Origin of the sequence: Labrys neptuniae, assembly GCF_040797145.1 — a bacterium.
In the GTDB taxonomy this organism is placed as follows: domain Bacteria; phylum Pseudomonadota; class Alphaproteobacteria; order Rhizobiales; family Labraceae; genus Labrys; species Labrys neptuniae.
In genome coordinates, this window is sequence record NZ_JBFNQD010000003.1 from 1 (window position 1) to 57671 (window position 57671).

Sequence of the window (57671 nt, forward strand, 5' to 3'; positions counted from 1 at the left end):
CCGGGTTTCTTCAACATGACCCACTGAATCAAAAACTGCTGACTAACGCTACTGGTTTGTCAGCAGTCTGCGCGGACTTCCAGTCCGCTTTTCCTTGTCGGCGAAGGCACGGCACCCTGGAGGATCGATCTCCGCAGTTCCATCAATTGAGGGAGCAGATCGACCATCTCGGAAACGTGTCGCACGAGGGGATCGCCCCTCCGTGTTGCCTCGCCTCAGCCCACGACCCGTCCATCTGCAACCGTGATGACCTGATCGGCCCTGCCCTCGACATCTTCGGGCGTATGCGTGGTCATCAGCACGGTCAGGTTCTTCTCGCGACGCAGCGTATCGATGAGATCGATCATGTCGGCCCGCATGGTGGGATCGAGCCCTGTCAGCGGCTCGTCGAGCAGCAGCAGCGGGCGCGTGGTCAGCATGGCACGCGCGAGCGCGACGCGCTGGCGTTGGCCACCGGAGAGCTCTGAAGGCAGGCGCGCTTCCATGCCGGCCAGATCGACATGGTCGAGCATCGCCGAGATGGCCTGGCGATCGGCCGCCGAGAGCCGAAGGGAGGGTGACAGGGCGAGACCGGCGTTCTGCAGGGCCGTGAGATTGGGCAGGAGATTATGGTCCTGGAAGACGATGGCCACCGGCCTGTCAGCCGGCTTCAGCGGCAGGAGATCGATCCCCAGGAAGCTGAGCCTGCCGCTTGCCGGCTTTTCGAAACCGGCAATGGCGTGCAGCAAGGTGGACTTGCCGCCGCCGGAAGGACCGACCATGGCCGCTAGCGCACCGCGCGGAACCGTGAGGTCGTAGCGCCCGGTCCAGTCGTCGATGATGATGGTGAGATTATCCACGACGAGCATGCCGGCCTCCAAACCGCCCAGCCACCAGGAACAGCACGAGCACGAGACCGGCAAGCAGCGCGGCAATGCCGTCCGCCTCGGCGACACGATAGGAGCCGAGCTTGGCGTAGAGCAAGGCCGGCAGTGTCACCAGGCTCTGCGAGCCGAACAGGGCCACCACGCCGAGATCGCCGAGCGAGAGCGCCATGGCAAGGGCGAAACCGGCCGCCGCCGAGGGGACCAGCAAAGGCCACTCGACCAGACGCAACCGCGCCCAGCCGGTCAGGCCGAGATTGTCGGCCAGTCGGCCATACCGCTCCTCAGCCAGAGCCATGGGCGGATCGACGAGCCGGTGCACGAAAGGCAGAGCCATCATCGCATTGACCAGGATGAGAGCCGGCATCGCCACGAAATCGGTCGCGCCCAAGGCACGGGCGATCACGTAGAGACCCGCCGCGAAAGCCAATGGCGGAGCGGCCAGTGTGAGCAAGGGCCCCGCGGCCATCAGACGGGCGAGACGGGGCCAGCCCTGCTTTGTCAGCGACAGGCGCGAACGCGACAGCAGGAGGGCAGCGGCCAGCGACAGCAAGGCAGCCGCCAATGCAACCACCAGACTGGTCACGAGGGCTCGGGGCACCTGCGGATCGATGCCAGCCATCAGCGTGCGGCCCGCGTGAATGACCGCCAGCAAGGGTGGCAGCAGCAGAAGCAGCGCAAAGCCGATGACCAGTGCATCGGCCAACTGCAGCCAGCCAGCTTCGCGATCGGGCCGTTCCAGCCTGCGTCCGACACTCGCCGCTTCCGGCGGGCGCACCAGCAACGGCGCGGCAAGCGTCGCCAGCAGTGCCATGGCGGCGATCTGCAGCAAGGCCAGCACCGCGGCCCGGGCAAAATCGGCATCGGAATGGATGGCCTGGTAGATTGCAACCTCGAACGTGGCACTCCCCGGCCCGCCTCCGAGCGTAAGGGGAATGGCGAAGGACGTCGCGCAGGCGATGAAGATCAGGAGCGCGAGCGCCGGCAGGTCCCGCCTCAGCACCGGCCAGTCGATGCGGCGAAAGATGGTAGCCGGAGGCATGCCGAGCGAGGCTGCCAGCCGCCAATGCTCGCCCGGCACCGCCTCCAGCGCCGCAAGGAACACCCGGCTCGCGAAGGCACCGTTGAAGAACACATGCACCATCAGGATGCCGGTGAGCCCGTAGAGCGAGATGGCCGGCAGGCCGATGGCACCCAGCACGGTGTTGGCGATGCCGGCCCTACCGTAGATGCCGGCAAAGGCGAACACGGCGACGATCGAGGGCAACGCCGCTGCAACGCCGAACAGGGCCAGCAGCAGCCGACGTCCGGGAAATTGCCGCCGGGCCAGCGCCAAGGCCACGAGCGCCCCGAACGAGAGCGACAGCAGAGTGGAGAGCAGCGCCTGATAGACGGTGAAACCGGCGATCGAGACGAGATAGCCGACATTGCCCTGCCAGGCGTCGCCGCCAGCCGCGAGAAACAGGCTGGCGAGCGCGGCGAGCACGAGTGCGGCAAGGCCGCCGAGGAGAATCAGGCCGGGCATTCAGATTGAAGCATCTTTACCCTCCCCTGGAGGGGGAGGGTCGGCCTGAAAGGCCGGGGTGGGGTGACTCTTTGCAAAATATTTCAGCTTTGGCCGAGGGAAGACGATTTGGAAGGGCCAGTGCATCCCACCCCCACCCCGACACTTCGTGTCGACCCTCCCCCTCCAGGGGAGGGTAAAGGACCAGCGTCGAGCTTCACCTGCCCTTCCTCACTTCGCCATGGCGGCCAGCCATTCGTCGATCCAGGCCTTGCGGTTCTCGGCAAGCTTGGCCGGATCCGCCATCAGGGCCTTGGCGGGCACGGCAACGGCCTTGAAGCTCTCCGGCAGGCCGGCAGCGGGCGTCCTGGCCGGATACATCCAATTGGTCTCGGGCAGGACGGACTGGGCCTCGTCGGAGATGAGGAAGGTGAGGAACTGGCGCCCGAGTTCCTGCTGCTTTGAACTCGCCGTCACCCCGGCGACCTCGACCTGGGTCTGATGGCCTTCCGGGAACATCGCCGCCTTGTAGTTGGTCTTCTTCTCGGCACCGATATGGTAGGCGGGCGAGGTCGAATAGGAGAGCACCATGTCGGCCTCGCCCTTCAGGAAGAGCCCATAGGCTTCCGACCAGCCCGAAGTGACCGTGACGATGCGGGGCTTCAAGGATTTCCAGGCGTCGGAGGCCTTGTCGCCATACACGGCCTTCATCCATGCGAGCAGGCCAAGGCCCGGCGTGGAGGTGCGCGGATCCTCGATCACCAGCTTGGGACCGTTCTTGTCGTCGACGAGATCCTTCAGGCTGGCGGGCGGGGTCTTGAGCTTGTCGCTGTCATAGACGAAGGCGAAATAGCCCCAGTCATAGGGAATGAAGGTCTTGTTGGTCCAAGGCTCGGGCAGAGAGAGCTTCTCGGCTGCCACGCCATGCGGCGCGAACAGGCCTGATTTCTCCGCCTCTCCCATCAGATTGTCGTCGAGCCCGACGACGACGTCGGCCTTGGTCGAGGCCCCTTCGAGCTTGAGCTTGGCGAAGAGGGCGCCACCATCATCGGCGGTGACATAGGTCAGCTTGCAGTTGCACTTGGCCTCGAAGGCGGTTTGCAGCGGCTTGCCGGGGCCATATTCGCCGGAGAAGCTCTCATAAGTGTAGACGGTGAGCACCGGCTTGTCGTCGGCCGAGGCCGTTGTGGCGACGGTGGCCAGTGCGAGAGCGGCGAGCAGTTTCCTCAGCATAGCGTCCTCCATGTCGAAAACGGTTCGATACGGATGACGGCGGTGAAGAAAATTGAGGTGAAGCTGAAAGCTTCGAAGCTCATCCCTCCGCCGGCACGACCCGGATCAGGTTCGATGGGTTAGACGTAGCTTGCGGCCATCGTCTTCTCAGCCCTTGCGGGCACCCCATGAGACAATTCTCGTGTTAGCGCTTTCCCGGCACGAGGGAAAGTCCGTTTCATCGCGGCAGCCGCCCTCTGCCGACGACAGGCCAAGACTTGGGGCCTCACCCAGCATCCGCGCCATGACGGAGCTGGGTCACCGGCCTGCGATCAGGCGATACCGAGCCGAGCTGCGGCGAAAGGTCGGAGGCGCGAATCCGTATAGTCGGGAATCGCCAGTTCCACGCCGGCCGCCAGCAGCGCCTCCTCGCTCATGCTGGTGGCAAGACCGATCACGGCAAGGCCCGCTGCCTTGCCAGCCGTGATGCCCGAGCGCGAATCCTCGAAGGCCAGGCTGGAAGCGGCCCGTCCGTACAGGCGCTCCAGGCCGACAAGGTAAGGATCTGGATGGGGCTTGGGATTGGCAACCTCAGCGCCGATCACCACGGTCGGAAAGCGTTCCACCAGGCCCAGATTGACCAGCTGATGCTCTGCATTGTCCCGCGGTGCATTGGTGACCACGCCGACCGGCACCCCGTTCTGCTCCAGCCAGTCGAGGAAATCCGTCAGTCCCTTCGCCGGCTTCAGCCCCACGAAGAGGCTGCGGAACATCGCCTCCTTGTCGTCGACGAGCTTGAGGGCGGCATCTTCGTCGAGATCCTTCAGGAAGTTCCTGGCAAGCAGGCTGTTGGGCTGGCCCATGATCTCGGAGACATAGGTGTCGAGGGAAAGCTCGATCCCGTGCGGCGCCACCATCTCGCGCCAGGCCTCGTAATGCAGGTGATCGGCATCGACCAAAGTGCCGTCGAGATCGAAGAGAGCAACGGATTTCACGAAACAAAACCTTCTTCAGAGAGGCAGGAGCTGGGGCTCGTCGCGGAACTGCACGGCATGGAGGGCGGCATAGCGCCCTGCCCTGGCGAGCAGCGCCTCATGGCTGCCCTCCTCCACCAGCCGGCCGCCGTCGATCACGCAGATCTTGTCGGCTTCCTGGATGGTCTGCAGCCGGTGGGCGATTACCACGACGGTGCGGCCGGCGCAGAGATCGTCGAGGGCATTCTGCACCGCCTGTTCGGATTGCGAGTCCAATGCGGCCGTGGCCTCGTCCAGGAGAATGATCGAGGCATCACGCAGGATGGCACGCGCGATCGCGATGCGGGCACGCTGCCCGCCGGAAAGCTGCAGGCCGCGCTCACCGACCTCGGTGTCGTATTCCCGGTCGAAATCCACGATGAAGTCATGGGCATAGGCGGCTTTGGCCGCCGCCTCGATCGCCTCCTGGGAGGCACCCGGCCGGCCAAAGGCGATGTTCTCCCGGATGGTGCCGGCGAACAGGAAGACGTCCTGGCCGACATAGGCCATGGCACTGCGGAGGCTGGCGACGGAAACCGACGCGATGTCCTGCCCGTCGATTTCGATCGCGCCGGAGCCCGGCTCATAAAAGCGCAGGATCAGGTTGAGCACGGTCGACTTGCCGCTGCCGGACGGACCGACCAGAGCGGTCGTCTTGCCGGCCTCGGCGACCAGGGAGAGATCCTGCAAGACCGGCTCGTCCGGCTTGTAGCCGAAGCTCACCTGATCGAAGGCGATATGGCCACCTCTGTTGACGAAGGCGGGCTTCTTGCTCTCGCCTGCCCCTTCGCGCGCCGGCTGATCGATGATGTCGTAAAACATGCTCACGCCGGCAACGGCGGCGTTCAGGTCGACATTGACGCGAGCGAGTGCCTTGGACGGCGCATAGGCGGTGAGGAAGGCGAACAGGAAAGAGATCAACTCGTCGACTGTGAGCTGGCCGGCGGTGATACGCCAACCGCCATAGATGATGACCGCCGCAACGGCAAAACCGGCCATCGTCTCCATGATCGGGCCCGAACGATTGCCGAGCCCCGCCATCTTGTTGGCGGCTGCCTGGGCCTCGGCCACGCCGGCTGCCATGCGGGCCCGCATGGCCTGCTCCATGCCGAAGGACTTGACCACCCGGATCCCTTGCGAGGTTTCCTGAATGATTCCGGTGATCTGCGCGGTGCTCTGATATTGGCGCTTCACCACACGCCGGATCCGCTTGGTGATGTAGCGGATGCCGAGCACGGCAGGCGGCATCACCACGAGGGCAGACAAGGCCAATAGCGGATCACGCATGATCATCACGGCGATCAGTGCACCGACCTGCAGCACGTTGGAGACCGAGGTGACCAGAAGATTGGAGGCGATGCGCGAGGAATTGGCCACGAAAGTATTCGAGGCCACCATTTCGGTGGAATGGCGCGCGGTGAAATAGGCCATGTCCTGCTTCACGACATGATCGAACAGCCGCTGCTGCACGCTGGCGATGATGGAGTTGCCGATGCGGGCGAGCACGGTGTCCTTGGTATAGGCAGCCGCGCCGCGAACCAGGAAGACCACGACGACCAGCAGGGCAAAGCCTGTGATCTGCCCCATGCTCTGCTTGTCCCACATGGCGCGAATGACCGGTCCGATCAGCCAGGCCACCAGCCCGCCCATGGACGCTTCGATCGCGCCGGCAGCAATCGCCACGCCATAGGCGCGGGTGTGCTTGCTTCCTTCATCGGAGAACAGGCGCCGCAGCAACGGCATGGCGCGGACTGTGTTCTGAGCCTCTGTGGAAATGGTGGCAACTCCTGGAGCAGCGCAGGTTCTTGCCAAACCCCCGCTGCACTCCGACCTTGGTTTCAACGCGCCTCTGCGTTTCCCGGGATGCCCCGTCGGTCGCAAAAAGCTCTGGCAATCGCCGCGCTTCTATCACCGGCGCGGAATTAAGGCCAGATGGCGGCACTAGCGCGCGATGGGACGACTTCCGCAGTCAGGCCGCCGGGAAACGGGCGAGGAGCGCCTCCGCCTCAGCCATTCCGGCGGAATCGTTGACATTGGCGAAGGGATCGAAGGGCTCGGCCGGCCACGTCACTTCCGCGAAATCGTGACGGCGAAGAATGGCCTCCACCCGGCGCTGATCCTCCTCGACCAGGGCCTTCCGCAGGGCACTACGCAGATGAACGGGCCAGAGCGCCGCCGTCGGATGGCGCCGGCCGGCGGAGACTGCGACGGCGCCCCTTCCTGCCTGTGTCCCGGTCCGCAGCCTGGCCACCAGATCCGCCGGCAGGAAGGGCGCATCGCAAGGTACCACCGCCACGTCGTCAAAACCGGCCTGCGCCGCATGGTCGAGACCGGCGAGCACACCGGCCAGCGGCCCCGGGAAATCCGGCACGTTGTCCGGCAGAATGGGAAGAGCCAGCGCCTCGAATCGTCCGGCATCCCCGTTGGCATTGAGAAAGAGGGCGCCGACCTGCGGACGCAGGCGCATGACGATGCGCTCGAGGATCGTCCGCCCGCCCAGCAAGGACAGCCCCTTGTCGCCGCCGCCCATGCGACGCGACAGGCCGCCGGCAAGGATCAGCCCCATGACGGCGTTGCCTGTCTTCTGCTCGTTCTGGTTCAACGACACTGCCTCGCCTTTCCGAGATCGATGGCGGCTGAAGGTCGCCGTGCCGCCGCTCGAGATGTTCCATGCCAACGGCATGTCGAGCAAGCCCATAGGGACTTTTCCGGGATTTCTTCAACCCCGACAGGGCGGAGATGCGTCGCGACGACGCACAATGGTTGAATGGCAGGCTCCGGCTCGCTAGAGCGGTGATATGTCCGCTCATCCCTCCTCCCCGTCGGCGACCGCCCCGGCCCTGCGCATCGATCTGCGTGGCCTCAAATGCCCGCTGCCCGTGCTGCGCGCACAAAAGGAGCTGGCCCGTCTTTCGCCCGGCGATCGCCTCATCCTCGAATGCACCGATCCAATGGCCGCGATCGACCTGCCCAACCTGGCGCGCGAAACCGGCGACATCTATGAAGGACGCAGCGAGGATCAGGGCTTCACGGCGCATCACATCCGCAAGGGGCCGACGCCATGATGCGGCTTATGGGTCTGTCGGGCTGGAGCGGCGCCGGCAAGACAACTCTGATTGCCGCGTTGATTCCGGCTTTGCTCCAGCGCGGCCTGACGGTATCGACCATCAAGCACGCCCACCACGCCTTCGATGTCGACAAGCCTGGCAAGGACTCCTACATCCACCGTGAATCGGGCGCCCGGGAAGTGCTGGTCGCCTCGGCCCATCGTTTCGCGCTGATGCATGAGCTGCGCGGCGCTTCCGAGCCGCCTCTTACCGAACTCCTCCGGCGATTGTCGCCGGTCGACCTCGTCATCGTCGAAGGGTTCAAGAGCGATCCGCATCCCAAGATCGAGGTGCATCGCACCGCGACCGACAAGGATTACATCTATCCCGGCGATCCCTATATTCGCGCCATCGCCACGGACGCACCCGGCCCCTTCCCGATGCCGCGCTTCGAGCTCGACGACATCGACGGGATTGCCGAATGGGTGATCCGCGAGGCAGTTCCCATCGAACCGGGAGATGTCTCCCCTCTCTGAACGATCAGATCACGTCCATCCCCTTGAGCCAGCCAAGGCCGATCACAAGCCGGGAGTTTTCCATGTCGCAGCGCCCTCTCCTTCTCGTCACCGGCGGAAGCCGCGGCATCGGAGCCGCCGTCTCACTCAAGGCTGCCCAAGCCGGCTACAACCTCGTCATCAACTACCGCAGCGACCATGCCGCGGCCGAGGCTGTGGCGGAAGCTGCCCGGCATGCGGGTGCGCGGGTACTGCTCCGTGCCGGCGACATGGCCAAGGAAGACGACATCGCGGCCCTGTTCGCGGCCGTCGACGATTTCGGCAGGCTGACGCATCTGGTCAACAATGCCGGCATCACCGGCAAGTCCGGACGGCTCGCCGACACCGATCCCGCCGTCATACGCGAGACGATCGACGTCAACGTCACCGGCGCCATCCTGGTGGCTCGCGAGGCGGTCAAACGGCTTTCGACCCGGCTGGGCGGCCTGGGCGGGGCGATCGTCAACATGTCGTCCGCCGCGGCGACCTTGGGCTCGCCGGACGAATATGTCTGGTATGCCGCATCCAAGGCCGCAATCGACGGATTGACCTACGGCCTCGCCCGCGAGCTCGCCACCGAGGGCGTGCGTGTCAATGCCATCCAGCCCGGCATGGTCGACACCGAGATCCATGCCCGCAGCACGGGCGACGCCGGACGCGTGGAACGCATCAGGCCGAGCATTCCGATGCAGCGTATCGGCGCCGCCGATGAAATTGCCGATGCAACGCTCTATCTGTTGTCGGCGGCTGCGAGTTACGTCACCGGCTCGATCCTGCGCGTTGCAGGCGGCCGCTAAGGCATGGGCTGGCAACAACTGGAACGCCGCCTTTATCATGCCCGGGCTTGATCCGGGCACCCAGCGTTCCCGTTTTTGGACATCTGCGAAGGTGAACTGGATTGCCGGGTCAAGCCCGGCAACGACAAAGGTCGAGCCAGTTCGATTCGTTTACTGACGAATCCTGACGCGAACGCCGCTCCTCAATATTCGCGTTCGTAGTAGATGCCGCCCTTCGAGCCGTCGGTGCCGGCCTGGCCGCGCAGCTTGAGGTTCCTGGTGACGTCGAGATTGATGGTGGCGTCGGTCTGGCCGCCGACGCCGGAGGTCACGCCCAGATAGATCTTGTCGCCGATATAGGTGCCGGCCTGCACGGCGGCATTGCCGCTGGAATCGGTGACCACGCCGAGATTGTCGAGGCCTGTCGACTTGCGGATACTGTCGAGCAGGCCGGGACCTGAGGGACCGCCGGCGAGCTGGGCCACGGCCGTGGCAAGCTGGGCGAGCTGCAGCGGCGACAGGTCCTGGATGCTGCGACCGAACAGGAAGCGCGCCATCACCTCGTCCTGCGGCAACTGGGGCACCGAGGAGAGCACGATCTGCGGATCGGAGGCCCGCCCCGTCACGCGCACCGTCACCGTGATCGAGCTGTTGCGGGTGGAGGCGACGAAATCGATGTTGGGATCGAGATCGCCGACCAGGGTCACCTTGCCCGAGTCGAACACGATGTGCTGGCCGATGACGTCAAGCGAGCCGCGCCGCATCTCCAGGAAGCCCACCGGGGATATGTTGGCGACCGAACCCTTCAGCGCCATCTGGCCACCGAGTTCGGCATCGATGCCACGGCCACGCACGAAGATGCGGGCGGGTGCATCGATGGTCAGGTCGAGCACCACATTGGGGCCGGAACTGGCCTTGCCCTTCTTGGGCTTGCCGGCCGCGGCGGTATCCTTCGCCTTTGCCAGGGTCCGACTTACTTCACGCGGCGGCTTGAGGTGCTTGACGCCGAGCATGGCGGCATTTGCGGCAAAGCGCTCGGGAATGGTGATCTCGGCACGCTGGATCTCGATACGACCACCGATGACCGGCCTGACCATCAGCGGGCCGCGTATCGTGATGTCGCTGGAGACGATCGCCGTCGCCAGATTGCCGTCGGTGAGCTTGGCGTTGCGCGTGGTGATCTTCAGGTCGGCAGCGAAATCCGGCTTCAAGCCGACCGAACCGCTGACACCGATCGAACCGCCGCCCTGGGTGGTCGCGCTGAACTGGGTAATGGTTGCCCGGTCGCGATCGAAGCGGATGGTGCTGCCGATCCCCGTCAGCTTCATGCCCGTTTCGGGATCGGTCACCGTGCCGCCTGATATAACGGCCTGGCCGGATACGGCCGGCGCGGCGATCGAGCCGCCGGCCTTGGCGTTGAGGGTGAGTGTGCCGGTGGCGCGGCCGCCGCGATCACGCAGGGCGCCATTGGCCAGAGCGAGCGGCGCCGACGCCTGCACGTCGACGGAAAGGCCGGCCCCCTGCAAGGGCACGTGACCGCGCGCGGTGACCGACAGGCCCCCCGCTCCCGTCAGGCTGGCGCTGCCAATGGTGACGGCCTTGCCCGCATAGCGGCCATTGGCGGCGAGCTGCAGGGCCGGAATGCCGAAGCCCTTCGCGGCGGCGACACCGAGGCCGCTGCCCTTCACGTCGAACTCCGCCACTGGATCGGCGGGCTTGCCGGAAAGCTTCACATTGGCCGACAGCGTGCCCGTGGCGCCGAGACCGGGCGAAGCGATATTGGCCAGAGACAGTGGCAGCTGGCCGACGACGATATTCATCGCCAGCGTCTCGCCGACCTTACCGTCGACGGACACGACGCCGCCCTGCCCGATCCTGAGCACGGCCTTGGGGATGGTGACCCCGCTCTTGCGGCTGGCGATGGTGACGGGTGACTGAAGGGAGGCGGAGATGCCCTGCTGCGAAACGTCGAGCTTGTCGAGCCGGGCGTCGAGCCCATCGCCCGCCGGCTTCACCGCGCCTGCGAGCGCGAGCTTGCCCTTCGGCATGGTGCCCTGAAGCTGGAAGGCGGTGGCGTTCTCGCCCTCCGGCTTGGCGCTGGCCTGCAGCTGGCTGAGGATGAAGGAGCCGGCCTGGACATTGGCGGCGTTGGCTGTGCCGGCGAGTGCCGGAACACCCGTGAGATCCCGCCCGGTCAGATCGATGGTGGCGGAGCCGATGCTATTGGCCTCGACCTTGAGCGCCTTGGCCTGCGCCTTGATGGCCGCATTCTGCTTGTTGCCGTCGACGGACAGGCCAATATTGGCGGTCAGCGAACCGGAAGCCTTCATCAGCAGCAGCGGCGCGATCGCGGCCATGTCCGGGATCGCCGCATTGAGCTGGCCACTGGCACGCCCGTTCGGGGTGACGGCAAGGTCGCCGGCAAGCTGGGCAGCTCCCGCGCTGGCATTGAGGCCATTGATCTGATGGGTACCGTCGGCCAGCGTGGCGATGGTCGCACCCGCTTTCACCGGCATGCGGTCGAGCTGGCCGGACAGCGAGAATACGCCGTTGACGGCGGGGCCGGCGACACTGCCGGTGAAATTGGCCTTGCCGTCGCTGAACGGCTTGCCCTGCAGCACCAGCTTGGGTGCGACGAGATCGGCGACGACGTCGGGCTTTTCGGCGCTGCCCTTCAGGCTGGCATTGACCTCGACGGCGCCGGAAGCGTTACCCGTCACCAGCTTGATGTCGGCAAGGCTGGCCGTGGCCTTGAAATCCATCGCCTTGGCGCCATAAAGGCCATCGGCCGAGGCATTGAACTGCTGGTTGCCCAGGGTGATCTTGTCGAAATGCAGGCCTTCGGCGTCGCGTCTGACGCCGCCCTTGAGATCGGTCGCTCCCTTGAGCACGGCATCGAGGCGCGGATCGCCGAGCACGATGTCGCTGGCCTTGCCTTCGAAGGTCAAAGCGAGACCGCCGCCCGCGAGAGCGACGTCGCCCTTGGCGGTCAGATCGGCCTTGCCGCGCAATTCGCGTCCCGCAAGGCCGGAAAACACCGAGATATCGGGCGTGGCCAGCGAGTAGATGCCGCTCATCTTGGTGCCGACGAGCCCGGTGAAGCCGGCCTGGAAGGCGTTTGCGGCAAGGCGCACGCCGTCGACGACCACAGGCTGCCCCGCCTGCCACTTGCCGGCTGCGGTGAGACCGAGGCTGTTGCCGAGCGCCTTGGCAAGCCCGGCATCGGACGAACTGAGCTTGTCGCCCCGCCCGTCGACCTTGAAGGTGAGGCTCCGCTTTTGTGGATCGGCGAGGTTCTGGGCGTCACCCCCGGCCTTGATGGTGGCGCTCTCGGCAGCAACCGTCCCGGCAACCAGCTTCTGCAGGTCGAAATTCGCGGTCCAGCCGCCATCGCCGAACTGGGCCGCCAGCGTCATTCCCCTGATGCGGGCATTGCCTCCCGGCAACAGGATGTCGTGGCCGTCCTCGGCACCGAACTTGCCGTCCAACTTGAGCTTGGTCGGAAAGGCATCGGGCGATAGCGTACCCGCGAGGGCAAGGTCCAGCACGCCGGATTTGACGGTCGCATGCTTGAGTTCATAGCCACCGCCCGCAACCTGGCCGCCCTCGATCGAGAGGGCCGACTGGCCCCGGACGAAATCCGCATAGGCCGGATCGACCAGCCGTTCCAGATTGCCCCCGAGATCGGCCTTGAAGGTAACGCCATTCCCCCCCTGGGCAAGCGTCGTCTTGCCGCCGAACAGTTTGTTGCCGTCGGCCGAAAGGGCGATATCGGCGGCGAAATTGTCGAGGGGGCCGGAACCGACGATGGTGAAGCCGAGCGGCGGCGAGCCGGGCACCTTCAGCATGCTGCTCAGGAAGCCGCCATGCGGTTCCTGCAGCGAAAGATTGAGGCCCAATTGCTTGGTGGCATTGTCGAAATCGGCGGTGAAGGTGAGATCGCCACCGGCCGGCTGCGTACGCTTGATCAGCAATTCCGAATGCAGCTTGCCGTCCGCCAGCAGGGCATTGCCGCCGACGTCGAACACCGTATCCTCTCCGGCGAGGGCCGCGGAGAGCTTGACCACGGGCACGGCGAGCTTGCCGAGTTTCACCGAAACCGGCAGTTCGGGCAGGGAGAAGCCGCCCTCGCTGGCGGCCGGCTGCACGCCCTGGGGCGGATTGGGCTTGCGGGTGATCTCGATCGAACCCGCTTCGAGAAGGTCGACATCGAGCTTCTTGCTCATCAGGGCAAGCCGGCTCCAGACCAGATGGGCGTCCTTGATGGTCAGCCACACGCCTTGCCGGTCGGCGATGGTGATGGAGGAGATCCTCACATCGGACGACAGGGCGCCATCGATCTGGCCAAGCGAAATCTTCTGGTCCGGTGTCGAGATGGTGTCCTCGACATAGGTGATGAACCACGACTTCTCGTTGGCGTCATCGGCGCGCGCCGGCGCGAGCGCCTTGAGACCGAGGGGAACGGCCACCACCGCGACGGCAGTGAAGAGAACGATCCGGCGCCGCATCAGAAGCTTTCTCCCAATCCGATATAAAGGGCGAAAGGCGGTGTGTTCTTCTTCTTGACCTTACCATCCTCGATGACGAAGCCCTTGACGGGCGTGAGCCCCCTGGCGATGTCCACGCGGATCGCTCCGAGGCTGGTATAGTAGCGCAGACCGACACCGGCACCAATCTTCATGTCCTCGTCGAAAGAAGGATAGGAGGTCGAGAAGGCGCTGCCCGCATCGACGAAGGGCACGATGCCGATACTGTCGGTGACCTTGATGCGCATTTCGAGCGAGCCCTCCAGCAAGGAGCGGCCGCCCACGACGAAGCCATTGTCGAGCTTGGGACCGAGGCTGCGGAAATTATAGCCGCGCACCGAGCCACCGCCGCCCGCATAGAACATGCGATCGCCCGGCAATTCGTTGGCCGGCGCCCCGACGATGGAGCCAACCGCAACCCGGCCGGCCAGGACATAGCGCCCCATCGCATCGAAGGAGAAATAGGCCGAACCGTCGATGCGCGTCACCGCGCCGAAATTGCCGAACTTGGCCTCGTAGAATGGCTCGAGCGTTCCCTTCAGGCGATAGCCGCGCGTCGGCTCGAGCTTGTCGTCGGTGGTGTCATAGGCGAGTTCGCCAGGCAGGCTGAACAGCAGGAGATTGCGCTTGCCGTAGAAATCTTCGACCTGGTCGTATTCGCCGTTGATCGCAATCTTGCCGGTCAACCGTTCGGAGAACTCGTGGGCAAGCCCGACGCGGGCACGGAACGTATTCTGGGAATAGGGATCATATACCTCTCGCTTGGCCAGCAACTGCGCGGTGAGGTCGGTGAAGGGGTCGAAGATCCCCGGCTTCACGAAGGTGACGCCGCCCGAATAGGTGAACTTGGTCGGGTCGGTCGAATCGACGCCCGCGACCGTTGCATCGAAACGCAGGCGCTCGGCCTCGCCGAACAGGTTGCGATGCTCCCAATAGCCATTGAGGCCGATGCCGTCGGTGGTGGAATATTCAGCGCCGGCACCGAAAACATGCAGCGGGCGTTCCGACACGGTGACCATCAGCGGCATGGTGCTGTCGGCCGCAATCGCATCGCCCTCCACGATGCTGGTGGTCGAGAACACCTGTAGGCGCTGCAGGCGCCGCTTGGCGAGCTCGATCTCGGCCGGATCATACTGATCGCCGGGCCGGAGCCCGGTCTGGCGCGCCACGAAAGCCGGATTCATGTCCTTGGTGCCGTCGACGGTCATGCGCCCATAATGGGCCAAGCGCCCCGGTTCGACCGCCAGTGTGACATCGAGCCGGTTGTTGACGTGATCGGCGGTGATGACGCGCGGCAGGGCCTTGGCCTTGGGATAGCCCTGGCGCCGCCAGGCATCGATCATCGCCTGTTCCGCCGACAGCACGATGTCCGAATTGGCCTGATGCCCTGGCTCGAGGCCGAGACGCTCGGGCGTCTTGGTCTTGGGAATGTCGTCGATCGGGCTGTGCGGCGCCCGATTCTCCATCCTGATCCGGCCGAAAGTGAAGACCGGGCCAGGATTGACGTTGATCACCACCGGAACCGGATGCGGCAAGGTGGCATCGATGGGAATATCCTCGAGCTTGCGCCCATTGACCATGATCGAGATGGAGGCGCCATAGCGCGCATTGGCATAGAGCGTGCCGAGAATGCGATCATATTCGGTCCGCGCCTTGGAGAGGAAGGCGGGCGTGCTCGGCGGCGGCGTCTCATCCTTACCGCTATAGAGGGAGGATGCGCCCTCGACCGCCGACTTGATCGTCTTGTCCCCGCCCGCGATCACCACTTCGATCTTGTAGGTCTGGGCATCGGGTGAGACCGGCTTCTCGTCCGATCCGAAGAAATTATAGCCAAAGAGCTTGAAGGCTGCGGCAGGCTGAGGCTTTGCCCCGGCAATGAGCGCTGCGACAGCCACTGACAGGGCCAACCCCTTGGCCAGACGCTGCCGCGCCGGCATCAGGCGTTCGAGCCTGCTGAGCCCCCTCATCGCTTGTCGATCGCCCCACGCCATAGACCAGCGCCCCCACTGAACCCCTATACGAGGGCGCCGCCCCGGAGCCGAACCTTACGCCAAACAACCTCCGCCAATCAACCCACCACCGTATATCATCATGAATAAACGGTTAACCACGCAATCAATCCTATCACCTCAATAAACTGATCCACCGAAGCATTCGATAAAGTTTGAACATTCCGCATATTCTTAAATAGGGAATTCCCATGAAGTGACGCATATTTGCATTCAAAGGTAATCGGCTGGCGTTTTTCTACAAGTCAACGATCGAAAACTTCGAAGCGACGTTGCCATTGGATAAGAAAATAACTTTACGTCATACCAATCGTATACAAATGGTAAAAAACATCGCTACACGGCAAACCCGCCCCTCGAGCTCCAAGCTCCGGCCCAAAACACAGGCAAGAATTGTCCGGTCGGCGCACACCGACAGGACAAGGACGCAATCAGCTGCCTTTGGGATAGTCGTAGGTGAGCAGGCGCATATTGGCGTAACCTTGGTCGCCGATACGGGTCCACAGCAGGGTCTGCTGGCGGAAGCCGAAATAAGAGGCGGCGAGGCGGCGCATGAATTCGTCGCCATTTTCGATGATTTCGCTGAGAACCTGCCCGCTGGCCGTTCCGAAGGCCTGAAACACCTCGTCGGGGAACTGCTTGAGAACGACGCCCTGCTGCGTCACCGCCTGGGCGATCGCTGCGGGCGCTCGGGCGCCGTATTCGGCCAGGGAGCGGGCATTCTCCTCGGCGCATGCAACCTCGATCGCCACTTTGTGGGTGGCCGGCAAGTCGTCGAACCTGGCACGGTTGACCTGGAGCTGCAGCGCCGCACAAGGCTCCTGGAAGCCAGGCCAATAGCAGAACTTGGCGGCATTCTGGAAACCGAAGCTGAGATCGTTGACCGGTCCCATGAACTCCGCCGCATCCAATTCGTCGGCCTGGAGTCTGGGCAGGATCTGGGAGCCGGGCATCAGCATCTGCTGAACGCCGAGCCTGGCGAGGGCCTGACCGGCCAGGCCGCCGATGCGGAAACGCAGGCCCTTGAGATCGGCGACGCCGTTGATCTCCCGGCGGAACCAGCCACCCAGGCGCGCGCCGGTATTGCCGGCCGCAAAGGCCTTGATGCCGAACTGCCCACCCAGTTCGTCCCATAGCGCCCTGCCCCCGCCGGCATAGAGCCAGGCATCGAACTCCTGGGCGATCAGGCCGAAGGGAATGGCCGAAAAGAAAGCGAAGGCCGGCGATTTGGAAAGATAATAGGCCGACATGTCATGCGACATCTCCACCTCGCCGGACATCACGGCCGCCATGTTCTGGTCCCCCGGCACCAATTCGCCGGCCGCGTAGAGCTTGATGGTAAGCTGGCCCTGGGTGAGCACGCCGATCCGATCGGCCAGGCGCTGAGCGCCGGTGCCCGCTCCCGGCAGGCCCTTCGGCCAGGCCGTCGCCATCCGCCATTCGATCAGGTTCTGCGCCAGCGCGGGAGCGGCAAGCATGGTGGCGCCGGCGGCGGCAGCTCCAGCGAGAAAACGACGTCGGGTCGACATGAAGAGGGATCCTGTAACGCAAGACTATGCACCCAGCCGGGTGAATAAGCAGCCTACAAGATGAACCGGGGCTGAACTGAGGCCGGGACCGCCCTTCCCTATGCCTCCATGCGCCGAAGGAAGGCCTGTCGCGCCTTCTCGCTCCAGCCCAGAAGATCGGCCAATTCGGCCTCTTCATAGCGGGCTTCGGCATGCACCGGATCACCCCAGCCATTCCGCCGCCGATAGGCGGCCAAGGCCGCCATCTCAGCCAGGAACGACTGGCGGCGCCGATGGGTCCGATGGACGTTGCCGGGGTGAGCACGATAGTGCAGGAGAACCTCGGGGTGGTTGCCCAGCATGCCGACCTCGCCGAGGCGAAACCACAAATCGACATCCTCGGCATGATCGAAGGCAGGCCGATACCCGCCGACGCTCAGGACCGCCTCGCGCCGCAATATGGTGGTCGGATGGGCCAGGCTTGGACGGGAATGCAGGATCTGTGGATCGGTTTCGACCTTCGACGGCGGACCGGCGATGTTTCCTCCCGCATCGATCATCCTGAGGGCACTGCCGGCGGCCAGAATTTCGGGATGAGCAGCCATGAACGCGACCTGGCGCGCGAGTCTTTCGGGCAAAGAGATGTCGTCCGAATCCATGCGAACCACCAGATCGCAGCGCGCTTGCGCGATGCCGTGGTTCAGGCTGGCGGAAACACCCCGATTGACCTCATTGCGGAACAGCCGGATGCGCACATCCAGCCCGCGATACCATTCGAGGAAGGCGGAGGTGCCGTCCGTCGAGCCGTCGTCCACGATGACGAGTTCGAAATCGGCCAGCGTCTGGCTCAATATGCTGTCGATCGCCTCAGCGCAGTAGCGCACCCGGTTGTGGACCGGCATCACCACGCTGACCAGGGGCCGCGCGGCCGGAGCCGGCACCATGGCTGCGGACGTCGGGAAGGGCTGGCGAACGGTAGCCTGCGGGAAGGGTGGCTGACGCTTCCTGCCCGTCATGGAGCCTCCACACCGACCAAGCCGGTTGCTCATAGCACGAAAACGGGACTTCCGTACCGCTTATCCGGCCAGAGCGTCGCGGTAATCGGCCGCCGGCGAGGCATCGTCCTGGGTGCGCTGGAGCTTCTCGCGAGCCTCGTCGGCTTCGCGCTGGCGGTTCCACATGCCGGCATAGACGCCGCCGAATGCCAGCAATTCCTCATGATTGCCCCGCTCGACGATCACGCCTTTGTCGAGCACGATGATCTCGTCGGCATTCACCACCGTCGAAAGACGATGAGCGATCACCAAGGTGGTGCGGTTCTCCGAGATGCGCTCGAGCGCTGCCTGGATCTCCATCTCGGTGTAGCTGTCGAGGGCCGAGGTCGCCTCGTCCAGCACCAGCACCGGAGGCCCCTTGAGGATGGTGCGTGCGATAGCGACACGCTGCTTCTCGCCGCCCGACAGCTTGAGGCCGCGCTCGCCGACTTCGGTCTCATAGCCCTTGGGCATGCGGCGGATGAAGGTATCGATCTGGGCGAGGCGAGCAGCCTCTTCCACTTCCGCGTCGGTGGCGTCCCAACGGCCGTAACGGATGTTGTAGCGGATGGTGTCGTTGAACAGCACGGTGTCCTGCGGCACCATGCCGATAGCCGCGCGCAGCGATTTCTGGGTGACCTCGCGCACATCCTGCCCGTCGATCATGACGCGCCCGCCATTGACGTCGTAGAAGCGGAAGAGCAGGCGCGAGATGGTCGATTTGCCGGCGCCGGAGGGACCGACGATCGCCACCGTCCTGCCAGCCGGCACGTCGAAGGACAGCCCCTGCAGGATGGGGCGATCGGGGTCGTAGTTGAACACCACGTTCTCGAAGGTCACCCGCCCCTCACGGACATCGAGCGCCGGCGCCCCAGGCCGATCCTTCACCTCGGCATCCTTGTCGAGCAGTTCGAACATGGTCTCGATGTCGGTGATGCCCTGCTTGATCTCGCGATAGGCAAAGCCGAGGAAGTTCAGCGGCGTGGCGAGCTGCAGCCACATCACGTTGAGCAAGGCGATGTCGCCGACGGTGTTGACGCCGTGATAGACGCCCAGGCCCGCCAGCAGCAGCGAGGCCAGCATGCCCGCCATGAAGATGATACCCTGGCCGATATTGAGCCAGGTCAGGGTGATATAGGTCCGGATCGCCGACTTCTCGTAGGACGCCATGGCGCGGTCGTAGCGTGCCAGTTCACGGTCCTCGTTGGAGAAATATTTGACCGTCTCGTAGTTGAGCAGGCTGTCGATCGCCTTCTGGTTGGCATCGGTGTCGGAATCGTTCATCTCGCGGCGGATGCTGATCCGCCATTCGGTCGCCTTGACGGTGAACCAGACATAGACCGCCGTGGTGACGAGCACGATCAGCGCATAGCGCCAGTCGAATTGCAGCACCAGCATGACCAGGTAGAGCGCCAGCTCCACGATGGTCGGCAGGATGTTGATGGTGGCGAAGCGGACGATGTTCTCGATGCCGGTGCGCCCGCGATCGATCACCCGCGACAGCCCGCCAGTCTTGCGCTCGAGATGATAGCGCAGGCTGAGATTGTGAATGTGCTCGAAGGTCTCGATCGCCAGCCGCCGCACCGCGTACATGAACACGGCGGCGAACAGCCCATCCTTCCATTGCGAGATCGCCGTCATCAGGATGCGCGCAACGCCATAGGCCACAAGCATGGTGAGGGGTACACCGGCCAGCAGCACCGCGAGCGTATGGCCCGTGAGCTCACGACCGCCGCCGACGGCTGCCAGACCGTCGGTTGCCCATTTGAGCGTGTAGGGCACGACCAGGGTGATGAGCTTGGTCAGCAGCAGGAGCACGAAGGCCCACACCACCCGCATGCGCAGATCCGCACGGTCCTGTGGCCACATATAGGGCCACAAATGCTTCATGGTCTGGAGAAAGGCGCCCTGGTCTGCGCTGACGCGCTTGGGGGCGGCGGAAGGGTCGGCGGAGGGCATCAACGGTCTTTCGGCCGGCGAGCGGAGAGCGCCGGCATCAGGGGTTTTCCAAAGCGTTTTGCGATTTGACGGAATCGCCTCGAATCGCAAAGACGCGTCGAAACAAAGAGTCGGAGCAAAAAGCGTTCAGGCCTGAAGGCGCTTTGCTCTCGATGACGCTGCGTAGTTAGGTCTGGAACGCCGTGACCGCAAGCGTCTTGCGACGAAATCTCATTTTGCTGCCCCGTGCCGGGGCCCGCGGCCCGCCCTGCTCAGGGAGTTTTCTTGTCCGGCATGACGAAGATCTGACCCGGATAAATCAGATTGGGATTGCGGATCTGATCGGTATTGGCGTCGTAGATCCAGGTATAGCGGATGCCCTGGCCATAGACCTTGCGTGAGATCCGCCAAAGATTGTCGCCCTGCACGATCGTCGTGGTGCGGATCTCCGGGATCACCGCCACCGAGGGCGGCGGCGAAGGTTGGGCCGGCTTGGCCTCGCTGGTCTGCACCGGCTCCGTGGCGGGCGTCGCTGGGTTGGAGGCGGATGGCGTCGTGGCGGATCTCGGTACCACGACATTGCCGGAGGCCGGCGGTGCGGCTTCCGCCTGCGCCGGGGACGAGGCAGCTCCCGTGCCCCCTGCCCCCTGCGTGCCGGGCTCCGTTGCCGGGGAGGCCCCCTGGGCGGGTACGGAAGCCGCCGCCGGCTGCGTCCTGCTGCCAGGAGCCGTTTCGCCAGGGAGCGACTTACCCGGGGACGGCGTGGCAGCACCGGGCACGGCGGTCGACGGCGTGGTCGCCGGCTGGGTCGGTGTCGCGGCCGGCTCTCCGCTGCGGCTGCCCCCCGAACGCGACGGTGTGGCGATCGCCGCCACCACGGCCGGAGCCGAGGCGGTAGGCGCCTTGTCGACCATGGTGAAGGGTACCTCGGCCCGCGTCATCACCTGCCCGTTGGCAGCTGCGACATCGTCGACACGCACCCGATAATTGCCCGGCTGCATGCCTTTCTCGATGGTCATGCCGAAGGTCCCGTCCTTGGCCGCGGTCACGCCCGTCACCAAGGTATCGTTGAGATAGATACGCAGGGCAGCCCCCGGCTCGGCGCGGCCCGTCACGAAGAAGCGGCCTATCTCGTCCGCTTCGACGGTCCGGATCGAGACATTGGCCCGCGACGCTGCCTTGTCCGCATCGGCAGAGGCGCTTGCCGCTGCCGGCGTTGCCGGCTGCTCGGGTGCCTTGCCTGGCGGCTGCGCCGCATCGGTCAGAACCTTGGAGGGTTGGTCGGGCGTGTTGAGGACGACCACCACCTCTTCGCCCGGCTTTTCGGGAACGCGCACGGAGAGGGTCTGCTCGGACAAGGTCACCTTGCCGTCCGGCGATGTGGTGCGCAGGGTCAGCTCGCAGGGGCCCTTCGGCAAGGCCGGCGGCGTGATCGCCCAAGTTCCATTGATGTCGGCGACCACGCGGGCATAAGGATTGCCGTTGCGCAGCAATTCCACCGTGGCGCCGGAAGCGGCCCGGCCGGCGATCACCGCGCTGCCGGCCGGCTCGATGCGGGCAATGTCGAAGGTCGGGGCAATCTGCCCCTTGGCCGCATCCGGCTTCGGTGCCTCGGGCTTGGGAGATTGAGGTTTCGGCGGTTGGGCTTGGGCGGCTTCGGTTTTGCCTGCCTCGGGCTGCGCCACCTCCGTCTTTCCAGCCTCGGGCTTGGCGGCCTGGGTGCCCGCGGCCGGGACTTTCGCGGCTTCGGTCTTGGCGGCGTCAGGCTTCGTGGCCTCCGGAGCGCTCGCACCCGGCTTGCCGGCCGCCTGATCGCCGCTCGACGCCGGCCTCTGTGCCTTGTCGGCAGGAGGATTGGCAGCCACCACCGAATTTGTATCGCCGACGGCCGGCGACGGCGACCGGGCAGGCTCGCGCACCAGCACGCTGTAAAGCGTACCGACGCTGACAACGCTCGCGGCTCCGACTATTCCAGCCAGACTCTTCCAGCCCACTGCCATCATCTACTCCCGATGCAAGAACGCGCATCGTTTCATCCAATTTTACTTATCCGCTTCGCCTGCAAGACGAAAGGCCACGCCGCCAAGATGTCGGGCAAACAAAGTATCGCGCCGGTTTATTTCACCTGCAACCGTATCATATCCGGCGCGTGCCGGTATCGCCCGACTGCAGCGCCATTGCCGCAGAATTGTGATGAAATTCGAGGAACGCACGATATTCTTCGTCGGACGGGCTTGATCGGAAGGTTCCATGAAACGAGCGGCGCTGTTTGTATCTGCTCTTTGCCTGACACTTCTTTTTGGAATCCTACCATCGCAAGCCGGCCAAACAGAGGCTGGTACAGGTCCCAAAGGCTCGCCCATGCGCATTTTCATCGTGCGCAACGCAGCAGTGGATTGTGAACCCGATTGTGCGGAATGGATTTCCGCAGAAGGCGACATCACCGCCGCGACGCCGGCACTGCTGCGCAAGGTTCTGAAAGCCGCCGGCGGCAGGAAGCTGCCTTTCATCCTCACCTCGCCCGGCGGAGACGTCGCCGCCGGTTACGCCATGGGACGTCTGATTCGCCGCGCAGGCCTGGAGGTCACCATCGGCCGGACCATGCTGGCTGCCTGCAAGCCGGGTGAGAAAAACTGCACGGCCTCGATCACGAAAGGCCGCCGCGGCTTCGCCAACAATGCGGGCGCCTTTTGCAATTCGGCCTGTGTGTTCGTGCTGGCAGGCGGCGTCGCGCGCCACGTCTTCTGGATGACCCCGGTCGGTGTGCATCAATTCGCCAGTTCGCGGACCCTGACACGCTGGCGCCAGACCACTCTGAACGGGCGCGTCATCCGGCGGGAGATTCTGTCGGTCAACCGGATCAAGGTAAAGACGACACAGGCGCAATATGATCAGGCTGCCCGCTTTTTCGACGAAATGGGCATCGATCCCAGTATCAACGAGCTGGTTCAGCTTGCGAGCAACAGCAATATCCACGTCATGAGCCGTCCCGAACTTCTAGCAACGAAAATCATCACTGACGGCCAGGATGCGAGAGGGCAGGTTCTCAAGCACCAGGCGGCACTGTTTACTCAAAAGAATGCCGAGCGCGTCGCAGCCTTTACCGCGACTGCCGCCGACGTGCCGGCGGGTCTCTACGATGGCAACGCGATCATCTCGCATGTCGAGTTGCGCCAAGCGCCGAATGTCGCCGGCGTCCAAGCCAGCGTCATGCCGACGACCGGCGGCGGTCCCGTGCCGACCGCCAATCTGATCGCGATCCTTCAAATCGGCGACGTACTGGCCTTCTCGAATCTGTCGAGGAATGTTTCCGGCCCTGCCCTGACAATCACCCTCGATCCCGTCGCTTTCTGCACGCTCGCCGAAAGGCGTTCGCTGAAACTCGCAATTGGCCCGAAAGAGAGCGGCCCTGTCAAAGCTGAGACCGTTACGGTCTCGACGGGACGTTTCCGCGATCTCGATCTCCTTCTCGCCAAAGTCTGCATCAAGTAAGGGGCTTCCGGCAAAGCAACTTGACCCACCCATGCCGCAGTGCGAAACCGGGGGCATGACAAAGCTTCGTTCGATTTGCGTCTATTGCGGCTCCAGCAATGGCACTCGCTCCGAATATGTCGCCGGCGCCGAGCGCCTGGGCCGGGACATGGCTGAAGGCGGCATTCGCCTCGTCTATGGCGGCGGCAATGTCGGCCTGATGGGCACGGTCGCCCGCGCCGTCATCGAGAATGGCGGCCAGGTCACCGGCATCATCCCGACCTTCCTGCAGCGGCGCGAGCGCATGCTCACCGAGGTCGAGGAACTCATCGTCACCAAGGACATGCATGAGCGCAAGCGCCTGATGTTCGAACGGGCGGACGCCTTCGTCGCCCTGCCCGGCGGCGTCGGCACGCTGGAGGAACTGGTCGAGCAGCTCACCTGGGCCCAGCTCGGCCAGCACAAGAAGCCGATCGTGCTGGTCAATATCGACGGCTTCTGGACACGGTTCCTCGACATTCTTGAACACATGCGCGAGGAGGGCTTCATTCGGCCCGAAACCGCGGTGGATGTGCTGGTGGCCAACACACCCGAAGAGGTCGTGCCGATGGTCACGGCAGCGATCGAAAAGATCACGCGCGCCGAAATGGCGATGAGCGTCGCACCCGAGACGCTCTGAAGCCGCCTCCAGGGGTTGCGGTCGAACAGGGGCTGCGGTCGAATAGGATCGCGGCCTCGGGTGTTCATGCCACGGTGTTTTGCGATCGGGCGGCATGGACAATGCGATGAGGCAGTTTTTCCAGGCGAGCGCGGCGGCGCTGTTTTTCAGTACCTGCCTTTCGTCCCCTGTCCTGGCGGGCGACCTCTACGATCTCGACCCCGACCATACCCAGACGATCTTCCATATCGACCATCTCGGCTATTCCACCGTCACGGGCGGTTTCCGCCAGCTGAAGGGCGTGCTGACGCTGGACGAGGCACATCCCGAGCAAAGCCTGGTCGAGGCGACGCTCGAGGCCTCGAGCGTCGATACCGGCTTGCCCTCGCGCGACGAGGATCTTCGGTCGAGCGAGTTCTTCGACGTCGTCCACCATCAGACGATCACCTTCCGGACCACGAAGGTGAAGCGCCGTGGCCCGCGCAGCGCCGACCTCAGCGGTGAACTGACGCTGCTCGGGATCTCCAAACCGGTGACGCTGCGAACCACCTTCAACCGCGTGGCACCGGATCCGTTGCGCGGCAACCGCATGGTCGCCGGCTTCACGGCCACCACGACCATCCGGCGTTCGGATTTCGGCATGAAGGCCTTCATCCCCCTGATCGGCGACGTCGTGCGCATCGATATCAACGCCGAAGCGATCCGGCGCTGAAGGATGGAGTGTCGACCTCCAGGTCGACACCCTCTCTTCACACCTCCGCGCCCGCTTTGAGCAGTTTGTAGGTCATCGAATCCACCAGCGCCTGGAAGGAGGCGTCGATGATGTTGTCGGAGACACCCACGGTCGCCCACCGGTCGCCGGCGGCGTCCTGGAATTCGATCAGCACCCGCGTCACCGCGTCGGTACCGCCCTGGAAGACACGGACCTTGTAGTCGATCAGCTTCAGGTCCTCGATGACCGACTGGTATTTGCCCAGGTCCTTGCGCAGCGCCGTGTCCAGGGCATTGACCGGGCCATGCCCTTCCGCCGCCGAGATCAGTTCCTCGGCCCCGACCTTGACCTTGACGATGGCCTCGGAGAACACGCCGAGTTCGCCGCGCTCGTTCCAGCGCCGTTCGACATTGACGCTGAAACGCTCGACGAAGAAGAACTCCGGCACGCTGCCGAGGATGCGCTTGGCCAGGAGGAAGAACGACGCATCCGCCCCCTCATAGGCATAGCCTTGCGCTTCCTTGTCCTTCAACGCACCGAGAAGGCGCGACAGGCGCGGATCGTCCTTGTCGATGGCCAGCCCCAGGCGCTCCAGTTCCGCCAGGATGTTCGACTTGCCGGCCTGGTCCGAGACCAGCAATTTGCGCCGGTTGCCGACGCTTTCGGGCGGCACGTGCTCATAGGTCGAAGGATCCTTCATCACGGCCGAAGCATGGATGCCGGCCTTGGTGGCGAAGGCCGAGGAGCCGACATAGGGCGCATGATGGTCGGGCATGCGGTTGAGCAGTTCGTCGAGCTTGCGCGAGATGCGCGTGAGGTTCTCGAGCCGGGCCGCGTCCACCCCGATCTCGAAGCGATCGGCATAAGCGGGCTTGAGCAGGAGCGTCGGGATCAGCGAGGTGAGATTGGCATTGCCGCAGCGTTCGCCGAGGCCGTTCAGCGTGCCCTGGATCTGCCGGACTCCGGCCCGCACCGCTGCCAGCGAATTGGCGACGGCCTGCTCGGTGTCATTATGGGCGTGGATGCCGAGATGGCTGCCGGGGATCACCTTGACCACTTCGCCGACGATGCGTTCGACCTCATGCGGCAGAGTACCGCCATTGGTATCGCACAGCACCACCCAGCGCGCGCCGGCTTCATGGGCCGTGCGGGCGCAGGCAAGCGCGTAGTCGGGATTGGCCTTGTAGCCGTCGAAGAAATGCTCGCAGTCGAGCAGCACTTCGCGCCCGCGCGCCTTGGCGGTGGCGACGCTGTCGCGGATCGAATCGAGATTCTCTTCCAGGCTGATGCCGAGCGCCATGCGCACCTGGTGGTCCCAGCTCTTGGCCACGAAGCAGATCGCATCCGCCTCAGCATCCAGGAGGCCGGCGACGCCAGGATCGTTGGCGGCCGAGCGCCCTGCCCGCTTGGTCATGCCGAAGGCTGTGAACTTTGCCTTGAGGCCGTTGGGCTGGCTGAAGAACTGGGTGTCGAGCGGATTGGCGCCAGGATAACCGCCCTCGACATAGTCGACACCGAGATCGTCGAGCAGACGCGCGATCGCTTGCTTGTCGGCGAGGGAGAAGTCGACGCCCGTGGTCTGGGCGCCGTCGCGCAAGGTGGTGTCGAAGAGATAGAGGCGGTCGCGTGTCATTGCCGGCTCGCATCGGGCGGGGCCACGAGCGCCTTCTTCATGGTGGTGTTGCCGAGCCATTCGTCGCCGAGCGACACGGTGTTGCGCTGCTGGGGCACGAAACCCTGCTTGAGGAAAAAGTCTCGGGCGGTGTCGCTGGCATCCACCGTCAACTGGGTAGCACCGCGCGCCTTGGCAAGTTGCTCGATGGCGCCATAGAGCGTCGAGGCCACCCCCTGCCCGGCGACCGCGGGATGAACGTAGAGCAGATCGACCAGGTCCTTGCCCTTCAGGGCGATGAAGCCGACTGGGGAGCCGGAGACCGTGGCCACCAAGGTCAGACAGCCGGCAAGACGCTTGGCCCAGGCTTCCTCGTCATCGGCGGCCTCGGCCCAGGCTTCCTGCTGGCTTTCCGAGTAGTCGTCAGCCGTCAACTCGTGGATGCTGGCCCGGAAGATCTCGGCCAGGATCGGCGCATCTGCGGGCAGGAAGGGACGCAGCCCCGGCTTGGGCATGGATTGTGCCATCAGAGCTTGACCTCCCAGCTGGTGGTGCCGTCCTTGTTGTCCTTGACGGCGATGTTCAGCCGGGCAAGCTCGTCGCGGATGCGATCGGACTCCGGCCAGTTCTTCTCGGCGCGCGCCACCTTGCGGGCAGCCAGAAGCGCCTCGACCTCCTGCCTCAGACCATCGCTGACCTGGGTGTCTCCCTTCAGGGCGGCCACATCGTTGTTGAAGCCCAGGAAGGCGAGCGTCGCCGCCCGGTCGGCCGGGTCGACGATCTGATGCAGGCGGGCCAGCATGGCCGGCGTGTTGAGATCGTCCGACAGGGCCTCGATCACGCCGGCATCGACGCTTCCGCCCGCAGGCACCTCTTCGTACCAACGCAGCAGGGTCTGCTGGGCTTCGTTCAAGGCCTGCAGTGTCCAGTCGATCGGCTGGCGGTAGTGCGTACGCAACATGGCGAGCCGCAGCACGTCCCCGTGCCAGGCGCGCCCGCCGAATCTGTCGCTGCCGAGCAGTTCACGGATGGTGATGAAGTTGCCGAGGCTCTTGGACATCTTCTCGCTCTCGACCTGCAGGAAGCCGTTATGCATCCAGACATTGGCCATCACCGGCGTGTCGAAGGCGCAGCAGCTCTGGGCGATCTCGTTCTCGTGGTGCGGGAAGACGAGATCGATGCCGCCGCCGTGTATGTCGAAGACGTTGCGGGCCGGATCGTCGCAGGCGATGCCACCGCCATAAGGGGTGAGCAGCGTCGCCATCGACATGGCCGAGCACTCGATATGCCAGCCCGGACGGCCGGGCGTGGCGATGCCCAAGGGGCTCGGCCAGCCGGGCTGGTTGCCATGCGAGGGCTTCCACAGCACGAAATCCATGGCATCGCGCTTATAGGGCGCGACATCGACCCGGGCGCCGGCCAGCATCTCGTCGAGCGAGCGGCGGGCGAGCGCGCCATAGCGCGGCACTGTCGCGAGCTTCTCCATGGCATGCACGGAGAACAGCACATGCTCCTCGGCAACATAGGCGACACCGCGCGCCACCAAGCGCTCGATGATGGCCTTCATCTCCTCGATATGATCGGTCGCGCGCGGCTCCACCATCTGCGGCGGCTCGCCCGGCTGGTTGACCTGGTCGGGCATCAGCACGCCGAGTTCCCTGATGTCCTGGTGGAACTGGGCCAGGGTACCATTGGTCAGTTCGCGGATGGTGATGCCGCGCTCGGCCGCGCGCTCGTTGATCTTGTCGTCGACGTCGGTGATGTTGCGCGCGTAAGAGACATGCGAGGCGCCGTAGACATGGCGCAGCAGGCGGAACAGCAGGTCGAAGACGATGATCGGCCGGGCATTGCCGATATGGGCAAAGTCGTAGACGGTCGGGCCGCAGACATACATACGCACCCGATCGGGATCGATCGGCGTGAAATCGACCTTGGCGCGCGTACGGGTATCGTAGAGCCGTAAAACCATGAGTTCCCCACCTCGGCTGGCCGGGGGCGTCCTGCGCTCAAGATTTTGGGCGAATGACGGCGCCAGCCAGCGTTGCTGCTAGCTGCAAATAATCCGCGAAAGGATGGCCGTCTTTGTCATGGCCGGGAGCAATGTGCCATGCGGGCGACGTTGTCAAGCCACACGAGACAAGGACGGCATCCGCTTTCTCCAGTGCCAGAGTGATGCACCCAGGCAACAGAGTTTCGCCAAAAATTAAACACGCAGATTTACGTATGTTTAAAAACGCACAGCGATGATAGGCAGGCTCCGCTATCCGAACGGGGCAGACCCCGTTCACATGTGTGATTTCGATGAACCTGCGTACCCTCTCCTTCATCGCGGCTTGCCTGGCCTTCGCCAGCCCCGCCTCCGCCCAGAACGTGGCTTCCTTCGTCGTCAGCAGCGATGACGGCTATGGCGTCGACACCTGCCTGGAAAGCGGCTCGCCTTGCGGCCAGCCGATTGCCAGCGAATGGTGCGTCGCCAATGGTTATGCCAAGGCCGTCGCCTTCCGCCGCCAGACTGAAACCGACATCACCGGCGCCATCAACGCGCCCACGCAGGTGGCCGCTGCCGCGCAGCCGCACGCCGTCGTGATCACCTGCGAGAAGTAAAAACTTCACGGGAAGTGGGAATGTGGGCGGCAGCTCTGCCGGGTGCCGCCCTCAGTCCGTGACGAAATCGCCGCATTTCTGGGGCGGCTCCCCGGCCCAGGGCATCACCGGTACCGACGAGGTCGAGTTCTTCGGAGAGCCCTCGATCAGCTTGTCGGTGTAGACCAGATAGACCAGCACATTGCGCTTGGCGTCGCAGCCGCGCACAACCTGCATCTTCTTGAAGAACAGCGAGCGAGACTGGCGGTAGACCAGGGCCCCCTGCTCGAATTTTTCCTTGAACTTGATCGGCCCGACCTGCCGGCAGGCCAGCGAGACGTCCGACACCTCCTCGGCCACCCCGAACATGCCCTTGAGACCGCCCTTCTCCGGCACGGTGAAGTGGCAGGCGACCCCTTCGACATCGGGATCGTCGATGCCGTAGACCGCAAGCTTGTCATCCGGGGTCAGGAATTTCCATACCGTCGACTTGCGGAAGATTAGGTCGGGCTCCTGGGCCTGGGCAGCGGCGGGAGCCAGCAGGGCAAGTCCGATCACGGCAAAGCCGAAGCATATTCTACGCAGCATGCGGGGTCTCCTCATCGGGCCCCATATGGGAAGGCGTCGAGCCGGGCGCCAGGGTGGAGTCTCGACCTGCCGGTCGACGCTCCTCATAAATCCCCAATCCAATATCGACCCGGAGGCCGACACTCCAGCCTCAGCCTGCCAGCCGTGCCAACGCCTGTTCGCGGCCGATCAAGGGCAGCAGCGCCTTGAGTTCGGGACCATGGTCGAGCCCGGTCAGCGCCTGGCGCAGCGGCATGAACAAGGCCTTGCCCTTGGCGCCTGTGGCCTCCTTCACGGCCTGCGTCCAGGCGCCCCAGGTGTTCTCGTCCCAGGGCTCGCTGGGCAGCAGCCCTGCGGCGCGGCCGAGGAACTCCCGATCCCGTTCGCTTGCGGCGACCGGCCCCGTCACCACCTCCCACCATAATTTCGCATCGGCCAGCCTGACGAGATTGGAGCGCACGGCGAGCCAGAAATCCTCACCGCCCTCGATGCCGAGAGCCGTGAGCCGCTGGGAAACATCCGCAAAGGCTGTCTCGTGCAGCAACTTGGCATTGAGCGTCTCGATCTCGGCCGGATCGAAGCGCGCCGGTGCACGCGAGATGCGCGAAAGATCAACCAGTGCGGCGAGCTCCTGCAGCGACGCGATCGGACGCACAGCCTCGGCCGTGCCGGTCAGCACCGCCAGGCTCGCTACCGCCATCGGCTCGAAGCCGGCCTCACGCAGCGAGCCGATCGACAGCGCGCCGCTGCGCTTGGACAGCCCCTCGCCGCTCACCGTGGTGAGCAGGTTGTGGTGGGCGAAAGCCGGCACGGTACCGCCCAGAGCCTCGAAGATCTCGATCTGCACGGCGGTATTGGTGACGTGATCTTCGCCGCGAATGATGTGGGTGACGCCGAGGTCGATGTCGTCGACCACCGACGGCAGTGTGTAGAGATAGCCGCCATCGGCCCGGATCAGTACCGGATCGGAAAGCGAGACGGTGTCGACATGGGCGGGCCCGCGCACGCCGTCCTGCCACTCGACGATGCGGTGGTTGAGCAGGAAGCGCCAATGCGGACGCCGCCCCTCGGCCTCCAGGGCCGCCTTCTGCTCGGCCGTCAGGCGCAGGGCCGCCCGGTCATAGACCGGTGGCAGGCCGCGGGCCTTTTGCAAAGTGCGCCGGCGTTCCAGCTCCTCCTCGGTCTCGTAGCAGGGATAGAGCCGGCCGGCCTCGCGCAGGCGGGCGGCGGCGGCATCATAGAGCGCCATGCGCTCGGACTGTCGTGCCTGCACGTCCGGCACCATGCCGAGCCAGGCGAGGTCCACCGCGATGGCGTCGGCATATTCCTGGCGCGAACGGGCGGTGTCGGTGTCGTCATAGCGCAGGATAAAGCGCCCGTCCGCACGCTTGGCCACGCACCAGTTCAGCAAAGCGGTGCGGATATTGCCGATATGGATATAGCCGGTGGGGGATGGCGCAAAGCGGACGACGGGCGGCATGATGGGCTTTCGAAATTGGAATTATGGCCTGTCCTATACCGCGTCTCCTGCCTTTTGAAGGAGAGATTATGAACAGGCTCCTGCCATTTTTGCTGGCCACAAAATCGCCATCGTGTTTATAAGGGAGACGATAATCAATCGCAGCCGGCTCATAGACTCCTTTCCCGGCTGATCATCGCCACTCAGTGAATGCCGCCAAAATAGGCATCACGAAACTGACGATGCCCTCGGCATCCAAAACATGACGTTAGGGAATTCGTTGATTATTCGTGCCATCCTTCATTGTTTGTTGTCACCTCGAAGGCATTGTGCGGCCAGGTTCGCGGCCGTTCCTGCCGCGACCGGAAATGGGAATAAAGTGATGTTGCGTACCTCCCTGAAGACTGCCGTTGCGGCAGGAGTTCTTGCCGTTCTGGCGACGCCGGCGCTGGCCCAGTCCTCTTCCTATACGCCGACGGGATTCTGGGACAACTACATCGCCGGCGGCTGGTCGCTGGAGCTCGGCGCCACAGCCGCCATGGGCCCCAAATATGAAGGCGCCAAGGATTTCAGCTTCCTGCCCTCGCCCATCGTCTCGCTGTCGCGCCAGGGCAAGGGCCCGGCCTTCACCTCGCGCAACGACAATCCGGGCCTGGGCCTCCTCGACAATGGTTTCCTGCGCATCGGCCCGGTCGGCAAGATCCTGTTCGAGCGCGACGGCTCCACCGACGATGATCTCAAGGGCCTCAAGCCGGTACGCTGGGGCGGCGAACTCGGCATCTTCGCCGATATCTATCCGACCGAGTGGCTGCGTCTGCGGGCCGAATTGCGGCATGGCATCCGTTCGCATCACGGCCTGGTCGCCGATATCGCCGCAGACGCCTTCTATGATATCGCACCGGATTGGCGTATTTCCGGCGGGCCCCGGGTCTCCCTGGCTACACGCAGCTATTTCGACGCCTATTACGGCGTGAACCTGCAGGAATCGCTCGCTTCGGGCCTTAGCCCCTATTCGCCCGGCGGTGGCCTGAAATCGGTTGGCGTCGGCGGCGCGCTCACCTGGAAGACCACGGACAAGATCACAACCAGCGCCTTTGCCGAATATAGCCGTCTCACCGGTCCCGCTTCCAAATCGAGCCTGGTCAAGGAGCGCGGCTCCCCGAACCAGTTCACGATCGGCGTATCGGCCAGCTATCGCTTCGACTTCAATCTCTGAGACGCCCCGCAGCTATCCCCGGGTGCGCGGGCGCCCGGGATATGCCTCACCAGCGCCGAGCCATGCTCGTCGCGACAATCGGCCATGTTGATTGCGGGATCGGTCCCGTGCACCCAGTACGGGTCCAGCTTCTGCGAGGCCCCGTGAGCCAGTCCGCCGCCCTCCCCCACCTCTATTCGCCGTTCACGATCCGCAATCTGCGCATCAAGAACCGCATCATGTCCACCGGGCATGACACCACCCTGCCCACGGCCTTCGTGCCCAATGACGCGTTGATCGCCTATCAGCAGGCGCGCGCCCAGGGCGGCGTCGGATTGATCGTGCTGCAGGTTGCCGGCGTGCACGAGACGGCGCGCTACACCTCCCACCTCCTGATGGCGACCAGCGACGACTGCATCCCCGGTTACCGGCGCCTTGCCGAGGTCTGCCACGCCGAAGGTGCGGCCGTGTTCGGCCAGCTCTTCCATCCCGGCCGCGAGATCATGGAGACGGCCGAAGGCACCGCCCCCGTTGCCTACGCGCCCTCCGCCGTGCCCAACCAGCGCTTCCACGTCATGCCGCGCGCCATGAGCACAACGATGATCGGCGAGATCGTCGAGGGCTATGGCGAGGCTGCCCGTCGGCTCGAACAGGCCGGGATCGACGGGGTGGAGATCGTCGGCAGCCACGGCTATTTGCCCTCGCAATTCGTCAATCCGCGCGTGAATGTACGCGAGGATGCCTATGGCGGCTCGCTGGACAACCGCCTGCGCTTCATCCGCGAGAGCCTTGCCGCCATCCGTGCCAGGACGGGGCCGGATTTCGTGGTCGGCCTGCGCTTCTCATCCGAGGACAGTGACCTCAACGGCCTCACGCCCGAGGAAGTGGCGGAGGTGCTCACCGCCCTCGACGGAAGCTTCGATTATTTCAACCTGACGGTCGGATCCTCCGCCAGCTTTGGCGGTGCCGTGCACATCGCCCCCGCCATGGCCTTCTCCAGTGCCTATGGCGCGCCATCGGCGGCAGCGGTGAAGCGCAAGGTAAAGACCCCCGTCTTCTATGCCGGGCGCGTCAACCAGCCCCAGGATGCCGAGCAACTGATCGCCAAGGGCGAGGCCGACATGGTCGGCATGACGCGCGCGCTGATCTGCGACCCCGATATGCCCGCCAAGGCCGAGCAGGGCCGCTTCGACGACATCCGCGCCTGCATCGCCTGCAACCAGGCCTGCATCGGCCATTTCCAGCTCGGCGTGCCCATCTCCTGCATCCAGCACCCCGAGACCGGGCGCGAGCTGCGCTACGGCAAGGTGCTGCCCGCCGGCGCTGCGAAGAAAGTGTTGGTGGCGGGCGGTGGTCCGGCCGGCATGAAAGCCGCCAGCATCGCCGCCTCGCGCGGCCATGACGTCACGCTCTACGAAGCCTCGGGCCGGCTCGGCGGACAGGCCCTGCTGGCGCAATTGCTGCCGCGACGCATGGAATTCGGCGGCATCGTCACCAACCTCACCCGTGAGGCGGAGCTCGCCGGCGTCACCGTGGTGAGGAACACCAGGGTCGACCGTGCTCTGGTCGAGCGCGAACGGCCGGACGTGGTCATCATCGCGACCGGTGCCACGCCCCGCCATCCCGAACTGCCCGGTGCCGAGACCGCCCATGTCGTCGACGCCTGGCAAGTACTCCGTGACGAGGCCAATGTCGGCAGTTCCGTCCTGGTGGCGGACTGGCGCTGTGATTGGATCGGCATGGGCGTCGCCGAGAAGCTGGCGCGGGCGGGCTGCAAGGTCCGCCTCGCCGTCAATGGCTACATGCCGGGCCAGCGTATCCAGGCCTATGTCCGCGACCATTGGGCCGGCGTGCTGCACGATCTCGGCATCGAGGTCATCCCCTATGCCGATCTCTACGGCGTCGACGGCCAGACCGTCTATCTCGCCCATGTCACCGGGCGCGAGCCGATCATCATCGACGGCATCGACACGCTGGTGACCTCGCTGGGCCATGAGGCCGTCAATGCTCTGGAAGCCGAGCTGGAGGGCCTGGTGGCGGAGATCCACAGCATCGGCGACTGCCTGACGCCCCGCACGGCCGAGGAAGCCGTGCTGGAAGGCCTGAAGGTCGGCTGGGCCCTCTGAGAGCACGACGTCCTTCCGGGTGCGCGGACAAGACGTCCGCCTACCCGGGAATCGGCACTCCGACCATGTTCTGTCAGAGCGAGCGCATCAGCCCGCCGTCGACCCGGATGTTCTGGCCCGTGATGTAGCCGGCGCCCTCCGAGGCGAGGAAGGCGATGGTGGCGGCGATCTCCTCGCTGGTGCCGTAGCGCCCCATCGGCACGCTGTCGCGGCGCTCCTCGGTGGCCGGCAGGCTGTCGATCCAGCCCGGCAGCACATTGTTCATGCGCACATTGTCGGCGGCATGCTGATCGGCGAAGAGCTTGGTGTAGGCGGCAAGCCCGGCGCGGAAGACCGCCGAGGTCGGGAACATCGCCGTCGGCTCGAAGGCCCAGGCCGTCGAGATATTGATGATGGCGCCGCTCTTCTGACGGATCATCGCCGGTGCCACCACGCGGGTCGCACGGATCACATTCATCAGATAGACGTCGAGCCCCGTGTGCCATTGCTCGTCGGTGATCTCCAGAAGCGGCGCGCGCGGACCATGGCCTGCGCTGTTGACCAGCACATCGACACGCCCCCAGCGTTCGAGCGTCAGGTCGGTGAGGCGCTGCAGGTCCTCATTGGACTGGTTGGAACCGGTGACGCCGAGGCCCCCCAATTCCCGGGCGATGGCCTCGCCCTTGCCGGAGGAGGAGAGAATGGCAACCCTATAGCCATCCTTGGCCAAGCGCCTGGCCGCCGCCGCTCCCATGCCACTGCCCCCGGCCGTGACGATCGCTACTTTTTCTGCTGCCATCGGAATCATCCTTCCATGCCCCGGAGCGGCGGGAGGCCGCGACAAAGGGACCATGCACCTGATATACTGGCAATCCAGCTCCCATTCGAGCCAGAATAGCTGCTCTCATCCTGTAGAAAAACTACTGCATGCCGGACGCCCTGCCCCGCCTTCCTCCGCTCAAGGCCCTGCGTGCCTTCGAAGCCGCCGCACGCCATCTGAACTTCCGCCTCGCCGCCGAGGAGCTCAACGTGACCCAGGGCGCCGTCGCCCAGCATATCAGAGGGCTGGAGGCCGATCTTGGCGTCAAGCTGTTCGAGCGGCTGCCGCGCGGGCTTACGCTCACTCATGCCGGGCACGGCTACCTGCCTCCTGTCCGCCGAGCCTTCGAACTCATCGCCGACGCGACATTGGGCCTGCGGCCCGAGCCTGCCCGGCTGACGATCAGCGTCACGCCGAGCTTCGCCACCAAATGGCTGATCCCGAGACTGCCTTACTTCGTGGCCGAGCATCCGCTCGTCGACCTGCGCATTCTCGCTAATGAAAGCCTGTCGAATTTCCAGAGCGACGGTGTCGACATCGCGGTACGCCAGGGTCGCCTGCCCTTCGGGCCGGGCCTTGTAGTGGAGCGCCTGTTTGCGCAGCACGTCATCGCCGTCTGCGCCCCCGCCTTGCTGCCGGCCGGCTCGAACGGCATCGAACCGGCCGAAATCTTGAGCTACACGCTTCTGCACGACACCCATAATCTGTGGCCGGAGTTTCTCGAGCGGGCGCTGGGGCTGAAGCCGCTCGTCGAGCCGCGACGGATGCGCTTCAACCAGACGGGACTGGCGATCGAGGCGGCGGCCGCCGGCCAGGGCATCGCGCTCGCCAGCCGTTTCCTGGTCGCCGGCGATCTCGCCACCGGCCGGCTCATCCAGCCTGTGGCGGCCGTAATGTCCGGCGGCCATGATTTCTACGTGGTGCTGCCGCGCCGGCAGCGCCATCCCGAACCCACGGACGCGGTCCGGCGCTGGCTCATCGACACGGCCCAGGCGGAAGCGCTGGCAGACAACCCGGCGGCTCAGAAATCGACGGCGTCCGCGCTCGCAGTGGTGGAGACGCGATAGAGCGCAGCATCCGGCACGAAAGCCGGCTTGTTGCCGTCCCGGAAGCGGTTGGTGATCGGATAGCGGCGGTCCCGGCCGAAATTCTTCTCGGTCACCTTCACGCCGGGGGCAGCCTGGCGGCGCTTGTATTCGGCAAGGTAGAGCAGGCGCTCGACCTTGCGCACGGTCTCCTCGTCATGGCCGCGCGCCACGATCTCGGCGACCCGCATCTCGCTTTCGACCAGGCAGCGCAGGATATCGTCGAGCACGTCATAGGGCGGCAGCGAATCCTGGTCCTTCTGGTTCTCGCGCAATTCGGCGGAGGGTGCCTTGGTCAGGATATTGGGCGGGACCACCACCCCGTCTGGTCCCCTTGCATCCACCGGCTTCCAGCGGTTGCGCAGCTCGCACAGGCGATAGACCTCGGTCTTGTAAAGGTCCTTGATCGGGTTGAAGCCGCCATTCATGTCGCCATAGAGCGTGCAATAACCCACCGACATCTCCGACTTATTGCCGGTTGTCACCACCATGGCGCCAAACTTGTTTGAGATCGACATCAGGATGGTGCCACGGGTGCGGCTTTGCATGTTCTCCTCGGCGATGCCGCGGGGTTGGCCGGCGAACAGCGGCTCGAGCACGCTCTCCAGCCCGCTCACCGGGGCCTCGATCGGTACGACGTCATAGCGCACGCCCAGCGCCGTAGCGCATTCGAAGGCATCCTTCAGGGATTCCTTGGAGGTGTAGCGATAGGGCAGCATCACGCAATGCACCCGCTCCGGTCCGAGCGCATCCACCGCCATGGCCGCCACCAGGGCCGAATCGACACCGCCGGACAGGCCGAGCACCACGCCGGGAAAGCCATTCTTGTCGACATAGTCGCGCAGGCCCAGGACGCAGGCCTGGTAATCGGCCTCCTCGCCCTCCTCCACCGGCTCGACCACGCCCGGTTCGCAGGCCCAGCCCTGCGCCCCGCGCCGCCAGGTCGTGGTGACGATCGCCTCCCGGAAGGCCGGCAGTTGCACCGCCAGGCGATGATCGGCATTGAGGGCGAAGGAGGCGCCGTCAAAGATCACCTCGTCCTGGCCGCCAACCTCATTGGCGTAGAGCATGGGCAGGCCGGATTCGGTAACGCGTGCCACCGCGACATTGAGCCGGATGTCGGACTTGTCGCGATGATAGGGCGAACCATTGGGCACAAGCAGGATTTCGGCGCCCGTTTCGGCCAGGCACTCGACCACGTCATGGCCCCAGATATCCTCGCAGATCGGCACGCCCAGGCGCACACCGCGAAAGGCGATCGGCCCCGGCAAGGGCCCCGGCTGGAACACGCGCTTTTCGTCGAACACGCCGTAATTGGGCAGATCGTTCTTGAAGCGGACGGCAGCGACGATTCCCTTGTCCACCAGCGCTACCGCGTTGTGCAGCTTGTCCTTCTCGCGCCAGGGCAGGCCGACCAGCGCCGCCGGTCCGCCATCGGCCGTATCGCGGGCGAAGTCCTCCAGCGCGGCGCGGCAGGCATCCTGGAAAGCGGGCTTGAGTACCAGATCCTCGGGCAGATAGCCGCAGAGGAAAAGTTCGGTGAACAGCACGAGATCGGCGCCCTGCTCCCGCGCGCTGGCCCGCGCCGCGCGCGCCTTGGCGAGATTGCCGGCGATGTCGCCGAGCGTTGGTTTGAGCTGGGCAACGGCAATGCGCAGAATATCGGTGCTCATGGTCTCTTCAAAGGCGGACAAGAATGATCCGCCATCCTTACACCAGCCTTTCGGCCAGCGCGAGAAGCCAGGTCAGCCCCGCCAAGGTGAGCGCCGTGAACACCGCTGACGAACCGAGATCCTTGACGATGCGGATATGGGGATGACGGTCGGGCGTGACATGGTCCGACAGCGCTTCGATGGCCGTGTTGAGCAGTTCCACCATCAGTACCAGCAGGATGACGCCGATCAGGGCAAGGCGCTTCCACCAGCTCTCGGTAACCAAGAAGCTCGCCGGCACCGCGACGAGCAGGACGATGACCTCCTGGCGCACCGCCAATTCATAGCGGACGGCATGGGCAAGACCCGCTGCCGAATTGAAGAATGCCTTGACGATTCGCTCCATGACCGCTCCCGAGAATGGCAGGCGTTTTAAGGCCACGCAGCGGCAATCGCCAAGTATAATCGGGGCATGCAATCGAGACGCCACAACGCAAATGCCGGCCCGAAGGCCGGCATGCGTGATCGACGTCCCGTCTGTCAGCGCTTCTTCTTGTAGTAGACGTCGAGGCAGACGGCGAAGAGCAGCACCAGGCCCTTGATCCATTTCTGGTCGTCGATGCCGAGACCGAGGATCGACATGCCGACATTCATCACGCCCATCAGCAGGGCGCCGATCACCGCGCCGGTGATCTTGCCGACGCCACCCGAAGCCGAAGCGCCGCCGATGAAGCAGGCTGCGATGACGTCGAGCTCATAGCCGTCGCCGGCCTTGGGTGTCGCCATGCCGCCGAAGCGCGAGGTGACGATGAGCCCGGCCAGCGCCGCCAGCGCGCCCATATTGACGAAGGTCAACAGGATGAGGCGATCGGTGTTGATGCCCGAGAGCTTGGCTGCCTTCTCGTTGCCGCCGAGGGCATAGATGCGCCGGCCGACCACGGTGCGGGTGGTGACGAAGACATAGAGCAGCGTCAGCGCCAGCAGGATGATCAGCACCATCGGCAGGCCACGATACATGGCGAGGAGATAGCCGACATAGACGGTAGCGACCGCCATCAGGATGTTGCGGCCGATGAAGATCGCCATCGGCTCTTCCTCCACGCCGTGCTTGAGCCGCGTCATCCGGCCCTTGATGTTCACCAGGATGAACAGCGCCGCGGCGATCAGGCCAAGGGCGAAGGTGGTGGTGAAGAAGCCCGGAGACGCGAACGGATCGGGAATCCAGCCGGCACTGAGCTGGTTGAACTCGGCCGGCAGCGGACCGACATTGGTATTGCCGAGCAGGCGATAGGTCAGCCCTCGAAACACCAGCATGCCCGCCAGGGTGACGATGAAGGAGGGAATGCGCAGATAGGCGATGAAATAGCCCTGGATGCCACCGATGAGCGCCCCGACCACCAGGGTAGCGACCGCCGCTGGTGCCCAATGCCAGCCCAGCTTCACCATCAGCGTCGCGGCGACGGCGCCGGTGAAGGCGCAGACCGAGCCGACCGACAGGTCGATATGGCCGGCCACGATCACCAGCAGCATGCCGAGCGCCATGACGATGACATAGCCGTTCTGGTTGGGAATGTTGTTGATGTTGGACGGCGCCAGCATCCGCCCTTCCGTCATATATTGGAAGAAGCCGACGATGACGATCAGCGAGATCAGCAGGCCATAGTCGCGGATGTTGCCGCTGATATATTCAAGGATGGATTTCTTGGGCGATGAGCCTTGAGCTTCCACAGTGTTTGTCGTCATCGTCAATGCCCTTCCGCACGCATGATGGCGCGCATGATCTTTTCTTGGGTGGCCTCGGCCCCGGGGAATTCGCCTACGAAGCGACCTGCATTCATCACATAGATGCGATCGCACATGCCGAGCAGTTCCGGCATCTCGGAGGAAATCATCAGCACGGCTTTACCTTCATTCACCATCTCGTTGATGATGCTGTAGATTTCGTATTTCGCACCGACATCGATCCCGCGCGTCGGCTCGTCGAGCATCAGCAGTTCAGGATTGGAGAACAGCCATTTGGAGAGCACCACCTTCTGCTGATTGCCGCCCGACAGGTTCACCGTCTTCTGGAAGACGTTGGGAGAGCGGATGTTCAGCTTGCGCCGGTAGTCGTTGGCCACCCGCAATTCTTTGATGTCGTCGATGATGGAATTCTTCGACACCCCCTCGAGGTTGCTCAGCGTGATGTTCTTGATGATGTCCTCTTCGAGGACGAGGCCGAGCTGCTTGCGGTCCTCCGTGACATAGGCCAGGCCGTTGGCCAGCGCCTTGTGGATGGAGGACAGATCCACCGGCTTGCCGTGCATCAGGGCCTGGCCGCTGATGCGCTGGCCGTAGGACTGGCCGAAGATGCTCATGGCGAGTTCCGTCCGCCCTGCGCCCATCAGGCCGGAGATGCCGACGACCTCACCCTTGCGCACGGTGAAGTTCACGCCCTTGACCACCTGGCGATCGGAATGCTCGTGGTGGTGCACCACCCAGTCCTTGATCTCCAGCACCGGCTCGCCGATCTTGGGCTCGCGGCTGGGATAGCGGTCCGCCATTTCGCGCCCGACCATGCCCTTGATGATGCGGTCTTCGCTGATCGCCTCGTTGCGGCAGTCGAGGGTCTCGATCGAGGCACCGTCGCGGATCACCGTGATCTCGTCGCAGACCTTGGAGATCTCGTTGAGCTTGTGCGAGATCAGGATCGAGGAAATGCCCTGGCGCTTGAACTCCAGCAGGAGGTCAAGCAGGGCATCGCTGTCGCTTTCGTTGAGACTGGCCGTCGGCTCGTCGAGGATCAGGAGCTTGACGTCCTTCGACAAGGCCTTGGCGATCTCGACGAGCTGCTGCTTGCCGACGCCGATATTGGTGATGAGCGTGTCCGGCGATTCCCTCAGCCCGACCTTATCCAGCACCTTGCGGGTCTTGCCATAGGTCAGGGGCCAATCGATCAGGCCACCGGTGGCCTGCTCGTTGCCGAGGAAGATGTTCTCGGCGATGGAGAGCAGCGGCACCAGGGCAAGTTCCTGATGGATGATGATGATGCCGAGCTCTTCGGACTGGCGGATATCCTTGAAGTGGCATTCCTTGCCGCGGAAGCGAATCTCCCCTTCATAGGAGCCATGGGGATAGACACCGCTCAGCACCTTCATCAGGGTTGATTTGCCGGCGCCATTCTCGCCGACCACGCCGTGAATTTCGCCCTCGTTGACCGTGAGGTTGACGTTGCTGAGCGCCTTGACCCCCGGAAAGGTCTTGGTGATGCCCCGCATTTCCAGGATGGCTGTCATAGTGGATGACCTGTGAAAAGGGCGGCCGGCACCGTGGTGCCAGCCGCCCGATACCCTAACATGGTTTTAAGGACGACCACTTATTTCAGCTGGTCTTCCTTGTAGTAGCCACCATCGACCAGCACCTGCTTCCAGTTGTCCTTGGTGACCAGGACGGGCTTGAGCAGATAGGTCGGCACCACCTTCTTGCCGTTGTCGTAGCTCTTGGTGTCGTTGATCTCGGGCTTGCCGCCGGAGAGCACGGCATCGACCATGTCGACCGAGACCTTGGCGAGCTGGCGCGTATCCTTGTAGATCGTCGAGTACTGGTCGCCGGCGATGATCGCCTTGACGGATGCGACCTCCGCATCCTGGCCCGAGATGAAGGGCATGGGCTTGTCGCCCGAGCCGTAGCCGGCCGCCTTCAGCGAAGCGATGATGCCGCGCGACAGGCCATCATAGGGAGACAGCACCGCGTCGACCTTCTTGTCGGTGTAGAAGGCGGAGAGAAGGTTATCCATGCGCGACTGGGCGAGCGAACCGTCCCAGCGCAGCGTACCGACCTTGTCCATGCCTGCCTGCTTGGACTGCACCACCAGCTTGCCGCTGTCGATGTAAGGCTGCAGCACCGACATCGCGCCGTTGTAGAAGAAGAAGGCGTTGTTGTCGTCGGGCGAGCCGCCGAACAGCTCGATGTTGAAGGGGCCTTTGCCGTCCTTGAGGCCGAGGCCGCTCTCCAGCGACTGGGCCTGCAGCACGCCGACCTGGAAATTGTCGAAGGTGGCGTAGTAGTCGACATTCTCCGAATTGCGGATCAGGCGGTCATAGGCGATGACCTTGACGCCCTTGGCCGCAGCCTCCTTGAGCACGTCGGCGAGCGTGGTGCCGTCGATCGAGGCGATCACCAGGACCTTGTCGCCCTTGGTCAGCATGTTCTCGATCTGGGCGAGCTGGTTGGGGATATCGTCGTCGGCATATTGCAAGTCGGTGGCATAGCCCTTGGCCTGGAGCTGCTTGACGACATTGTTGCCGTCGTCGATCCAGCGCTCCGAAGTCTTGGTCGGCATGGCGATGCCAACAGGCCCCTTATCCTGGGCAAGGGCCGGCGATGCGAGGGTGATCGCACCGAAGGCAGCAGCCAAAAGCAAGGATTTGAATAGTTTCACGTCTCTCTCCCAAGTTGACGTTTTCCCGGTCCGGGACGAACCGGGTCTAGAAATAGCCCCTCAGCCGACATCGGGAATCGAAGCGGCTCCAATGGAGCCTCTTCTCACCCCCGGGGCACAGCCGAATGCGTCCAGAACCGTGCCGCCAAGGGGTGTTTCTTCCCGCGAGGCTCAGAATTCATAAGAGCTTTCCGATGCTTGTCAATTGGTAATACAATTAGCAAACAGATGATGCGCCACCGGCCCATAAGAGCGACGGTGACGCCTCTCGTCATCGCATGTCAATCCGGCCAGGGGAACGGCCGGCGTTGCGGTCGCGGGTTACCGCTCGACGTCCCGAGCCCCTACTTCAACTGATCTTCCTTATAGTAGCCGCTGTCGACCAGCACCTGCTTCCAGTTGTCCTTGGTGACCAGGACGGGCTTGAGCAGATAGGTCGGCACCACCTTCTTGCCGTTGTCGTAGCTCTTGGTATCGTTGATCTCGGGCTTGCCGCCGGAGAGCACGGCATCGACCATACCGACCGACACCTTGGCCAGGTCGCGGGTATCCTTGAAGACGGTGGAATATTGGTCACCGGCGATGATCGCCTTGACGGATGCGACTTCCGCATCCTGGCCGGAGATGAAGGGGATGGGCTTGTCGCCCGAGCCGTAGCCGGCCGCCTTCAGCGAGGCGACGATGCCGTGGGCCAGGGTGTCGTTCGGCGAGAGCACCGCGTCGACCTTCTTGTCGGTGTAGAAGGCGGAGAGAAGGTTATCCATGCGCGACTGGGCGAGCGAGCCGTCCCAGTTCAGCGTACCGACCTTGTCCATGCCCATCTGCTTGGACTGCACCACCAGCTTGCCGCTGTCGAGATAAGGCTGAAGAACGGACAGGGCGCCATTGTAGAAGAAGAAAGCGTTGTTGTCGTCCGGCGAGCCGCCGAACAGCTCGATGTTGAAGGGGCCCTTGCCGGCCTTGAGACCGAGGGCGGTCTCGAGCGACTGGGCCTGCAGCACGCCGACCTGGAAATTGTCGAAGGTGGCGTAATAGTCGACATTCTCCGAATTGCGGATCAGGCGGTCATAGGCGATAACCTTGACGCCCTTGGCGGCGGCGGCCTTGAGAGCATCGGCCAGCGTGGTGCCGTCGATCGCCGCGATTACCAGCACCTTGTCGCCCTTGGTCAGCATGTTCTCGATCTGGGCGAGCTGGCCGGGAATATCGCCATTGGCATATTGCAGATCGGCGCCATACCCCTTGGCTTCCAACTGCTTGACGACATTCTTGCCGTCGTCGATCCAGCGCTCGACCGTCTTGTCCGGCATGGCGATGCCGACGGTGCCCTTGTCCTGTGCCAAGGCCGGTGTCACGAGAATGCCGGCAGCCAAGGCGCTCGCCAGACACAGTTTTTGAAACAATCCCATAGTGCCTCCCGATTTCATGAGTTACGTACCTCAATTTTCGTCACTGCAGCGGCCGATCTTTCGCTGCAATGGTACGACGAATGATAGATTAGTGCCTCAACCTGTCAACGACCCATGATGCACGGACCTCATGGATCGTCCTCGCCGAGACGCAATCGGCCACCCCTGCCCTTCAGGCATTCCAGTCAAGCACGATCTTGCCGCACTCGCCGCGCGCCATCGTCTCGAAGCCCTCGAGATAGTCGGCGACGGCCAGGCGGTGGGTGATCACCGGGCGGATATTGAGCCCGCTCTGCAGCATGGCCAGCATCTTGTGCCAGGTTTCGAACATCTCGCGGCCATAGATGCCCTTGATGGTCAGCATCTTGAAGACGATCTTGTTCCAGTCGACGGCAAAGGGCGTGGCGGGAATGCCAAGCATGGCGATCTTGGAGCCCATCAGCATGACGTCGAGCATCTGCTGGAAAGCCGCCGGTGCACCGCTCATCTCCAGGCCGACATCGAAGCCTTCTTTCATCCTCAGGCGGGTCATCACGTCGCGCAGATCTTCCTTGGCGACGTTGACCGGCACGACATCGGCCACCTTGGCAGCAAGGTCGAGGCGGACCGGATTGATGTCGGTGATCACGACATGGCGGGCACCGGCATGGCGGGCGACGGCCCCGGCCATGATGCCGATCGGGCCGGCGCCGGTGATCAGCACGTCCTCGCCGACGAGATCGAAGGACAGCGCCGTGTGCACCGCATTGCCGAGCGGATCGAGGATGGCGCCGAGTTCGTCGTCGACCTCATCGGGCAGCGGCACGATGTTGAAGGCCGGTACCTTCACATATTCGGCGAAGGCGCCGGGCATGTTGACGCCGATGCCGCGGGTGTCGGGATCGAGGTGGAAGCGCCCTGCCCGCGTCGCCCGGCTCTTCATTCCGATGACATGGCCTTCGCCGGACACCCGCTCGCCCATCTTGAGGCTGTGCACGGCCGAGCCGATCTCGACGATCTCGCCGGCATATTCATGACCGACGATCATCGGCACCGGCACAGTCTTCTGGGCCCAGGCGTCCCATTTGTAGATGTGGATGTCGGTGCCGCAGATGCCGGTTTTCCGCACCTTCACCAGGACATCGTTGGGACCGAGTTCAGGCATCGGCTCATTGTCCGAAAACCAAAGGCCGGGTTCGGGCTTGGATTTGACGAGGGCTTTCATCTGTCAGGGCTTTCTTGGGAGGCCTTCAGGCTTGCCAGGGGTTGAAGACAGGAACGCCGAGGGGGCTAAAATCGGCGACATTTCGGGTGACCATGGTCAGGCCATGCTCCAAGGCCGTAGCCGCAATCATCGCATCCCGTTCGGGACGCCGGTCCGGGACAGGCAGGCGCGCACATATCTGCGCGGTCCGAGATCCAAACTGTAAAATCCGGCCATCATAACTGGGCTCGACTTTGCCAACCAACCAGTTACGAAGAACTCCGCCTTGCGCGGGATCACGCCGCTCGATCGACAACACGCCAATTTCGAGTTCCATCAAGGTGACTGCAGAGATGAATTGTCTCGATCTGGCGGTGGCGTAAGCCCATTCGAGAAGCTTTGGCGCGGCAAGACGAGGACGACGCAACTCGGAGAGGACATTGGTATCCAGCAGGAACATCAGTCGAATACCGTCTCCCTGCGCACGATCTCACGCAAGCGCGGCGGCTCGAAATCGAAATCCGCTTCCGGTTCGTCCTGGCGGAGCAAATCCACGATGCTTGGCTCTTCCCCGACAAGGCGCTGATATTCCTCATGCTTCAGCAACACGAAGGCCGGCTTGCCGCGATCGGTGATCACGAGCGGGCCTTCCTCCGCGGCGCGCTTGGCTTTGCCGATGTCGTGATTGAACTCCCGGCTGCTCATGTGCTTCATCGGAGACCTCCGCAGGATATGTAGTTACAATACTACATCCTGCAAAGCCAATCACGCAAAAAGATCAGATCACGCCCAAAGCCTTGCCGGCATCGGTGAAGGCGTCGATGGCAAAATCAATGTCAGCTTCCGTCAGCCCGGCCGACATCTGGGTGCGGATGCGCGCCCTGCCCTTCGGCACCACCGGGAAGAAGAACCCGGCGACATAGACGCCGCGCTCGTCGAGCGCCCGAGCCATCTCCTGGGCGCGCCGCGCATCATGCAGCATCACCGGAATGATCGGCGTCTCACCCTGCAGAAGTTCGAAGCCGGCCTTCTCCAGCCCGGCGCGGAAACGCCTGGTGTTGGCGAACAGTTTTTCGCGCAAGTCATCGCCCGCCTGAGCCAGTTCGATCGCCTTCATTGAGCCGGCCGCAACCGGCGGGGCCAAAGAATTGGAGAAAAGATAGGGACGTGCACGCTGACGCAGGAGATCGATGATCGGCTGGCTGGCGGCGACATAGCCACCCATGGCGCCACCCAAGGCCTTGCCCAGCGTGCCGGTGAGGATATCGACCTTGTCCTCCACCCCGGCGCGAGCGGGCGTGCCGCGCCCCTCGGGACCGATGAAGCCGGTGGCGTGGCAATCATCCACCATCACATTCGCCCCGTAGCGCCCGGCAAGATCCGTGAGCGTCTTCAGGTCGGCGAGATAGCCGTCCATGGAAAACACGCCGTCGGTGGCGATGATGATGTGGCGGGCATTGTCCACCTTGGCCGCCTGCAACTGCACCTCGAGATCGTTCATGTCGCCATTGGCGAAGCGATAGCGCTTGGCCTTGCACAGGCGCACGCCGTCGATGATCGAGGCATGGTTCAGGCTGTCGGAGATGATGGCGTCCTCGGCGCCGAGCAGGGGCTCGAACACCCCGCCATTGGCGTCGAAACAGGCGGCGAAGAGTATAGCATCATCCTTGTTGAGATAGCGGGCGATGGTGCGCTCGAGTTCGCGGTGCAGGGTCTGCGTTCCGCAGATGAATCGCACCGAGGCCATGCCGAAACCATGGCCGTCCATGGCCTGTTTGGCGGTGGCGATGATCTCGGGATTGTCGGCCAGGCCCAGATAATTGTTGGCGCACAGATTGAGCATCGGCCGCCGGCCGGCCTCGGCGGCCACTTCGATGCGGGCGCGTTGCGGGCCGGCAATCTCGCGCTCGCTCTTCCACAAACCGTCCTTGGCGATTTCCGTCAGGGTGGATTTGACATGATCGACGAGCGACATCGGGCGGCTCCCTTGTACCTGTTTGGGTTCACAGGCCTAAGCCAAAACCAGCCGCGCTTCAAATGATGAGATCATGCCGAAAAGAGATGAGAACAGACGAGCGCGCCGATCTTCGAACCGGTCGGGCAAGCAGGCATCCTCGGCCGCAGGAAAAGGCGGGTCCGAAGACCCGCCCTCAACCTCTCAGTACGTCTTCGGCACGTACATTTCCGACGGCACGGGATGGCGCACATAGTCTTCATGGCGCTCGCGGTCGGGCAAGATCACCGGCGGATGCTCGACTTGGCCATAGGGGATCTGATTGAGCAGATGGCTGATGCAGTTGAGGCGTGCGCGCTTCTTGTCGACCGCCTCGACCACCCACCAGGGCGCTTCGGGAATATGGGTACGCTCCAGCATCACTTCCTTGGCCCGGGTATAGTCTTCCCAGCGCCGACGGGATTCCACGTCCATCGGGCTCAGCTTCCACTGCTTGAGCGGATCCTGGATGCGCATGTTGAAGCGGAATTCCTGTTCCTCGTCAGTGATCGAGAACCAGTATTTCAACAGGATGATACCCGAGCGCACCAGCATGCGCTCGAATTCCGGCGCGGAGCGGAAGAACTCCTCATATTCGGCATCGGTGCAGAAGCCCATGACATGTTCGACACCCGCCCGGTTGTACCAGCTGCGGTCGAACAGCACCATTTCGCCGCCGGCCGGCAGATGAGCGACATAGCGCTGGAAGTACCATTGCGTGCGCTCGCGCTCGCTGGGTGCCGGCAGGGCTGCCACGCGGCAGATGCGCGGATTGAGGCGCTGGGTAATGCGCTTGATCACGCCGCCCTTGCCGGCGGAATCGCGCCCCTCGAACAGCACGACCACCCGCAGCTTGTTGTGCTGGATCCAGTCCTGCAGTTCGACCAGTTCGTGCTGCAGGCGGAAGAGCTCGCGGAAATAGATCTTGCGGTCGAGCGTATCGCGCTCCTCCAGCTCGGGCGCATCCCCCAGGATACGGTCGAGGCGGGCCTCCTCCAGCTCCAGTTCCAGCTCCTCGTCATAGCCGTCGGCAATCTCCTGCCGGATGCGGTCGAGATTGGGTCTGCTATCCGCTGGCGTGGTCATGCGAATACTCCTTGCGAGAAGGCCGCTTCGATCGGCCGGGCATGTCTCGGGCGCCATAGGCCCATGCTTTGATGAAGCCCGTAGTGCAGGAATATTTCAGTTATGTGACAGAACCGGCAAGCACCCCTCCAAGGCTCAGCTCGTCTTCAGCCATTCCACGGCGCGGTGTGCGATGGCCATGACTGGAGCATTGGTATTGGCGCTGACGATCTCGGGCATCACCGAGCAATCGAACACACGCAGTCCCTCGACGCCGCGCACGCGCAGTTGGGAATCGAGCACCGCCATCGGATCATCGTCCCGGCCCATGCGCGCCGTCCCGACCGGATGGTAATTGGTCTTGACCATGCGCTTGCAATGGGCGTGCAGATCGGCATCGGAAACCTTGTCAGCGCCCGGCAGCATCTCATGGGAAATCTTCTCCTTGATGGGCGAGGCGGTCAGAAAGGAACGGGCAAAACGCAGGCCCGCGATCATCAGGCGGATATCCTCGGCATGCTTGAGGAAGCCGCCATCGACGACCGGTGGCTCGAGTGGATCCGCTGAGCGCAACTTCACTGTCCCCCGCGATTTCGGCCTGAGCAGGCAGGTGGTGAAAGTGACGCCGTCGCAGGCAGTGACGTCGGTGATGTCGCGGTCGAGATAGACGGTCGGCACGCAATAGATCTTCAGCGAGGCATCGGCCTGCGCGTCGTCGGGATTGGTGAAGACGCAGGCTTCCACGCCCGTGGTGGTCACCGGCCCCTGCTTGCGCAACAGGTAGTCGAGGCCGTTGCGGATCATGTTCCAGCCTTTGTCCTGACCGAAATAGCCGTAACGGCCGTTGGAGGCGGCGATCAGCGGCACCTCGCAATGATCCTGCAGGTTCTCGCCCACGCCCGGCAGATCCACCTTGGGCTTGATGCCGTGGCGCAGGAGGTGGTCGGCCGGGCCGATGCCGGACAGCATCAGGAGCTTGGGCGTGACATAGGTCCCGGCGGCCAGGATCACCGTTGCGGCGGAGGCCCTGTGAGTCCGCCCGCCTTCCACATATTCGACCCCCGTGCAGTGGTTGCCTTCGATGACGAGGCGGGTCACAATCGCTTCCGTGGTGATGGTGAGACGTTCGTCGCCGCGCACCAGCGGCAGGAAGGCGTCCACGGCCGAGCAGCGGCGCTTGGCCACCGGATCCATGGTGCCCTGCATCAGGCCCACGCCGCGCTGGCGCCCGGAGTTGAAATCGGGATTGAGCGGCTCGCCCAGGGACGGCAGCGCCTGGAGGAAGGCCTTCGTCATCTCGCAGGTATGGAGCGGCCTCGTGACCTTGAGCGGGCCGGCGGTGCCATGCACCGGCGTGTTCAGGTCGGCATTGCCTTCCATCGCAATGAAATGGGGGAGGATATCGGCATAGCGCCAGCCCTCCGCCCCGTAATTCTCGGCCCAATTGTCATAGTCGTCAGGCTGGCCGCGCATATAGACCATGGCGTTGACCGAGGAACCGCCGCCGAGCACCCGGCCCTGAGGCACGATGGTGGCGCGCCCGTCGAGCTGGGGCTGGCGCTCCATCTTGTGCATGGTGAGATAGGTGTCCTTGGCCAGATATTTCATGTAGCCGGCCGGCATGTGCATGATCGGGTTCATGCGGGCGGGGCCGGCTTCCAGCATCAGGACGCGCTGGCCAAGATCGCGCACGAGCCGCATGGCGGTGACGCAGCCCGACGAGCCGCCGCCGACGATGATGGTGTCGTAAGTCATGGCCATTCGAACCCGCCCCATTTGTCTGACGAGTTCGTTGTGTTTCACAACTTTAGCTGAGTTGCAAACGGATTAGACCGTCGGAGGCGCCCCTGCCCCCAGGGTGATCAGCACGATCTCGGGCGGCACGCCGAAGCGCACCGGCAGACCCGTCATGCCAAGGCCACCCGAGACGACGAGGTGGCGATCCCCCTCGACGATATGGCCATAGGCAAAGCGGTTGCCATAGCGCGAGGGCACATGAATGACCCCGACGCCAGGCAGGACCACCTGCCCGCCATGCGTATGGCCGCAGACCGTCAGGGCGACATGATCGGGCACGTCGACGAAGATGTCCGGTTCATGGGCCAGCAGGATCGCCGGGGCGGTGTCGCCCACCTTGGCAAGCGTACCCGGCAGATCGTCCAGGCCGTAATTGCCATCGCCGAGGCCGAGCAGCCAGAAGGGCCGTCCGTCCTTCTCGAGCCGCAGCGCCGCATTCTCCATGACATGGATGCCATGAGCCTTGAAGGCACGGCGGACATTGTCGCCATCATGCCAGCCGATATCGTGATTGCCGAGCACGGCATGCACGCCGAGCGGCGCGCGCAGGATGGAAAGCGCCCTGGCGCATTCGGACATCGGCACGAAGGAACCGACGCCGAAGCGCCCCATGCCGGCCTCGTAGTCACCCGCCAGCAGCACGATGTCGGGTTTGAGGGCATTGGTGGTGTGGGCGATCTGCTCGATGTGGGCCGGGGTCATCCAGGGATTGATGGCATGGATGTCGGCAAGCACGGCAATGCGCAGCGTCGGTCCGCTTCTCCATTGGCGCGGTGCGACTTGGTACTGCGTCGCCAGCAACCGTCGTGGCTCGACCCCGAAGGCGTAGCCGCCGAACAGAAGAGGCGTGGCAAGGCCGGCCTTGAGGAGGAAATTGCGTCTGGAGAGCATGCGGAACCGTGGGGTATTGCAACGAAGGAAACGATCTTCGCGCATCTTTGTGGCGCTGCAGCAGCAACGATATGCAGGAGCGATGGAAAGAAAGCGCATTCGTCGTGCGCGAACCGGGCATCGGTGACGTGTTAGGTCGCCAGTGAGCTGCCGCCCCCGAGCGTGACCATCACGATCTCGGGCGGCACGCCGAAGCGCACAGGCAGGCCGGTCATGCCCAAGCCGCCGGAAACCACCAGATGACGATCGTCCTCGACGATATGGCCATAGGCAAAACGCCTGCCGAAGCGGGAGGGCACGCCTCTCGGACCATAGAAGGGGAAACTGACTTGTCCGCCATGGGTGTGTCCGCAGACCGTCAGGGCAATGCGGCGTTCGTGATCGAGTTGCGGCAGCTCGGCAAAGATGTCGGGTTCATGGGCCAGCAGGATTGCCGGCGAGCCATCGCTCATCTGGGCCAGGGTGCCCGGCAGGTCGTCGAGCCTTCTGCGATGGATACCTCCCCACTGGTCTCCCAGGCCGAGCAGCCAGAATCCCCTCCCTTTCTTCTCCAGCCGGACCGCCTTGTTCTCCATGACGGGAATACCGAAAGCGGCGAAAGCGCGCCGGACATTGTCGCCGCCCCTGCCACGGCGTCCCAGATCGTGATTGCCGAGCACGGCATGCACGCCCAAAGGCGCCCGAAGCAGCGATAGCGCCTCGGCGCAATCCTCCATCGAGACATAGGAGCCGACACCATAGAGCGGCATGCTGGCCTCGTAGTCGCCGGCCAGCAGCACGATGTCGGGGTCGAGGGCGTTGGTGGCGCGCGCAATCCGCTCGATGTGGGCAGGGCTCATCCAGGGATTGATGGCGTGGATGTCGGCGAGCACGGCGATCCTGAGGACCAGTGCGGCAGGCCAATTGCCGGGCGAGATTCGGTAGCGTGTCGTCACGAGACGCTGCGGCTCGACGCCGAAGGCGTAGCCGCCGGACAGGAAAGGCGTGGCGAGGCCGGCTTTGAGCAGGAAACGGCGTCTGGACAGCATCGGGATCCACGGGGTTGCGTTGCTTGGCAAGGCAACCCTGCCCCATGGCTATGATGGGACAATCGCCGACAGATGCAGGATTGAAGGAAAGTCGGCGCAATCCCCGCTCGGGCCGGGAATGTCCTCTCGGTCAATGCCTGAAAAGCCAAGAGGCGGGCCAACGGACCCGCCTCTCGACATATCGATTGTCCGATCGAGGGGAATGACGGCGCGCGCCGTCACTCTGCCGCGATGATGCTCGGCTTGACCTGGCCGGAACGCTCCTTCTTGACCAGGTCCGCCACCATGAAGGCGACCTCGATGGCCTGCTCGGCATTGAGGCGCGGATCGCAATGGGTGTGGTAGCGATCGGCGAGATCGGCTTCGCTCACGGCACGGGCGCCGCCGGTGCATTCGGTGACGTTCTTGCCGGTCATCTCCAGATGCAGGCCGCCGGCATAGGTGCCTTCGGCCTGGTGCACGGCAAAGAAGCTCTTGATCTCGCCGGTGATCTGGTCGAACGGCCGGGTCTTGTAGCCGTTCATCGCCTTCACCGTGTTGCCATGCATCGGATCGCAGGACCACACCACCGAACGGCCCTCGCGCTTCACGGCGCGGATGAGTTCGGGCAGATGCTGCTCGACCTTGTCATGGCCAAAGCGGGCGATCAGGGTCAGGCGACCCGGCTCGTTTTCCGGGTTGAGGATGTCGATCAGCTTGATCAGTTCGTCGGGCTTGAGCGAGGGGCCGCATTTCAGGCCGATCGGGTTCTTGACGCCCCGGAAGAACTCGACATGGGCGTGGTCGAGCTGGCGCGTGCGGTCGCCGATCCAGACGAAATGGCCCGAGGTCGCATAGGGATCGCCCGAGGTGGAATCGATGCGGGTCATCGCCTGCTCATAGCCGAGCAGCAGGGCCTCGTGGCTGGTGTAGAAATCGGTGATGCGCATCTCCGGATGCAACTCCGGATCGATGCCGCAGGCGCGCATGAAGTCGAGCGTCTCGGTGATGCGCTCGGCCAGAGCCTGATATTTCGAGCTCTGCGGCGAGTCCTTGACGAAGCCGAGCATCCACTGATGCACATGGGCGAGATTGGCATAGCCGCCGCTGGCGAAGGCGCGCAGCAGGTTGAGCGTCGCCGCCGACTGGCGATAGGCTTCGAGCTGGCGCCGCGGATCGGGAATGCGGGCCTCGGCGGTGAATTCGGTGCCGTTGACGATGTCGCCGCGATAGACGGGCAGCTCGATCTCGCCGACCTTCTCGGTGGGCGCCGAGCGTGGCTTGGCGAACTGGCCGGCGATGCGGCCGACCTTCACCACCGGCGAGGAGCCGGCGAAGGTGAGCACCACGGCCATCTGCAGGAAGACGCGGAAGAAGTCGCGGATATTGTCGGCGCCATGCTCGGCGAAGCTCTCGGCGCAATCGCCGCCCTGGAGCAGGAAGGCCTCTCCGGCGGCAACCTTGGCGAGCTGGCGCTTGAGCTTGCGTGCTTCACCGGCAAAAACGAGCGGCGGGAAGGTCGCGAGCGTCGCCTCGACGTCGTTGAGAGCCTTTTCGTCGGGATAGACGGGCGACTGCTGGATCGGTCTGGAACGCCAGCTCTGCGGTGTCCAACGCTCGGACATGAGTATACTTCCTGTTCTCAGGGCGAACCGGCTATAGCCGCCCTGCACGACTATGATACTTTCACGAGGCCGGCGTTTTCCGGCGAAGGCCGGTTCTATACGCGTCCGGCCAATAGAAAACCAGCGTAAAGCCGTGGTTTTCAGTCTCATTTACGAAATCTTCGAGCAGGTTGGGACCGTTTTTGCCGGATCGCTGGCCTTCAGCCGGCTCCTGGAAACGCGCCGTCGAATGAAGGGGGCGGCTGAATGGCGGATCTTCAATTCTCCCGCCCCGCCAGGATCTTGAGCGCCTTCAAGGTCTCGCGATTGAGCGTACCCTTGGTCTTGCCGCTGTAGAGGCCGCGGTCGACCAGGATCGACTGTACTTCCATGCGGGTATCCAGGCCCCAGGCCCCCCAGTGGTCGGTGAGCTGCTTGAAGCTGTAGTCGTTGCCGGCCGCGAGCGCCCGCATCAACCACAGGGCCGCCGCTTTGCCATCGGCCGGAATGCCGGTGCCATTGGCATAGGCAAAGGCAAGCCCCGCCATGCCGTCGGTGTTGCCGCGATCGGCAGCCAGGCGATAATAGGTGACCGATCTGGCTTCATCCTTGGGCACACCGTCGCCGCTGAGATAGGCATAGGCGATCTTCACCAGCGCATCGTCGTCGCCCTGGTCGGCGGCAGCCTGGAACAGGGCGATCGCTTTGGCGCCATCCTTCGGCACACCCTGCCCGCTCTGATAGGCCAGAGCGAGATTGCGGGCTCCCGCCGGATCGCCCTTGTCGGCCGCCTCCTGGAACTGCCGGGCCGCTTCCGCGAAATCCTGGGTGACGCCCTCGCCATCCCGATAGAGAAAGCCGAGATTGACATTGGCGGCGGCCAGCCCTGCCTCCGCCGCCTTCTTGTAGAGCGCCAGTGCCTCAACCGGATCGACCTTTACGCCGCGCCCGACCTGATATTGATAGGCCAGAGAATTGAGGCAGTCGGCATCGCCCTTGTCGGCGCAGAGCTTGAACAGGCGGTTCGCCTCGGCGTCATTGCTCGGAATACCGACACCGTCACGTTCGCGCACCCCGGCCGAAAAGGCCGCGATCAGGCTGCCGAGATCGGCTGCCTTGCGATAGGCTTCGAGAGCGGCCCGATCATTGCCGAGCTTTTCCTGGGCACGCCCGAGCTGGAACTGAAAGCGCGCGACGGCGGGATAGCGGCCGGCGGCCTCCTCGCAGCGTGCCAGGGCCAGCGTACCGTCGAGCGCCTCCAAGGCAACGCCATCCACGACTTTCTGGCTGTCCTCGGGACTTGCCGCGAGGCGATCACAGTCCGTAACGGCTTCTTCCGTCTGCGGCTGGACTGGCGCGGCGCGCAAGGGTGGGACATGCCGCCCATGAGGCGGGGTGAGATTGAGCGCCCAAGCCGCGTTCGCCAGCATGACCATGCCAGCGGCGACCGCGCCGAAAATCACCACAGGAGCCCGCATCATGCCCTCCCCGAACCGCCTGCCCTGCCGCCTTCTGATGCGTAGCGGCCGGATATCCAAGCGGGGGAATCGCCGCTATCGCACGGCGCGCACTCTGCAGCCGGGTTGGTAAAGGCCGGCTTAGCGGACGGGCGTGCGCATCGTCACCAATTCCTCGGCCGCGCTTGGATGCAACGGCATCGTGGCATCGAAATCGGCCTTTGTCGCGCCCATCTTGACGCTGATCGCCAACAATTGGGCCATTTCGGCCGCCCCTTCGCCGACGATGTGCACACCAAGTATCTTATCCGTCACCTTGTCGACGACCAGCTTCATGAAGACACGGTCGCCGCTACCCGACAGGGTGGCCTTCATGGCCCGGAACGAGGTCTGGAAAATGGTGACGCCGCCACCGCATTCGGCGCGCGCTTCTTCCTCGCTCAAGCCGACGGTACCGATTTCCGGGGTCGAGAACACGGCCGTCGGCACCAGGCGATGGTCGGCGAGCCAGGGCTTGTTGCCGAAGACGGTATCGGCAAAGGCATGCCCCTCGCGGATGGCGACGGGGGTGAGATTGATGCGATTGGTGACGTCGCCCACCGCCCAGATCCCGGGCGCCGTGGTGCGCGACTGGTCGTCGACCGCGATGGCGCCGGCAGTGTTGATTTCCACCCCGACCGTTTCGAGACCGAGACCCACAGTATTGGGCTTGCGCCCCGTCGCCACCATGATCTCGCCGACATGGCGCGTCTGGCCGTTGGTGAGGGTGACCCGCCGCCCGCCGGCCTTGTCCTCCTCGATGTGCTTGAGGTCCGTACGGATCAGGATCTCGATGCCGGCTGCACTCATCGCCTCGGTCAACACCCGGCGAACGTCGTCGTCGAAACCGCGCAGGATCGCCTCCCCGCGATAGACCAGGGTCACCTTCACGCCGAGCCTCTGCAGGAGGCAGGCGAACTCGACTGCGATGTAGCCGCCGCCGACGATGATCATCGTCTCCGGCAGGGCCGGCAGGTAGAAGACTTCGTTGGAGGTGATGGCGAACTCGACGCCCGGCACGTTCGGCTTGACCGGCGCCCCGCCGGTGGCGATCAGGATCCGGCCGGCGGTGAAGCTGCGTCCCCCATCGAGCTGCACGGTGTGCGGGGCGGTGATCACGGCACGACTCGGGAAAGTCGCTACCGACGATTTTTCCAGATTGGCCGAATAAGCCCGTTCCAGCCGGCTAATCTCGGCTTCTTTCGCGGCCACGAGCTTGGGCCAGGAAAATTCGGCCTCGGGCACCGTCCAGCCGAAGCCTGCAGCCTCACGGAACTCATCGGCAAAACGGCTGGCCAGCACATAGAGCTTCTTGGGCACGCAGCCACGAATGACACAGGTGCCGCCGACCCGGAACTCCTCGGCGATGGCTACCCGCGCGCCATGCGAAGCTGCGATACGGGCGGCGCGCACCCCACCGGATCCTGCGCCGATCACGAACAGATCATAGTCGAATTGCGACATGGTACAGCCTGATTTCCGGTGCCCCGAGGGCAAAAAAGAAGCCTAGGATTCGCCCGTCAACAAACGAATTGGTTTGGCTCAAGCTTTGTCATTGCCGGGCTTGACCCGGCAATCCAGTTCTTCCCCTCCAGGCTCGAGGAGGGCGTCCTTGGATGCCCGGGTCAAGCCCGGGCATGACAAAGGTCGCGTCAGTTATGTGAGCACAACGCCCTGAACGTAAGAAGCGGGATTGATGCGATCAATCCCGCTTCTTAACAAGTCCGGTATGCGGATTTATTGGGCGGGTTTGGCCGGAGCCTGTGCCTCGGCGGGAGCGTCGGCCGGCGACGGGCCGAGCTTGCCGCCCTTCTTCTCCACCTCTTCGCGTACCCGCTTCATCACGCCGTCCTGCAGGTCCCTCGTCCAGCCCTGCACCACCGGCATCGAATCGCGCAGGATGATCTGCTGCTGGGTAGCGAGCTTCTTGCCGACCGGGCTCTCGTAGAACGTGATCAGCTGCTTGAGTTCGTCCTCGCTGAAACGCGTGGTGTAGAACTTGGCGAGGCTGTTATCGAGCTCGACCCGCTTCTTCATGAATTCGGGTACCAGCGAGATCGCGGCCTCGTTGATCAGCTGGCTGAGCTCGGGACGCTGGCCCGTATAGATGGTGGTGGCCTGCTGCAGATATTGCGGAATGATGTCGTCGAAACCGACGGTAAGGCCGGAAGCCTTGAGAAACTGCACGGCCGTCGCCAGCTGCTCGGGCGTGGGCTGGGCGGCGTTGCCAGTCGGCACCTCGGCCGTGGGCGCCGGCGTGGCATTCTGCGCCGAAGCTGGCAGCGCTGCGGCGCTTGCGAGCAGTCCGGCGACCATGGCGGCGGCCAAGACGCGAACCTGCCCACAAACATGGCGTTGACGAAGCATCATGGAACTCCCATCACAAATCAGGCTGGCCCGATGAAGCGGACTCCCGAAGAGCCGGCGACATAAGCGCCTTTGGCATATCCGAGAAACAGTCCGTGTTCGACGACACCGGGAATGGTGGACAGGCCCGCCGCCAGGGCAGCGGGATCGGGGATCTGTTGAAAGTGGCAATCAAGGATGTGGTGCCCGCCATCCGTGACGAAAACAAGGCCGTCAGGCTGATGACGCAGGCGCAATTCACCGGAAAGTCCGAGTTTCGCGGCAATACGTTCCACCGCTGCCCGGGTCGCACCGAAGCCGAAGGGAATGACCTCCACCGGCAGCGGGAAGCGCCCGAGCACGGGCACGACCTTGGATTCGTCGGCGATCACCAGCATCGAGGCCGCCGCCGCTGCGACGATCTTCTCGCGCAGCAACGCGCCGCCACCGCCCTTGATCAACCCGAGAGCCGGACCGATCTCGTCGGCGCCGTCGACGGCCAGATCGAGTTCGGGCGTCTCGTCGAGTGTGGTCAAGGGAATACCCAGGCCCTTGGC

The 57671-nt window shown here is 64.0% G+C and carries 47 protein-coding genes and 1 riboswitch (1 of these 48 running past the window's edge); of the genes, 10 read left to right on the top strand and 37 right to left on the bottom strand.

Annotated features, from left to right (window positions below; translation table 11 throughout):
* Nucleotides 1–215: 215 nt before the first annotated feature.
* The 6 genes from ABXS05_RS10815 to mobA all read right to left on the bottom strand — a co-directional run bounded on the left by ABXS05_RS10815 (nt 216) and on the right by mobA (nt 7158).
* Entirely contained in the window at nt 216–848 is a 633-nt protein-coding gene (locus tag ABXS05_RS10815) for a thiamine ABC transporter ATP-binding protein (RefSeq protein ID WP_367623910.1), read from the bottom strand.
* A complete protein-coding gene (locus ABXS05_RS10820) occupies nt 832–2388 on the bottom strand; it encodes an ABC transporter permease subunit (RefSeq protein ID WP_367623911.1) in 1557 nt (518 codons plus the stop codon). The genes ABXS05_RS10815 and ABXS05_RS10820 overlap by 17 nt, the downstream gene beginning before the upstream one ends.
* A gap of 210 nt (nt 2389–2598) precedes the next feature.
* Nucleotides 2599–3612 carry a thiamine ABC transporter substrate binding subunit gene (gene thiB / locus ABXS05_RS10825; protein WP_367623912.1) on the bottom strand — a complete coding sequence of 338 codons (1014 nt, stop codon included), beginning with the start codon at nt 3610–3612 and terminating at the stop codon, nt 2599–2601.
* A 53-nt stretch (nt 3613–3665) separates the two neighbouring features.
* Nucleotides 3666–3778, bottom strand: a riboswitch (TPP riboswitch).
* A 133-nt stretch (nt 3779–3911) separates the two neighbouring features.
* Complete coding sequence (locus ABXS05_RS10830; RefSeq protein WP_367623913.1) at nt 3912–4574, bottom strand: HAD family hydrolase; 663 nt, start codon at nt 4572–4574, stop codon at nt 3912–3914.
* Nucleotides 4575–4589: 15 nt separating this feature from the next.
* Nucleotides 4590–6335: an ABC transporter ATP-binding protein gene (locus ABXS05_RS10835; protein ID WP_367623914.1), complete on the bottom strand. Its 1746-nt coding sequence runs from the start codon at nt 6333–6335 to the stop codon at nt 4590–4592.
* Between the two features lie 226 nt (nt 6336–6561).
* Entirely contained in the window at nt 6562–7158 is a 597-nt protein-coding gene (gene mobA, locus ABXS05_RS10840; protein ID WP_367624304.1) for a molybdenum cofactor guanylyltransferase MobA, read from the bottom strand.
* A gap of 232 nt (nt 7159–7390) precedes the next feature.
* Between mobA and ABXS05_RS10845 the strand changes: the two genes are divergently transcribed.
* The 3 genes from ABXS05_RS10845 (at nt 7391) to ABXS05_RS10855 (ending at nt 8990) form a co-directional block, all read left to right on the top strand.
* Nucleotides 7391–7657, top strand: coding sequence for a sulfurtransferase TusA family protein (locus ABXS05_RS10845; protein ID WP_367623915.1), 267 nt, complete (start codon nt 7391–7393; stop codon nt 7655–7657).
* Entirely contained in the window at nt 7657–8175 is a 519-nt protein-coding gene (gene mobB / locus ABXS05_RS10850) for a molybdopterin-guanine dinucleotide biosynthesis protein B (RefSeq protein WP_367624305.1), read from the top strand. Before ABXS05_RS10845 ends, mobB begins: the two co-directional genes overlap by 1 nt.
* Before the next feature lie 62 nt (nt 8176–8237).
* The gene (locus ABXS05_RS10855; protein ID WP_367623916.1) at nt 8238–8990 is read left to right on the top strand and encodes an SDR family oxidoreductase; all 753 of its coding nucleotides are present in this window, start codon (nt 8238–8240) and stop codon (nt 8988–8990) included.
* Nucleotides 8991–9172: 182 nt separating this feature from the next.
* On the opposite strand, the gene ABXS05_RS10860 is transcribed toward ABXS05_RS10855, so the two are convergent.
* From ABXS05_RS10860 to ABXS05_RS10885, 6 genes are all read right to left on the bottom strand, one after another.
* Nucleotides 9173–13477 (bottom strand): translocation/assembly module TamB domain-containing protein, encoded by a 4305-nt coding sequence (locus ABXS05_RS10860; RefSeq protein ID WP_367623917.1) that lies wholly within the window; start codon nt 13475–13477, stop codon nt 9173–9175.
* Complete coding sequence (locus ABXS05_RS10865; RefSeq protein WP_367623918.1) at nt 13477–15462, bottom strand: autotransporter assembly complex protein TamA; 1986 nt, start codon at nt 15460–15462, stop codon at nt 13477–13479. Before ABXS05_RS10865 ends, ABXS05_RS10860 begins: the two co-directional genes overlap by 1 nt.
* Nucleotides 15463–15935: 473 nt before the next feature.
* Nucleotides 15936–17033, bottom strand: coding sequence for a TRAP transporter substrate-binding protein (locus ABXS05_RS10870; protein ID WP_367623919.1), 1098 nt, complete (start codon nt 17031–17033; stop codon nt 15936–15938).
* Between the two features lie 98 nt (nt 17034–17131).
* Nucleotides 17132–18028 carry a glycosyltransferase family 2 protein gene (locus ABXS05_RS10875; protein WP_367623920.1) on the bottom strand — a complete coding sequence of 299 codons (897 nt, stop codon included), beginning with the start codon at nt 18026–18028 and terminating at the stop codon, nt 17132–17134.
* Nucleotides 18029–18088: 60 nt separating this feature from the next.
* Complete coding sequence (locus ABXS05_RS10880; RefSeq protein WP_367623921.1) at nt 18089–20005, bottom strand: ABCB family ABC transporter ATP-binding protein/permease; 1917 nt, start codon at nt 20003–20005, stop codon at nt 18089–18091.
* 251 nt (nt 20006–20256) lie between these two features.
* A complete protein-coding gene (locus ABXS05_RS10885) occupies nt 20257–21984 on the bottom strand; it encodes a LysM peptidoglycan-binding domain-containing protein (RefSeq protein ID WP_367623922.1) in 1728 nt (575 codons plus the stop codon).
* A gap of 361 nt (nt 21985–22345) precedes the next feature.
* On the opposite strand from ABXS05_RS10885, the gene ABXS05_RS10890 reads away from it, so the two are divergent.
* The 3 genes from ABXS05_RS10890 (at nt 22346) to ABXS05_RS10900 (ending at nt 24825) form a co-directional block, all read left to right on the top strand.
* Nucleotides 22346–23476 carry a COG3904 family protein gene (locus ABXS05_RS10890; protein ID WP_367623923.1) on the top strand — a complete coding sequence of 377 codons (1131 nt, stop codon included), beginning with the start codon at nt 22346–22348 and terminating at the stop codon, nt 23474–23476.
* 55 nt (nt 23477–23531) lie between these two features.
* Nucleotides 23532–24134: an LOG family protein gene (locus tag ABXS05_RS10895; protein WP_367623924.1), complete on the top strand. Its 603-nt coding sequence runs from the start codon at nt 23532–23534 to the stop codon at nt 24132–24134.
* A gap of 106 nt (nt 24135–24240) precedes the next feature.
* The gene (locus ABXS05_RS10900; RefSeq protein ID WP_367623925.1) at nt 24241–24825 is read left to right on the top strand and encodes a YceI family protein; all 585 of its coding nucleotides are present in this window, start codon (nt 24241–24243) and stop codon (nt 24823–24825) included.
* A gap of 37 nt (nt 24826–24862) precedes the next feature.
* On the opposite strand, the gene cimA is transcribed toward ABXS05_RS10900, so the two are convergent.
* Genes cimA through cysS form a run of 3 tightly spaced genes read right to left on the bottom strand, consistent with a single transcriptional unit; the run spans nt 24863 to nt 28406 of the window.
* A complete protein-coding gene (cimA, locus tag ABXS05_RS10905; RefSeq protein WP_367623926.1) occupies nt 24863–26458 on the bottom strand; it encodes a citramalate synthase in 1596 nt (531 codons plus the stop codon).
* Nucleotides 26455–26964 (bottom strand): GNAT family N-acetyltransferase, encoded by a 510-nt coding sequence (locus tag ABXS05_RS10910; protein WP_311933196.1) that lies wholly within the window; start codon nt 26962–26964, stop codon nt 26455–26457. Before ABXS05_RS10910 ends, cimA begins: the two co-directional genes overlap by 4 nt.
* Nucleotides 26964–28406, bottom strand: coding sequence for a cysteine--tRNA ligase (gene cysS / locus ABXS05_RS10915; RefSeq protein WP_367623927.1), 1443 nt, complete (start codon nt 28404–28406; stop codon nt 26964–26966). The genes ABXS05_RS10910 and cysS overlap by 1 nt, the downstream gene beginning before the upstream one ends.
* A gap of 332 nt (nt 28407–28738) precedes the next feature.
* Between cysS and ABXS05_RS10920 the strand changes: the two genes are divergently transcribed.
* Complete coding sequence (locus ABXS05_RS10920) at nt 28739–29041, top strand: hypothetical protein (protein WP_068287134.1); 303 nt, start codon at nt 28739–28741, stop codon at nt 29039–29041.
* A 51-nt stretch (nt 29042–29092) separates the two neighbouring features.
* Here ABXS05_RS10920 and ABXS05_RS10925 read toward each other — a convergent pair whose 3' ends face one another.
* Nucleotides 29093–29608: a CreA family protein gene (locus ABXS05_RS10925; RefSeq protein ID WP_367623928.1), complete on the bottom strand. Its 516-nt coding sequence runs from the start codon at nt 29606–29608 to the stop codon at nt 29093–29095.
* A gap of 130 nt (nt 29609–29738) precedes the next feature.
* Nucleotides 29739–31067, bottom strand: a complete 1329-nt coding sequence (gene gltX, locus ABXS05_RS10930; protein ID WP_367623929.1) for a glutamate--tRNA ligase — start codon at nt 31065–31067, stop codon at nt 29739–29741.
* 361 nt (nt 31068–31428) lie between these two features.
* Between gltX and ABXS05_RS10935 the strand changes: the two genes are divergently transcribed.
* Both ABXS05_RS10935 and ABXS05_RS10940 read left to right on the top strand, forming a co-directional pair.
* Nucleotides 31429–32262, top strand: coding sequence for a MipA/OmpV family protein (locus tag ABXS05_RS10935; RefSeq protein WP_311933200.1), 834 nt, complete (start codon nt 31429–31431; stop codon nt 32260–32262).
* 143 nt (nt 32263–32405) lie between these two features.
* Nucleotides 32406–34367, top strand: a complete 1962-nt coding sequence (locus tag ABXS05_RS10940) for an oxidoreductase (RefSeq protein WP_367623930.1) — start codon at nt 32406–32408, stop codon at nt 34365–34367.
* Nucleotides 34368–34440: 73 nt separating this feature from the next.
* Here the strand turns inward: ABXS05_RS10940 and ABXS05_RS10945 are convergent, their stop codons facing one another.
* Complete coding sequence (locus ABXS05_RS10945; RefSeq protein WP_367623931.1) at nt 34441–35145, bottom strand: SDR family oxidoreductase; 705 nt, start codon at nt 35143–35145, stop codon at nt 34441–34443.
* A gap of 128 nt (nt 35146–35273) precedes the next feature.
* On the opposite strand from ABXS05_RS10945, the gene ABXS05_RS10950 reads away from it, so the two are divergent.
* Nucleotides 35274–36233 carry a LysR substrate-binding domain-containing protein gene (locus ABXS05_RS10950; RefSeq protein WP_367623932.1) on the top strand — a complete coding sequence of 320 codons (960 nt, stop codon included), beginning with the start codon at nt 35274–35276 and terminating at the stop codon, nt 36231–36233.
* On the opposite strand, the gene ABXS05_RS10955 is transcribed toward ABXS05_RS10950, so the two are convergent.
* From ABXS05_RS10955 to rpiA, 19 genes are all read right to left on the bottom strand, one after another.
* Entirely contained in the window at nt 36188–37924 is a 1737-nt protein-coding gene (locus ABXS05_RS10955; protein WP_367623933.1) for an NAD+ synthase, read from the bottom strand. The two genes, ABXS05_RS10950 and ABXS05_RS10955, sit on opposite strands and share 46 nt — an antisense overlap.
* A gap of 37 nt (nt 37925–37961) precedes the next feature.
* Nucleotides 37962–38309 (bottom strand): diacylglycerol kinase, encoded by a 348-nt coding sequence (locus ABXS05_RS10960; RefSeq protein WP_367623934.1) that lies wholly within the window; start codon nt 38307–38309, stop codon nt 37962–37964.
* Between the two features lie 134 nt (nt 38310–38443).
* Nucleotides 38444–39646 carry a multiple monosaccharide ABC transporter permease gene (gene mmsB / locus ABXS05_RS10965; RefSeq protein WP_311933206.1) on the bottom strand — a complete coding sequence of 401 codons (1203 nt, stop codon included), beginning with the start codon at nt 39644–39646 and terminating at the stop codon, nt 38444–38446.
* Between the two features lie 2 nt (nt 39647–39648).
* Nucleotides 39649–41178, bottom strand: a complete 1530-nt coding sequence (mmsA, locus tag ABXS05_RS10970) for a multiple monosaccharide ABC transporter ATP-binding protein (protein ID WP_367623935.1) — start codon at nt 41176–41178, stop codon at nt 39649–39651.
* A gap of 80 nt (nt 41179–41258) precedes the next feature.
* Nucleotides 41259–42323: a multiple monosaccharide ABC transporter substrate-binding protein gene (gene chvE / locus ABXS05_RS10975; RefSeq protein ID WP_367623936.1), complete on the bottom strand. Its 1065-nt coding sequence runs from the start codon at nt 42321–42323 to the stop codon at nt 41259–41261.
* A gap of 344 nt (nt 42324–42667) precedes the next feature.
* A complete protein-coding gene (gene chvE / locus ABXS05_RS10980; RefSeq protein WP_311933209.1) occupies nt 42668–43732 on the bottom strand; it encodes a multiple monosaccharide ABC transporter substrate-binding protein in 1065 nt (354 codons plus the stop codon).
* 172 nt (nt 43733–43904) lie between these two features.
* Complete coding sequence (tdh, locus tag ABXS05_RS10985) at nt 43905–44936, bottom strand: L-threonine 3-dehydrogenase (RefSeq protein ID WP_367623937.1); 1032 nt, start codon at nt 44934–44936, stop codon at nt 43905–43907.
* A 25-nt stretch (nt 44937–44961) separates the two neighbouring features.
* Nucleotides 44962–45375 carry a type II toxin-antitoxin system VapC family toxin gene (locus ABXS05_RS10990; protein WP_367623938.1) on the bottom strand — a complete coding sequence of 138 codons (414 nt, stop codon included), beginning with the start codon at nt 45373–45375 and terminating at the stop codon, nt 44962–44964.
* The gene (locus ABXS05_RS10995; protein WP_068287089.1) at nt 45375–45629 is read right to left on the bottom strand and encodes a type II toxin-antitoxin system Phd/YefM family antitoxin; all 255 of its coding nucleotides are present in this window, start codon (nt 45627–45629) and stop codon (nt 45375–45377) included. Before ABXS05_RS10995 ends, ABXS05_RS10990 begins: the two co-directional genes overlap by 1 nt.
* Nucleotides 45630–45693: 64 nt before the next feature.
* Nucleotides 45694–46890 carry a glycine C-acetyltransferase gene (locus ABXS05_RS11000; RefSeq protein WP_367623939.1) on the bottom strand — a complete coding sequence of 399 codons (1197 nt, stop codon included), beginning with the start codon at nt 46888–46890 and terminating at the stop codon, nt 45694–45696.
* A 183-nt stretch (nt 46891–47073) separates the two neighbouring features.
* Complete coding sequence (gene ppk2, locus ABXS05_RS11005; RefSeq protein ID WP_311933213.1) at nt 47074–47994, bottom strand: polyphosphate kinase 2; 921 nt, start codon at nt 47992–47994, stop codon at nt 47074–47076.
* A gap of 135 nt (nt 47995–48129) precedes the next feature.
* Entirely contained in the window at nt 48130–49734 is a 1605-nt protein-coding gene (locus tag ABXS05_RS11010; RefSeq protein WP_367623940.1) for a GMC family oxidoreductase, read from the bottom strand.
* A gap of 66 nt (nt 49735–49800) precedes the next feature.
* Nucleotides 49801–50661, bottom strand: a complete 861-nt coding sequence (locus ABXS05_RS11015) for a metallophosphoesterase (RefSeq protein WP_311933215.1) — start codon at nt 50659–50661, stop codon at nt 49801–49803.
* A 131-nt stretch (nt 50662–50792) separates the two neighbouring features.
* Nucleotides 50793–51689: a metallophosphoesterase gene (locus ABXS05_RS11020; RefSeq protein ID WP_367623941.1), complete on the bottom strand. Its 897-nt coding sequence runs from the start codon at nt 51687–51689 to the stop codon at nt 50793–50795.
* 218 nt (nt 51690–51907) lie between these two features.
* Entirely contained in the window at nt 51908–53293 is a 1386-nt protein-coding gene (locus tag ABXS05_RS11025) for a class II 3-deoxy-7-phosphoheptulonate synthase (RefSeq protein ID WP_311933218.1), read from the bottom strand.
* 257 nt (nt 53294–53550) lie between these two features.
* A complete protein-coding gene (locus ABXS05_RS11030) occupies nt 53551–54753 on the bottom strand; it encodes a tetratricopeptide repeat protein (protein WP_367623942.1) in 1203 nt (400 codons plus the stop codon).
* A gap of 117 nt (nt 54754–54870) precedes the next feature.
* The gene (gor, locus tag ABXS05_RS11035; protein ID WP_367623943.1) at nt 54871–56232 is read right to left on the bottom strand and encodes a glutathione-disulfide reductase; all 1362 of its coding nucleotides are present in this window, start codon (nt 56230–56232) and stop codon (nt 54871–54873) included.
* Between the two features lie 273 nt (nt 56233–56505).
* On the bottom strand, nt 56506–57135 hold the full coding sequence (locus ABXS05_RS11040; RefSeq protein ID WP_367623944.1) for a DUF2059 domain-containing protein: 630 nt from the start codon (nt 57133–57135) through the stop codon (nt 56506–56508).
* 20 nt (nt 57136–57155) lie between these two features.
* On the bottom strand, nt 57156–57671 hold the 3' portion of the coding sequence (rpiA, locus tag ABXS05_RS11045; RefSeq protein WP_311933222.1) for a ribose-5-phosphate isomerase RpiA. Its footprint extends 183 nt past the window's final position; only the last 516 of its 699 coding nucleotides appear in the window; the start codon falls outside the window, past its right edge; it ends in the stop codon at nt 57156–57158.

Excerpts from the sequence above, each read along its gene's own strand:
- ABXS05_RS10815 (WP_367623910.1), bottom strand. The coding sequence starts at position 848 with ATGCTCGTCGTGGATAATCTCACCATCATCATCGACGACTGGACCGGG.
- ABXS05_RS10820 (WP_367623911.1), bottom strand. The coding sequence starts at position 2,388 with ATGCCCGGCCTGATTCTCCTCGGCGGCCTTGCCGCACTCGTGCTCGCC.
- thiB (WP_367623912.1), bottom strand. The coding sequence starts at position 3,612 with ATGGAGGACGCTATGCTGAGGAAACTGCTCGCCGCTCTCGCACTGGCC.
- ABXS05_RS10835 (WP_367623914.1), bottom strand. The coding sequence starts at position 6,335 with ATGCCGTTGCTGCGGCGCCTGTTCTCCGATGAAGGAAGCAAGCACACC.
- mobA (WP_367624304.1), bottom strand. The coding sequence starts at position 7,158 with ATGGGGCTGATCCTTGCCGGCGGCCTGTCGCGTCGCATGGGCGGCGGC.
- ABXS05_RS10845 (WP_367623915.1), top strand. The coding sequence starts at position 7,391 with ATGTCCGCTCATCCCTCCTCCCCGTCGGCGACCGCCCCGGCCCTGCGC.
- mobB (WP_367624305.1), top strand. The coding sequence starts at position 7,657 with ATGCGGCTTATGGGTCTGTCGGGCTGGAGCGGCGCCGGCAAGACAACT.
- ABXS05_RS10855 (WP_367623916.1), top strand. The coding sequence starts at position 8,238 with ATGTCGCAGCGCCCTCTCCTTCTCGTCACCGGCGGAAGCCGCGGCATC.
- ABXS05_RS10860 (WP_367623917.1), bottom strand. The coding sequence starts at position 13,477 with ATGCGGCGCCGGATCGTTCTCTTCACTGCCGTCGCGGTGGTGGCCGTT.
- ABXS05_RS10865 (WP_367623918.1), bottom strand. The coding sequence starts at position 15,462 with ATGAGGGGGCTCAGCAGGCTCGAACGCCTGATGCCGGCGCGGCAGCGT.
- ABXS05_RS10870 (WP_367623919.1), bottom strand. The coding sequence starts at position 17,033 with ATGTCGACCCGACGTCGTTTTCTCGCTGGAGCTGCCGCCGCCGGCGCC.
- ABXS05_RS10875 (WP_367623920.1), bottom strand. The coding sequence starts at position 18,028 with ATGACGGGCAGGAAGCGTCAGCCACCCTTCCCGCAGGCTACCGTTCGC.
- ABXS05_RS10880 (WP_367623921.1), bottom strand. The coding sequence starts at position 20,005 with ATGCCCTCCGCCGACCCTTCCGCCGCCCCCAAGCGCGTCAGCGCAGAC.
- ABXS05_RS10885 (WP_367623922.1), bottom strand. The coding sequence starts at position 21,984 with ATGGCAGTGGGCTGGAAGAGTCTGGCTGGAATAGTCGGAGCCGCGAGC.
- ABXS05_RS10890 (WP_367623923.1), top strand. The coding sequence starts at position 22,346 with ATGCGCATTTTCATCGTGCGCAACGCAGCAGTGGATTGTGAACCCGAT.
- ABXS05_RS10895 (WP_367623924.1), top strand. The coding sequence starts at position 23,532 with ATGACAAAGCTTCGTTCGATTTGCGTCTATTGCGGCTCCAGCAATGGC.
- ABXS05_RS10900 (WP_367623925.1), top strand. The coding sequence starts at position 24,241 with ATGAGGCAGTTTTTCCAGGCGAGCGCGGCGGCGCTGTTTTTCAGTACC.
- cimA (WP_367623926.1), bottom strand. The coding sequence starts at position 26,458 with ATGACACGCGACCGCCTCTATCTCTTCGACACCACCTTGCGCGACGGC.
- ABXS05_RS10910 (WP_311933196.1), bottom strand. The coding sequence starts at position 26,964 with ATGGCACAATCCATGCCCAAGCCGGGGCTGCGTCCCTTCCTGCCCGCA.
- cysS (WP_367623927.1), bottom strand. The coding sequence starts at position 28,406 with ATGGTTTTACGGCTCTACGATACCCGTACGCGCGCCAAGGTCGATTTC.
- ABXS05_RS10920 (WP_068287134.1), top strand. The coding sequence starts at position 28,739 with ATGAACCTGCGTACCCTCTCCTTCATCGCGGCTTGCCTGGCCTTCGCC.
- ABXS05_RS10925 (WP_367623928.1), bottom strand. The coding sequence starts at position 29,608 with ATGCTGCGTAGAATATGCTTCGGCTTTGCCGTGATCGGACTTGCCCTG.
- gltX (WP_367623929.1), bottom strand. The coding sequence starts at position 31,067 with ATGCCGCCCGTCGTCCGCTTTGCGCCATCCCCCACCGGCTATATCCAT.
- ABXS05_RS10935 (WP_311933200.1), top strand. The coding sequence starts at position 31,429 with ATGTTGCGTACCTCCCTGAAGACTGCCGTTGCGGCAGGAGTTCTTGCC.
- ABXS05_RS10945 (WP_367623931.1), bottom strand. The coding sequence starts at position 35,145 with ATGGCAGCAGAAAAAGTAGCGATCGTCACGGCCGGGGGCAGTGGCATG.
- ABXS05_RS10950 (WP_367623932.1), top strand. The coding sequence starts at position 35,274 with ATGCCGGACGCCCTGCCCCGCCTTCCTCCGCTCAAGGCCCTGCGTGCC.
- ABXS05_RS10955 (WP_367623933.1), bottom strand. The coding sequence starts at position 37,924 with ATGAGCACCGATATTCTGCGCATTGCCGTTGCCCAGCTCAAACCAACG.
- ABXS05_RS10960 (WP_367623934.1), bottom strand. The coding sequence starts at position 38,309 with ATGGAGCGAATCGTCAAGGCATTCTTCAATTCGGCAGCGGGTCTTGCC.
- mmsB (WP_311933206.1), bottom strand. The coding sequence starts at position 39,646 with ATGACGACAAACACTGTGGAAGCTCAAGGCTCATCGCCCAAGAAATCC.
- mmsA (WP_367623935.1), bottom strand. The coding sequence starts at position 41,178 with ATGACAGCCATCCTGGAAATGCGGGGCATCACCAAGACCTTTCCGGGG.
- chvE (WP_311933209.1), bottom strand. The coding sequence starts at position 43,732 with ATGGGATTGTTTCAAAAACTGTGTCTGGCGAGCGCCTTGGCTGCCGGC.
- tdh (WP_367623937.1), bottom strand. The coding sequence starts at position 44,936 with ATGAAAGCCCTCGTCAAATCCAAGCCCGAACCCGGCCTTTGGTTTTCG.
- ABXS05_RS10990 (WP_367623938.1), bottom strand. The coding sequence starts at position 45,375 with ATGTTCCTGCTGGATACCAATGTCCTCTCCGAGTTGCGTCGTCCTCGT.
- ABXS05_RS10995 (WP_068287089.1), bottom strand. The coding sequence starts at position 45,629 with ATGAAGCACATGAGCAGCCGGGAGTTCAATCACGACATCGGCAAAGCC.
- ABXS05_RS11000 (WP_367623939.1), bottom strand. The coding sequence starts at position 46,890 with ATGTCGCTCGTCGATCATGTCAAATCCACCCTGACGGAAATCGCCAAG.
- ppk2 (WP_311933213.1), bottom strand. The coding sequence starts at position 47,994 with ATGACCACGCCAGCGGATAGCAGACCCAATCTCGACCGCATCCGGCAG.
- ABXS05_RS11010 (WP_367623940.1), bottom strand. The coding sequence starts at position 49,734 with ATGGCCATGACTTACGACACCATCATCGTCGGCGGCGGCTCGTCGGGC.
- ABXS05_RS11015 (WP_311933215.1), bottom strand. The coding sequence starts at position 50,661 with ATGCTCTCCAGACGCAATTTCCTCCTCAAGGCCGGCCTTGCCACGCCT.
- ABXS05_RS11020 (WP_367623941.1), bottom strand. The coding sequence starts at position 51,689 with ATGCTGTCCAGACGCCGTTTCCTGCTCAAAGCCGGCCTCGCCACGCCT.
- ABXS05_RS11025 (WP_311933218.1), bottom strand. The coding sequence starts at position 53,293 with ATGTCCGAGCGTTGGACACCGCAGAGCTGGCGTTCCAGACCGATCCAG.
- ABXS05_RS11030 (WP_367623942.1), bottom strand. The coding sequence starts at position 54,753 with ATGATGCGGGCTCCTGTGGTGATTTTCGGCGCGGTCGCCGCTGGCATG.
- gor (WP_367623943.1), bottom strand. The coding sequence starts at position 56,232 with ATGTCGCAATTCGACTATGATCTGTTCGTGATCGGCGCAGGATCCGGT.
- ABXS05_RS11040 (WP_367623944.1), bottom strand. The coding sequence starts at position 57,135 with ATGCTTCGTCAACGCCATGTTTGTGGGCAGGTTCGCGTCTTGGCCGCC.